Here is a 57,671-nt window from a genome sequence, read left to right as displayed (position 1 = left end):
CGGGATCAGCACGCTGATGCTGGAAATGGGCCAGCTGTGGAACCAGCCGGGCCCGGACGGCAAGGTCTTCTGCCGGATGATCAACCCCGACCGGCGCTCCACCTGGTTCCGCACCAGGACCGAGGCGCCGCTCGGCACCTTCCTGTGGCTCGACGTGGTGAACCGGGACATCGAGTCCTACGCCGGCGTACTGGACCGCGTGCACTTCGCCGAGATGTCGGTCTACGTCGGCCGGGGGGTCGGCGGCGGCTCGCTGGTCAACGGCGGCATGGCGGTGACCCCGCTCCGCTCCTACTTCGAGCAGGTGCTGCCGACCGTCGACGCCGACGAGATGTACAACCGGTACTACCCGCTGGCCAACAGCATGCTCGGCGTGTCGACGATCCCCCGCGACTACTTCGAGAACAGCGACTACTACCAGTTCGCCAGGGTGTCGCGCGCCCAGGCCGCCAACGCGGGCCTCGGCACCGCCTTCGTCCCCAACGTCTACGACTTCGGTTACATGGCAATGGAAGAGAGCGGACAGGCGCCGAAGTCCGCGCTCAACGCCGAGGTGATCTACGGAAACAACTACGGCAAGCGCAGCCTCGACCGCACCTACCTGCCGGCCGCGCTCAGCACCGGCAATGTCACCATCCAGACCCTGCACCGGGTCAGGACGATCGCGCAGCAGCCGGACGGCACCTACCTGCTCACCGTCGAGCAGATCGACACCGCAGGAAACCTGCTCGCCACCAAGGAGATCGGCTGCCGCCACCTGTTCCTCGGCGCGGGCAGCCTCGGCACCACCGAGCTGCTGCTGCGCGCGCGGGACACCGGCGCGCTGCCCGCGCTCTCCGACGAGATCGGCAACGGCTGGGGTCCCAACGGCAACATCATGACGGCCCGCGCCAACCACCTCTGGAACCCCACCGGCATGCTCCAGTCGTCCATCCCGACGATGGCGATCGACGACTGGAACAACCCGACCACCCCGGTCTTCGCGGAGATCGCGCCCATCCCGTCCGGCATCGAGACCTGGGTGAGCCTGTACCTGGCGATCACCAAGAGCCCGGAGCGCGGCACGTTCGTCTACGACCGGGCCACCGACACCATGGGGCTGCGCTGGACGCGCGAGCAGAACCAGGTGTCCGTCGCGGCGGCCAAGTCGCTGCTCGACCGGATCAATCACGCGAACGGCACGATCTACCGGTACGACCTGTTCGGCGACACCAGGGCGTTCGCCGACGACTTTTGCTACCACCCGCTCGGCGGCTGCGTGCTCGGCAAGGCCACCGACGGGTACGGCAGGGTGACCGGCGCGCGCAACCTGTACGTGACGGACGGGTCGCTGATCCCCGGCTCCATCGGCGTGAACCCGTTCGTCACGATCACCGCGCTCGCCGAGCGCAACATCGCCCAGGTCATCCGCCAGGACATCGCGGCCTGAGAACTCCCAAGAACGGTCCCGACCTCCCGGGACAAGAACCAGATGTGGGCGACGTCGAGCGAGATCTCACCGAGCTGTACCGCACGCAGTACCCGGCGCTGGTGCGGCTGGCCACCAGATGGGTCTGGGAGCACAACGCCGCCGAGGACGCCGTGCACAGCGCGTTCGTCCAGGTGTTCCGGCGGCGCAGGACGCTGCGCGTCGGCGCCTCCATGCCCGCCTACCTGCGGGTCTGCGTGATCAACCAGGCCAGATCGGTGCTGCGCCGGCAGCAGGTGGCGCAGCGGTACCAGCACCTGCTCACCACGCAGGGCCGCGAGCAGGACCAGACGGACACCGTGCTGAACCGCGCGGTCCTGCGCGACGCCCTGGCCGCCCTGCCCCGCCGGCAGTGCGAGGCGATCGTGCTGCGGTACTACGCCGATCTCAGCGAACGCGAGGCGGCCGACGTGATGGGCGTCGGGATCGGCACCGTGAAGTCCAGCTGCTCGCGCGGCGTGGCCACGCTCTCCCGCCTGCTTCGGGACAAGCGTCCGGCCTGACCACCGCCAACAGGCAGACGCGCGCATTCCTGCCCATCGGTAATCTGCATGCCGTGGCCACTCCTGCGCGCGCCGTGACGAACACTCACCTACCCACTGGTCGCACCGCGACCGTCCGTTGACGGCCGCCATGGGCCTGACCTTCCGCCTGCTCGGGCCGCTGGAGGTGCGCGACGGCGACACGCCGGTGCGGATCACCGGCACGCGGGGGCAGACCGCGCTGGCCGCGCTGCTGCTGGAAGCCAACCGTCTGCTGCCGGTCGAGCGGCTGGCGTGGCTGCTGTGGGGCGAGGAACCGCCGGTCAACGCGGTGTCCGCGGTGCACTCGCTGATCTACCGCCTGCGCGGCCAGCTCGCCGAGACCACGCAGGCCAACCGGGACCTGATCGAGCGCAGCGGCCCCGGCTATCTCCTGCGGATCGACCCCGACCAGCTCGACACCGTCGTGTTCGAGCGCTCGACGGTCGCCGCCCGCGCCACGCTGCGGGCCGGCGACGCGCGCGCCGCGCACGCCGGCCTCACCGAGGCGCTGGCCCTGTGGCGGGGCCCCGCGCTCGCCGACATCATCGACCGCCTTGCCCACCAGCACCGGATGCGGCTCGACGAGCTGCGCACCGACGCCGTCGAGGAGCTGATCGAGGCGAAACTGGCCCTCGGCCTGCACACGGAGGCGATCAGCGAGCTGCGGCCGCTGCTGGCCGACCACCCGACCAGGGAGCGGCTGCGCGCCCAGCTGATGCTCGCCCAGTACCGCTCCGGCCAGCCTGCCGCCGCGCTGGAGAGCTACGAGCAGGCGCGCAGGCGCCTCGCCGACGAGCTGGGCGCCGACCCCGGCCCCGAACTCCAGCAGCTGCACCAGCAGATCCTGCGCAACGACCCCGCGCTCGCGCTCGCCGCCGGCCCCGCGCCGGCCCGGCGGGAGGCCGCCGCCGAGGTCCGCCGTGACCTGCCCCGCGACCTCGGCGACTTCACCGGCCGCGAGACCGAGCTGCAACACCTGCTCGAGGCCCTGCCGACCGACCTGGACGACGTCAACACCACCGTGGTGATCGAGGCCATCGACGGCATGGCCGGCATCGGCAAGACGGCGCTGGCCGTGCACGTCGCGCACCGACTCGCCGACCGTTACCCCGACGCGCAGCTGTTCATCGACCTGCACGCGCACACCATCGGCCAGCAGGCCCTCGAACCGGACGCCGCGCTGGACGCGCTGCTGCGTGCCCTCGGCGTCGACGCGGACCGGATCCCCAAGTCGACCGCCGACCGCGCCGCGCTGTGGCGGGCCGAGCTGGCCAGGCGGCGGGCCGTGATCGTACTGGACAACGCGGCGAGCGCCGCGCAGGTCCTGCCGCTGCTGCCGGGCAGCGGCACCTCGCTCACCCTGATCACCAGCCGGCGCAGGCTGGTCGGCATCGACGACAGCTACGCGCTGTCCATCGACGTGCTGCCGGCCTCCGACGCGGCCTCGCTGTTCGCGCAGGTCGTCAACGACGCGCGCAGCGCCGCCGAACCCGAGGCCGTGCAGGACGTCGTGCGGCTGTGCGGGTACCTGCCGCTCGCGGTGCGGATCGCCGCGGCCAGGCTGCGGCACCGGCCCACCTGGACGGTCGGCTACCTGGCCGGGCGGCTGCACGACGAGCAGCGCCGGTTCGCCGAGCTGCACACCGGGGACCGGGGCGTCGGCGCCGCGCTCGCCCTGTCCTACCAGCAGCTGACCGAACGGCAGCGACACCAGTTCCAGCTGCTCGCCCTGCTGCCCGGCGCCGACATCGACACCACCGCCGCCGCGGCCATCATCGGCGCAGGCCGGGCGGAGGCCGAGGAGCTGCTGGAGGAGCTCCTCGACATGCACCTGCTCCAGCAGCGCGCGCTGGACCGCTACCGATTCCACGACCTGGTCCGCGCCTACACGCGCCAGGCCGCGCACGACAACGAGCCGACCGACGAGCGCCGCGCCGCCGTCGACCGGCTGCTCGACTACTACCTGCACACCGCCGCCGTGGCCGCCGACACCATCCAGCCCGGCCAGCACCACACCCCGCTGGCCATCGGCACGCCGCCGTCGGCCGTGCCGCCCATCGGCGACTACGCGGACGCCGTCGGCTGGCTGGAGACCGAACGTGCGAACCTCGTCACGGCGATCGGGTACGCGGCCGAACACGGCTCGCCGGTGCACGCCTGGCAGCTCGCGGACGTGCTGTGGCGGTTCCTCTACATCCGGGGCCACGTCAACGACTGGATGAACACCCACCAGATCGGGCTGGCGGCCGCGCGGGCGCTCGGCGACCCGCACGGCGAGGCGCGGATGCTGTCGAACCTCGCGGTGGCGCACTGGCACGCCGGCCGGTACGAGGAGGCGTTGGAGCACAACGAGGCGGCGCTGCCGCTCTACCGCAAGGCCGGCAACCTCGTCGGCGAGGCCAGGACGCGCAACAACCTGGGCATCGTGTTCGAGCCGCTTGGCCGGCACAACGAGATGCGGGAGAGCTACGAGGCGTCGCTGGCGATCTACCAGCAGCTGCGCGACCGGCGCGGCCAGGCGTTGACGCTGGGGAACCTCGGCATCGCGTGGTGGAAGCTCGGTAGCAACGACCGCGCCCGCGAGTACTACCTGCGCGGCCTGGAGATGTGGCAGGAGCTCGGCGACCGGCGCGGCCAGGCGGCCGTGCGCAGCGGGCTGGGCAGCTTGGCCCAGGACGAGGGCCGGTACGACGAGGCGCTGGCGCAGCACAGCCAGTCGCTCGCGTTGATGCGGGAGGTCGGCGACCGCAGGGGCGAGGCCAGCTCCATCAACTTCATCGCGGTGATCCGGCGGCACCTCGGCGAGCTGGCCGAGGCGCTGGCGTCCCACCAGCAGGCGCTGGACCTGTACCGGGAGATCGGCGACCAGGGCGGCGAGACCGAGGTGCTCAACGACCTCGGCCGCACCCACCGCGTCGCGGGCGACCTCGCCGAGGCGTCCAGCCGGCACCGGGCCGCGCTGGAACTGGCCCGCCGGGCGCACTTCCGGCACGAGGAGGGACGCGCGCTCGACGGCATCGCGCACGTCGAGCAGGACACCGGCCGTCCCGCCGCCGCCCGCGAGCACTGGGAGCAGGCGCTCACGATCTTCACCGAGCTGAACACCTCGGAGGCCGAGGTAGTCCGCGAACTCCTGGCCGGCCGCGCACACGTGTCAGGCTGCTAACCCCCTGCCCCTGACCCTCCAGAACCCCAGGGCCCGAGCCATCGGCCACGCGCCGGTCGAGGTGTTCGAGATGACCGTGCTGGTGCGACCCGACCTGGGATCGTGCGCGCTGCGGAACGAGACACCGGCGTCGTAGCCCTCCAGCAACACCGTGTCCGTCGACTCGTGCAGCCAGAACCCGAGGCCGTAGCGCCGCGACTCCTCGGGCACGTCGCCGCGCGGCCGGGCAGCTCGTCGGACCGCAGGAACTCGGTGTCCGCCATGCCGGCGGGCCCGCACACGCGCTCGCGCACGAGCCGGTGGAACGGCGCGCCGCCGACCCGCGCGGCGAGCACCGCAAGCACCGCGCAGCCGCCGTTGCATTGACCTCCTCCTCACCGTTGAACGACGAGGATTCCTACCGCGCCTGGCGGTGGGAACTGTGCGCTGCCAGGTCACCTCGGCGGGTTCCCGCTTCATCGACCTGTGCCCGACTACTCGGTCTTACCTGGTCTCCACGGGCGTTTCACGTCTCCGCAAGCCCTGCGGCGACAAGTCACGCTGCGTCCGCCGTGACGATTTCGAGGCTTCCGGAATCACCCTTCGCCCCGCACCAGCAAAGGCTAACACGATCGATTCAGGGCACTGGTCGAGCCCTGGCGGCCCTCCCAGCGCGGGCCTACACCCCCGTCCTGAAGGGCGGAGCACTGGCCCGCATTCCGGTAGCCGAACCGCTCGCCGGCGGGGAACTTGGCGGGATGGCCGTCGAGGACCGCCAAGTATCCCTCGGCCGAGTCGAGCCGGTGGACGGACACCGGCAGCACGTGGTCGGTGATCGCGTGACCGGCGTCCTCGTCGGTGTAGTCGCCGATGCCGGACCGGTGCGCCAGCAGGTGTTCGACGGTGACCTCAGCGCCGATCAGCGGCAGATCGTCGCCCAAAACAGCACGCGCCCGGGTGTCCAGACCGAGCAGACCCTGCTCGATGAGGCTGACCACCGTCAGCGCGGTGAGCCCCTTGGTGCCGCTGGCGATCGCGAACCGGGTGTCGAGCCGGTTCGCGATCCCGTGCCGGCGGTCGGCCAGCCCGTACGCGCCGGCGAACTCGACCTCGCCGGCGCGGTCCACCCGGACCACCCCAGTGAACCCGGTCTCCGCCACCACGGACTCGACGACGTCGCGCACAACGCTCATGCCGCGAGGCTATCCAGCCGCCGTGACGCCGATCACGCCATTTGCCGGCCGCTCCGACGCGACGGGACCGGCCCACGAAACGCCGGAAGGCGAGCGCTCACGGTGAGCGCTCGCCTTCCGACGACGGGCAGTGCCTATCTGGCGATATCCGCGCGACGGCGGATCACGCCATGGCGTGCGAGGCGCCCTCCGGCTTGTTGACGTCGGACTTCTTGGCCGTCACGAAGATCGCGAGAGCGATCAACGCCGCACCGAGGAAGATGCCGCCAACCAGGAACGCCCGGTGGTAGCCGTGGATGGCCGCGAACGGCATCAGCCCCGGGATGTCCTGCGGGCCGGTGGCGTTGGCCGCGATGTAGGACGTGACGGCGCTCGCGTACAGCGTGTTGAGCAGCGCCGTGCCGAGCGCGCCGCCGACCTGCTGGGAGGTGTTCAGCATCGCGCTGGCCACGCCGGCGTCGTGCGGCGAGACGCCGTGCAGCGCCAGGCTCGACAGCGGCACGAAGATCATGCCCATGCCGATGCTCATCATCAGCTCGGAGGGCAGCACGTGCACCAGCCAGCTGCTGTCCTGCTCCAGCGTCACCAAGTAGAGCAGGCCTGCCGTGGCCAGCACGCCGCCGATGAGCATCAGCGGCTTCGGGCCAGTGCGCGGCAGCAGGTTGGACACGACGCCAGCGGTCACGATGATGCCGCCGCTGAAGGGCAGGAACGCGAAGCCCGACTTCAGCGGGCTGTAGCCCAGGTTCGCCTGGAAGTAGAAGGCGAGGAACAGGAACATCGCGAACAGGCCGGCGCCGATCAGCAGCGAGGCGAGGAACACGCCGCCCCGGTTGCGGTCGAGCACGATGCGCAGCGGCAGCAGCGGGTTCTCGGTGCGGGCCTCGACCACGACGAACGCGGCGAGCAGCAGCACGCCGACGATGAGCAGCGTCAAGGTGCTGCCGGCGGTCCAGCCGACACCCGGCTTCGCGGCCTCGGTGAACCCGTAGACGATTGCGACGAGACCGGCCGTCACGAGCACCGCGCCCGGCACGTCGTACTTGGTGTTGCCGGAGGCCTTGCTCTCCTTGACCACGCGCAGCGCGGCGAAGGCGGCGAGGACCGCGATGGGCACGTTCACCAGCAGGCACCAGCGCCAGCTGGCGTACTCGGTCAGCACGCCGCCGAGAATGAGGCCGATGGCGGCGCCACCGCCGGCGATCGCGCCGTACACGCCGAACGCCCGAGCCCGCTCGCGCGGTTCGGTGAAGGTCACGGTGATCAGCGACAGAGCGGCCGGAGCCAACAGCGCCGCGAACGCGCCCTGGAGCGCGCGGGAGGCGAACAGCATCGTCGCGTCCTGCGCGGCGCCGCCGAGCGCCGAGGCGAGGGCGAAGCCGATCAGGCCGATCACGAAGATGCGCTTGCGGCCCACGTAGTCGGCGATGCGGCCGCCGAGCAGCAGCAGCCCGCCGAAGGCCAGCGTGTAGGCCGTGACGACCCACTGGCGGTCGGCGTCGGAGATGTTCAGCGCGTGCTGAGCCGAGGGCAGCGCGATGTTCACGATGGAGGCGTCGAGCACCACCATGAGCTGCGCGACCGCGATGACCCCCAGGGCCAACCAGCGGCGTGGGTCCGGCCCGGGGGCGTCGGCAAGGGCCCCGGTCGCGTCGGACGTGCCGGTGACTACCGGCTCGGAGGTGGTACTCATTGTGACGGCGTCCTTAGGTGTTAGGGCGGGTCTGTGGTGCGGGGAAATGCGCGGAACCCGACGACGTCGTCGAGCGGCGAACTCTCATGACCGAGGGCTGGAAGAACTTCGGCATTTGTCTACCAGCAACCCCTGACAACGCCAGGTCGCGCGCCGAAATTCCCCCGCGCGCGAGCCAGCTGTCTAGCCGTAGACCCTACGTCGCAGGTCACAGCCACGCCAGCCAATTCCGCAGCACACCACACCAAACACAACGAGTAACGACCCGTACTCAAACAGCAATGTCATGCATAATTTCCCGGCCCGCAATTCACCGTTTATCAGCCCGCCGGTGGCAAGTCCCGAAGAGCGGTTCACACCGGCACCGGGAACGCGCCCACATAGTGTCGTGGATCACCATCGCAGACACCGTCAGCACCCGCGAGGCCCACGAGGCTGGAGCAGCAGGTGGAGCGTGACCATCTCGCTCGACACCCGGTTCGAACCCTGGCCTTGGACGAGGACGACCTGTGAGCGCCGAAGGCGCGAGCGCGCTGGTCAAAGCCCAACGCAACCAGGCTGGAACCCGAGGAGCTCGCACCGTGGGGGGGCATGGGGGGCTCGGCCCCCAACATAATCCGAAGCGAGCCGGTCCGCGCAGTACGCGGACACGGCTCGCCCGAGTGGAGGTGCCGGGAATCGAACCCGGGTCCTCTGCCGTATTACCAGGACTTCTCCGTGCGCAGTTCGCTATGTCTCTACTCGGCCCCACCAGTCACGCGAACAAGTCCGGTGTGACGGGCCCAGCCGCTGTGGGTTTCCCGAACAGACTCCGCGGCCGGGTCTGCTGGTAAGCCTCCTAGCTGATGCCGGTGACCGGGACGGAGGCGCTCCCGGACCGACAGACACGCACTCGCTTAGGCAGCGAGGGCGACGTCGCGCTGACTCGTAGTCTTGGCGCTTATTGGTTTGCGATGACGCTTAAGGTGGTCTCTCGCCTGCACCTGCACGCTTCCCCTGACTCAACGTCCAGAGTCGAAACCGTTCACCCCCATAGTTGGTGGAGCCTGACCCACCCATCATAACGCCTCCGACCCCGGCGATCACTCCCATTACGCTGGCACCCGGCGAAGGTAGGGCTGGCCCTACCCCCGGGACGCTTGCCAACCGCATGGCGCTGACCTGGGCCGACGCGGGACGCTGCTCACCTCATCCGGTGAACCGAGGCAGGAGACCATGACCAGCTCGACGACGGAGGCCAGACAGGCCCCCAACGCTCTGGTGGCGACCGCCTGCCTGCTGCCCGGCCTGCCTCTCGGCATCGTCTGGTTCGTCCTGACCGTCCTGCTGCTCGTGGTCGGCGTGGGCACCGCGGTCGTCTGGGTCGGCCTGCCAATCTTCGCCTTCGCGCTGCTGACCGCGCGCCGCGCCGCCGAGCTGGAGCGCCGCCGCGCGCGGGCCGTCGGGGTGCTCATCCCGTCCCCCTACCTCCCCATCCCTGACGACACGCTGGTCCGCCGCTGGTGGGCCCGCACCACGGACTCCGCGACCTGGCGCGACGTGCTCTACCTGGTGCTGCTGTTCCCGGTCGGCATCATCGAGTTCGTCTTCACCGTGGCGCTGTGGCTGCTCACGCTGGTCGCCATCCTGATCCCGGTGGTCGGCGTCGCGCTCGCCAGGCTGCCAAGAGGCCTGATCCGCGGCCTCGGCCTCGCGCACGGCCTGTTCGCCGAGTCCCTGCTCGGCCCGACCAGGGCCAGCCTGCTGTCGGCGCGCGCGGAGCGCCTCCAGGCCAGCAGGGCGCGCGGCGTGGACGCGGCCGAGGCGGAGCGCCGCCGGATCGAGCGCGACCTGCACGACGGCGCGCAGCAGCGGCTCGTCGCCGTGGCGATGGGCCTCGGCCGCGCCAGGGCGAAGCTGGAGGCCGAGCCGGAGGCGGCCCGCGCGCTGATCAACGAGGCGCACGCCGACGCCAAGCTCGCCATCGCCGAACTCCGCGACCTGGCCAGGGGGATCTACCCGTCGGTGCTTGGCGACCGGGGCCTCGACGCGGCGCTGTCCTCGCTGGCCGCCAAGTGCCCCATCCCAGTTGAGGTCACGGTCGAGGTCGAGCCGCGCCCGCCGGCCGCGGTGGAGAGCACCGCCTACTTCACGGTCGGCGAGGCGCTCACCAACGTCGCCAAGTACTCGGGCGCCACCCGCGCCGAGGTGACAGTCCGCAGGGTCGAGGACAAGGTGATCGTGGAGGTCACCGACGACGGCCAGGGCGGCGCGAGCGCGAAACCGGGCGGTGGGCTCGCCGGCCTCGCGGACCGGGCTGCCACTATTGACGGCGTGCTAGTTGTGCTGAGCCCGCTCGGCGGGCCTACCGTGATCCGCGCGGAGCTGCCGTGCGTGTGGTGATCGCCGAGGACTCGGTCCTGTTGCGCGCCGGGGTGCAGCGGCTGCTCGCCGACGAGGGCATCGAGACGGTGGCGGCCGTCGAGGACGGCGACAGCCTGCTCGACGCGATCGCCGAGCATCGACCCGATCTGGCCGTGGTGGACGTGCGGATGCCGCCGACGTTCACCGACGAGGGCTTACGTGCCTCGATCGAGGCCAGGAAACGGATACCCAACTTCCCGGTGCTGGTGTTGTCCCAGTACGTCGAGGAGAGATACGCGGTCGAGTTGCTCGCCGGAGGCGCCAGCGGCGTCGGCTACCTGCTCAAGGAGCGGGTGGCCGACGTCGCTGAGTTCGTTGATGCGGTCCGCAGGGTCGCCGCGGGCGGCACCTCGATCGACCACGAGGTGATCAGCCAGCTGATGGCCCGCAGCAGGCGCAACCCGGTCGACGCGCTCACCCAGCGCGAGCGGGAGGTGCTGGCGCTGATGGCCCAGGGCATGGCGAACACGGCGATCGCGAAGTCGCTGGTGGTGTCCGACGGCGCGGTGGAGAAGCACGTCGGCAACATCTTCGCCAAGCTGGGCCTGGAACCCAGCTCCTCGGAGCACCGCAGGGTTCGGGCGGTGCTCGCCTTCCTCAACCTTGGCTAGCTCACCAGGGGTAGATCACCAGGGGTGGGGCTAGCCCCACCAAGGCCGTGGTGGTGCCACCCTGCGGAAGACGCTGGCTGGCACCGCTGTGGCTGAGGCCGTTGCGCGACAAGCTCATCTCGACAGATTCCAGCTCGTCGAGGGGGCAGCACAGTGCGACTCAGGACAGGGGTTCGCGATCCGTTCATCGACCTGATCAGGGTGGTGGCGACTGCTCTCGTCGTGCTCCAGCACTGCCTCATGCCGGTGTTCTCGGTGCGGGGCAACGAGCTTCAGGCCGGCAACGCGCTCGCCACCCCCGGCTGGTGGGTGATCACCTGGCTCAGCCAGGTGATGCCGCTGGTGTTCATCGCTGGCGGGGCCGCGAACTCGCTGTCCTACCGGTCGCATGTGGAGCGCGGCGGCGAGCCCGCGCACTGGCTGGCCAAGCGGGTCCGCCGGCTGGCGATCCCGGTGCTGCCGCTGGCCGCCGTGTGGATCCCGCTGCCGCATCTGTTGCTGGCACTGGGAGTTCCCGAGCAGCCGGTGCACCTCGCGGCGGCGGTCGTGCCGCAGTTGTTGTGGTTCCTGGTGGTCTACCTCGCCGCCGTGCTCTGCACGCCGCTCGCGGTCGCGGCGCACCGCAGGTTCGGCCTGGCCGTGCTGCCGGCGCTCGCCCTGGTCGCGGTCGGCGTGGACGTGCTGCGGTTCAACTGGATCGAGCAGGCCGGCTACCTCAACGCGGTGGTCGTCTGGTTGGCCGTGCACCAGCTCGGCCTGTGCTACGCCGACGGGCTGTTCGAGCGGCTGACCCGGCGGGGCGCGGCGCTGCTGTCGGTCGCCGGCTTCGGTTCCACCGCGCTGCTGGTCGCGTTCGGTCCCTACCCCACCAGCATGATCGGGATGCCCGGTGCGCCACTGTCCAACATGAACCCGCCGACGATCTGCCTGCTCGGCCTCGCGTGCGGCCAGCTCGGCCTCGCGCTGCTCGCCAGGCGGACGCTGCTTCGCTGGGCGGCCCGGCCGAGGGTGACCGCGGTGCTGCGGGCGATGGCGCCAAGGATGATGACCGTCTACCTGTGGCACATGTCGGCGCTCGCGGTGATCACCGGCATCACGGTGATCGGCCTCGGCTACCGGACGCCGAACCCGGACGGCCTGGCGTGGTGGCTGATCGCGCCGCTGTGGCTCGCCGCGGTGCTGGTGGTGCTGATCGGCCTGGTGCGCCTGTTCGCCCGCTTCGAGGCGGAGCAGCCTGCCCAGGCCGGCACGCCCGGCGGCCTCGGCCGGGTCCTCGCCGGCGCGGTGCTGGTGGCCGCGGGCCTGCTCGGCTTCACGGTCGGCGGCTTCGGTCCGGCGGCATCGGCCGGGCTCTTCGCCGGCCCGCTGCCCTGGGTCGTCGCCCTGCTGGCCGGCCTCCTGCTGACCGCCCCGGTCCGCGTGGCCAAGGCCGCCGGGTCCAAGACCGTCGAGCCCAAGACCGTCGAGCCCAAGACCGTCGCGGCCAGGCCCACCGCCGCACCCGAGCCCGTCCCCGCACCCCGCGAACGCGCCCTCGCCCGCAACTGATGTGTCGCAAAGGGACCCTTCAGGACACCCAGTGTCGTGAAGGGTCCCTTCATGTCATCAGCGCGGCAGGCCGAGCAGCCTGGCTGGTGTGTCGTGGAGCACGGCGCGCAGGAACGCGGGGCCGAGCCGGTCGTCGGCCGACGCCCAGTCGGCGATCGCGCGCAGCTGCTCGACGTAGTCGTAGGGGATGTTGGGGTAGTCCGAGCCGAGCACGACCCGGTCGGCGACGTCGGCGAGCCGGCCCGCCCAGTCGGCCGGCAGCGGGGCCATCGCCTCGCTGAAGGCCACCCCGACCATCGTGGTGTCCAGGTGCACGTTGGGGTAGCGCGCGACGAGGTCGAGCGCGCCCGCGTAGTCCGGCATGCCGGCGTGCGCGAGCACCGCGACCAGCCGGGGATGCCTGGCCAGGACCTCGGCGAACACGTCAAGGCCGGTGTGCGCGCCGGGGACCGGGCCGTTCCCGCAGTGCACGACCGCCGGCACGCCTGCCTCGGCGAGCAGGCCCCACACGGGTTCGAGCAGCGGGTCGCGCGGGTCGTACCCGCCGACCTGCACGTGCGCCTTCACGCAGCGAGCCCCCGCGGACAGCGCCTCGGCGAGGTAGTCGGCCGCCCCGGGCTCCGGGTAGAACGTCGCGGTCGGCACGGCGTCTGGGGTGCGCCGCGCGAAGTCCCCTGCCCAGGAGTTCAGCCAGGCGGCCATGCCGGGCTTGTGCGGGTACACCAGCGGGGCGAACGCGACGACGCCGAGCCCGCGCAGCGTGGCCAGCCGCTCGTCCTCCGGCAGCCGGTAGCGGATCGGCCAGTGCGTCCCGTAGTGGGTGAGCGCGTCGTCGAAGAAATCCCACAGCTTGGTCATCACGCGGTCGGGCAGGAAGTGCACGTGCAGGTCGACCAGGCCGGGCAGGCCATGCGAGGCGAGCCAGCCCGGCACGTCCCGGTCCTCGCGCAGCGGGTGGATCAGTGCCTGCCCTTGGCCGCGCGGCCGGCCGCCCTGGTGATCTCGCGGTCCGCGTCCCGTTTGGCCAACGTCTGCCGCTTGTCGTAGGACTTCTTGCCCTTCGCCAGCGCCAACTCCACCTTGACCTTGCCGTCCTTGAAGTACATGGACAGCGGCACCAGGCTGAGGCCGCCCTCGCGGGTCTTGCCGATCAGCTTCTCGATCTCCGCGCGGTGCAGCAGCAGCTTGCGGTTGCGCCGGGGCGCGTGGTTGGTCCAGGTGCCGAGCTCGTACTCCGCGATGTGCAGGCTGCGGAGCCACACCTCGCCGTCGTCGACGGTGGCGAAGGCGTCAACGAGCGAGGCCCGCCCGAGGCGCAGACTCTTCACCTCGGTGCCGACGAGCGCCACTCCGGCCTCGTAGGTGTCGAGGATGGTGTAGTCGTGCCGAGCCTTGCGGTTCGACGCGATCACCTTCCTGCCCTGTTCCTTCGCCATGTCGATGACCTTACGTGACCTGGCCAGTGGTTATCACAGGCGAACGTAGAGCCGGAGCGTCACGTAGCCCGTCGTCACCGAGATCACGATCGCGGTCAGGAACAGCCACGGCGACACCATCAGGACGTCCAGCTTGCCCAGTTGCGGCACGATGCCGGCCTGGATTGGCGCGTCGAGCATCTTGTCCAGGAAGAACGTCTTGGCTCCGAGCAGCAACCCGACCGAGAGGACGGCGCCGATCAGCCCGGCGACCACCGCCTCGATGAGGAAGGGCAACTGCGTGTACCACCGGGTCGCGCCGACCAGACGCATGATCCCCACCTCCGTCCGTCTCGTGTACGCCGAGACTTGGATGGTGTTGGAGATCAGCAGCAGGGCGGCGAACGCCTGCAACAGCGCGATGACGAACGCCGCGTTGCGCACCCCGCCGAACAGGTCGAACAGCTTGGTGAGGACCTGCCGCCCGTCGTCGACGGCCTTCACGCCGGCCTTGCCGGTGAACGCCTGGACGATGACGTCCGAGCGCTGCGGGTCGGTCAGCTTGATCCGGAACGAGGCCGGCAGCCCCTCCGGGCGGACGACCTTGAGCATCTCGGGCTGGGCCGCGAACATCTCCTTGAACCGCTCGTAGGACTTGTCGCGGTTCTCGAAGGTCACGGTGTCCACGCCGGAGGTGCTGCGCAGCGCGTTCCACAGCGAGGAGCACAGCTGCTGCGAGCAGTCCTTGTCGTTCGCGCTGATGTCGTTGGTCATGTAGACCGAGACCGAGGTCTTGTCGTAGTAGACGGTCTGCATTCTGTCGATCAACCGCACGACGAGCAGACCACCGCCGAGCAGACCTAGCGAGATCGCGGTCGTGAGGATCATCGCGATGGTCATCGTGACATTCCGGCGCAGGCCGGTGATGACCTCGCTGAACACGAAGCTGGCACGCATCGGGGTCGGCGTTCCTTGGGGGTCGGGGGCGGTTTCGGGGGGAGCTCGAAGGTCAGCGGCCGACGCCGTAGACGCCCCTGGCGTCGTCGCGGATGACCTTGCCGAGGTGCAGTTCGACCACTCGCCGCCGCATGGAGTCGACGATGGAGTGGTCGTGCGTCGCCATGAGCACCGTCGTGCCGGTGCGGTTGATCCGCTCCAGCAGCAACATGATGTCCTGGCTGGTGTCCGGGTCCAGGTTTCCGGTCGGCTCGTCGGCGAGCAGCACCAGCGGCCGGTTCACGAACGCCCTGGCGATCGCGACCCGCTGCTGTTCACCGCCGGAGAGCTCGTGCGGCATCCGGTCCGCCTTGCCGTCGAGGCCGACGAGCTGGAGCACCTCGGGCACCACCTTGCGGATGGTGTTCCTCGGCTTGCCGATGACCTCGAGCGCGAAGGCCACGTTCTCCGCGACCGTCTTGTTCGAGAGCAGGCGGAAGTCCTGGAACACGCAGCCGATGGACTGACGCAGGCGGGGGACCCTGCGGCGGGCCATCTTGGCCACGTCGAAGTTGGACACGTAGACGCGGCCCTTGCTCGGCACCTCCTCACGCAGCAGCAGGCGCAGGAAGGTGGACTTCCCCGAGCCCGACGGGCCGATGAGGAACACGAACTCGCCCTTGTCAAGCTCGACCGAGACGTCGTCGAGCGCGGGGCGGGTGGAGGTCTTGTAGACCTTGGACACGTGTTCGAGCCGAATCACGAGCGGCGAGTCTACCGGTGACCGCTGTAAAGCCTGGGTCACGCCCACTGTATTGATCTTGACCTGCGGTGATACGGCTCACCCGCCGCGCCCAGGAGAGACCACCGGGCCGTGTGAACAATCTTCACACGGCCCGGCGTGTCGTACGTCTCACCAGGGCGTCATGGCGTCCGCCGGGGGTCCTGCCGGCCGCCTCGACCGCCCCGCCTGCGATCAGTTCTGGGTCTGTCGGCGCCAGCGGATGCCGGCCTCGATGAAGTCGTCGATCTCGCCGTCGAGCACCGCGCTCGGGTTGCCGACCTCGTGCTCGGTGCGCAGGTCCTTGACCATCTGGTACGGGTGCAGCACGTAGTTGCGCATCTGGTTGCCCCAGCTCGACCCGCTGTCCTTGAGCGCGTCCATCTTCTCGCGGTCCTCCTGCCGCTTGCGCTCGAGCAGCTTGGCCTGGAGGACGGCCATGGCGGTCGCCTTGTTCTGGAGCTGCGAGCGCTCGTTCTGGCAGGAGACGACGATGCCGGTCGGGATGTGTGTGAGGCGCACCGCCGAGTCGGTCGTGTTCACGCCCTGGCCGCCGGGGCCCGACGAGCGGTACACGTCGACGCGCAGGTCCTTCTCGTCGATGTCCACGTGGTCGGCGGACTCGACGACCGGCACCACCTCGACGCCGGCGAACGAGGTCTGCCGACGGCCCTGGTTGTCGAACGGCGAGATGCGCACCAGCCGGTGCGTGCCCTGCTCAACCGACAGCGTGCCGTAGGCGTAGGGCGCCTTCACCCGGAAGGTGGCCGACTTGATGCCAGCCTCTTCCGCGTAGGAGGTGTCGTAGACGTCGACCGGGTAGCCGTGCCGCTCCGCCCACCGCGAGTACATCCGCAGCAGCATCTCGGCGAAGTCGGCCGCGTCCACCCCGCCGGCCTCGGCACGCACGGTGATCAGCGCGTCCCGCTCGTCGTACTCGCCGGAGAGCAGGGTCCTGACCTCGAGCGAGGCGATCTCGGCACGCAGCTTGCCGCGTTCCGTGTCGGCCTCGGCGAGACTGCCGGCGTCGCCCTCGTCCTCGGCGAGCTCGTAGAGCACCCCGAGGTCGTCGAGCCGCGACCGCAGTCCGGTCACCCGGCGCAGGTCACCCTGTCGGTGCGCGAGCTGGCTGGTGACCTGCTGCGCCTTCTCCTGGTCGTCCCACAGGTCCGGCTTGGCCGCCTGTTCCTCAAGCTCGGCGACCTGGGCACGAAGTCCGTCCAGGTCCAGCACCGCCTCGATGTTGCCGAGAGTGGCGGAGAGTTCGTTGAGGTCCGCTTCGACGTCCGGGTTCACGGCGAGAGACTACGTCAGACCTCTCGCCGTCGAACGCCCGGACAGCCAGTGTGCGGCTTTGTCAGCCGTTGGTAGGAATCGCGTCGAGCAGCTTGAGCACGGCCTTCGCGTGGGCGAGACCGAACTCGGCGACCGCCTTGGCGTACGGGTCCTCCGCCGTCTTGGCCGCGGTACGAGCCGCGTCCTGTTCGGCGGTGTAGACCGCGCGGGCCGCGTCGACGATCGTCGCGCGCTGCTTCCCGGTGAGCGATCCGGCGTGCACCAGTCGCAGGATCAGCGGGCTGCGCAGGTGATCAGGGCCCGGCTCGGTGGTGAGCCACGCCTTGAACGTCTTCTTTCCCGCCGCGGTGAGCACGTACTGCTGACTGGAGCGCGGCCCTTGTTTGCCGAGCCGGAGAAGTCCGGCCTCGGCAAGCGCGGGCAGCTCGCGGTAGACCTGGCTGCGGGTGACGCTGAAGAACGCGCCGAAGCGCTCTCCGGCCTCAGCCACGAGCTGTCCACCGGTCTTGGGTCCGTCGTGCAGCAGCCCTAGCAGCGCGGCTGCGGTCGCGTTCAGCTCTGACACGTTGTCAACCGTGCCACGCCGAGGCACGGCTGTCCACAATGGTCTCCAGATCTGTCCACAGTGGCTGATCAGCGGGCTAGTCCCCGTTGCGCCAAGCGGACCAGCGGACACGACCGACCCGACGCGCGTGTCCGGCATCCGGCGCAGAGGGCCGTGAACTGTGCGCGGGCGATGCGGCCAGTGCCTGGACAAACACCGTCGGTCAGTCGGAGTTCGCACTGACACCAGACCGTGACCAAGACCCGACCAAAGTCGGTAGTTGGGACAGATGACCCACACGCAGGATTCCGACCTTGACGGCATTGTCGTGCCGTCCGTCAGGCTGCCTTCGAACGAGCGCGGACCGACGCCGAGCAGCATCACACAAAACTGAACAGGGACGTTTCACAATGCGGTCGCCGGACCCCCTCCGATCAGGGACCTGGTCAATGGCATCCGTCAAGCGAGTTACGCTCCATTAATCTCATCGGCTGAGAAGCACCGTCGAGCGCCTCATCCAGAGCGCCCCGCAGCCGATGCTTGAGACCGTCGCTGTATCACTGGAAGGACTGAGGCACAGGTGACCGGATTCCTGTTGCGACGGTTGGTCAACTACGTCGTGCTGGCCTTGGTCGCTACCTTCTTGGCGTTCACCCTCGCTTCGGTGACCTTCGACCCGATCGGCGTCCTGCAGCAGCGCAACCCGCCGCCGCCGGCCGCCACGATCGACGCCAAGCGGCACGACCTGCACCTTGACCAACCGATCCCCGAGCGGTTCGTGACCTGGATGGGCGGTGTCGTCAAGGGCGACTTCGGCCAGACCATCGCCAACCGGCCGATCACCGAGGAACTCGGCCGCAGGGCCGGCGTGAGCCTCCGGCTGTTCCTGCTCGGCATCACCCTCGGGATCACCCTCGGCGTGCTGCTCGGCGTGATCAGCGCGATCCGGCAGTACAAGTTCAGCGACTACTTCGCGACGATCTTCTCGTTCGTAGTCCTGTCCACTCCGGTCTTCGTGATCGCGACGCTGCTCAAGACCGGCGCGCAGTCGATCAACAACTCGATCGGCAGCAACGTGCTGTTGTTCACGGGCGAGACCACACCGGGATTCAGCGGCAGCTGGGGCGCGGCGCTGGTCGACCGACTACAGCACATGATCGTGCCGACGCTGACGATCGTGCTCAGCCAGGTCGCCTACTACAGCCGCTACCAGCGCAGCGCCATGCTCGACGTCCTCGGCAGCGACTTCCTGCGCACCGCCCAGGCCAAGGGCCTGACCAGACGGAAGGCCCTGTTCAAGCACGGCCTGCGCACCGCGCTCATCCCGATGGCCACGCTGTTCGCCTTCGGCTTCGGCCTGCTCATCGTCGGCGGCACCTTCACCGAACGCATCTTCTCCTGGTTCGGCATGGGCGACTGGCTGATCACCGGCATCCAGAACCAGGACACCAACATCACGGCGACCGTGACGCTGTTCATCGCGGTGTGCGTGCTCGTCTCGGGCTGGCTTGCCGACGTGCTGTATGCCGCGCTCGACCCCCGAATCCGGATCTAGGTTTGGTGACGACGTGACCACAATCCTCAACGAGGGTGACTCCGCCGGTACCACCGGCGCGGCCCAGGGCAGCCCTGTCGACGCCGCACCCGATCCCGACAAGGGAACCAGCAGAGGCAGGCTCGTCCTGCGACGCTTCGTGCGTAACAAGGCCGCGCTCGTGTGCCTCGCCCTGATCGTGGTGCTGTACTTCCTGGCGTTCTGCTATCCGCTGTTCACCCAGTGGACCTACGACCAGCAGGACTACACCTCGTTCCTCGTGCCGCCCGGCGGCACGCACTGGTTCGGCACCGACAAGATCGGCACCGACATGTTCGCGCAGGTCATGCGCGGGCTCCAGAAGTCGCTGACGATCGGCCTGCTGGTCGGCATCATCTCCACCAGCTTCGCCGCGCTGGTCGGCACCACGGCCGGGTACTTCCTCGGCTGGACCGACCGCTCCCTGATGTGGATCGTCGACCTGCTGCTGACGCTGCCGTCGTTCCTGATCATCGCGATCTGCAGCCCCGCGTTCCGGGGCAAGACCTGGCTGATCTTCGTCGGCCTGCTCGCGGTGTTCCAGTGGATGATCACCGCCCGCATCGTTCGCGGTATGACGCTCACGCTCAAGGAGCGGGAGTTCGTCAAGGCGGCCAAGTTCATGGGCCAGCCGGCCAGGCGGATCATCTTCAAGCACATCCTGCCGAACATGGCCTCGCTGCTGATCATCGACGCGACCATCAACGTCGGCAGCGCGGTGCTCGCCGAGACGTCGCTGAGCTTCTTCGGCTTCGGCGTGCAGCCCCCGGACGTCTCGCTCGGCACGCTGATCTCCGACGGCACCGAGTCGACGCTGACCTACCCGTGGCTGTTCTTCATCCCGGCGGGCTTCCTGGTGCTGTTCGTGCTGTCGGTCAACTTCGCCGGCGACGGCCTGCGCGACGCGCTCGACCCGAGCTCCACCAAGGGCCGGCGCAAGGAGAGCAAGCGCAAGGCGCTCGGTGAGCTTCGCAAGGCCAAGTTCGACGTGCAGACGGAGCGCCGCGGTATGCCCGCTCCCCAGGGAGAAGGTAAGCACCGATGACCGCCGCAGACACCCTCTTCGAGCCGGCCGGCGGCAGCAGCGACGTCGGCCCGGTGCTGGAGGTCTCCGACCTCGCCGTGTCCTTCCCGAGCGAGTCGGGCCGAGTGCAGGCCGTGCGCGGCCTGAGCTACCAGGTCTCGCCCGGCGAGGTGCTCGGCATCGTCGGGGAGTCCGGCTCGGGCAAGTCGGTCTCCTCGCTCGCCGTGATGGGCCTGCTGCCCTCGCAGGCCAGGATCTCCGGGTCCATCAAGTTCCAGGGCAGGGAGCTGATCGGGCTCTCCGACGACCAGCTGTCCAAGATCCGTGGACGCAAGATCTCCATGGTCTTTCAGGACCCGCTGTCCGCGCTCACGCCGGTCTACACCGTCGGCGACCAGATCGCCGAGGGCCTTCTGGTGCACGGCAAGGGCAGGGTGACCAAGCAGGCCGCCGCCAAGCGGTCCGTCGAGCTGCTCGACCTGGTCGGCATCCCGAACGCGGCCGAGCGCGCCAAGGCGTTCCCGCACGAGTTCTCCGGCGGCATGCGCCAGCGCGCCGTCATCGCGCTGGCCATCGCCAACGACCCCGACCTGATCATCGCGGACGAGCCGACCACCGCGCTGGACGTGACCGTCCAGGCGCAGGTGCTCGAGGTGCTCAAGACCGCGCAGGAGGTCACCGGCGCCGGCATCGTGATCATCACGCACGACCTCGGCGTGGTCGCCGGCTTCGCCGACCGCCTGATGGTCATGTACGCGGGCAAGGCGGTGGAGACCGGCCACGTCGACGAGGTCTACCAGCGGCCGAGGATGCCCTACACCCTCGGCCTGCTCGGCTCGATCCCGCGCGTGGACGCCGACGAGAAGCAGCCGCTGGTGCCCATCGAGGGCCAGCCGCCGTCGCTGGTCGACCTGCCGCAGGGCTGCCCGTTCGCGCCGCGCTGCCCGATGGCGGTCGACGCCTGCCTCACCGACGAACCGCCACTGTCCGAAGTGGACAACTCCGGTGACCACTACGCGGCCTGCATCCGCAGCGACGAGCTCGGCGCCGTCGAGGTGCAGGCCGACGAGGCGAGCGTGGCCGCGGCCGTCGACGTCGCCGCCGAGGTGTTCGGCGTCGAGGTCATCGGCGAGCCCGAGGTCGCCAGGATTCCACGCGACCAGCGCACCGTCGTGCTGGACGTGCGGGACATGGTGAAGGAGTACCCGGTCACCAAGGGCGTGGTGTTCAAGCGCCGGATCGGCACCGTGCACGCGGTCGACGGCATCACCTTCGACATCCGCGAGGGCGAGACCCTCGGCGTCGTCGGCGAGTCCGGCTGCGGCAAGACCACCACGCTGATGGAGATCCTCGGCCTCGAGAAGCCGATGCGCGGCGAGATCTCCGTGCTCGGCCAGAACGTCTCCGCGCTGAACGGCCGCAGCCGCAAGGCGGTGCGCCGCGACATGCAGGTCGTCTTCCAGGACCCGATGGCGTCGCTGGACCCCCGCATGCCGATCGGCGACGTGATCGCCGAACCCATGCAGGTGCACGGTATCGACAAGGAGCAGATCGCCAAGCGCATCCCCGAGCTGCTCAAGCTCGTCGGCCTGCGCAGGGAGCACGCCGACCGCTACCCGGCCGAGTTCTCCGGCGGCCAGCGCCAGCGCATCGGCATCGCGCGGGCGCTCGCGCTCGAGCCGAAGCTCGTGGTGCTCGACGAGCCGGTGTCCGCGCTCGACGTGTCGATCCAGGCCGGCGTGATCAACCTGCTCGACGAGCTGAAGGCGAAGCTCGGCCTGAGCTACCTGTTCGTCGCGCACGACCTGTCGGTGGTGCGGCACATCGCCGACCGGGTCGCCGTGATGTACCTGGGCAAGATCGTGGAGATCGGCGACGTGGACTCCGTGTTCAGCTCGCCGCAGCACCCGTACACCCAGGCGTTGCTGTCCGCCATCCCGATTCCCGACCCCATCAAGGAACGGGCGCGGGAACGGATCATTCTCACCGGGGACCTGCCTAGCCCGGCCAACCCGCCATCGGGTTGCCGGTTCCGCACCCGGTGTTTCCTGCACGCGTCGTTGCCACCCGAGAAGCAGAGCAAGTGCATCGAGGTGGAGCCGCCGCGCGCGGTCCAGGCTCCGGACCACGAGGCCGCGTGCCACTACGCGGAACCTCGCCAAGTGGTCTAGGAGCGATAACAGTCGGGGCAAAGCAGTGCAGTGCAGGACGTTCCGGACGTAATGTCTGGTCAGGACTCCGGGCCACGATGTACGAGGCCGGGTATTGAGGGAGGTTCACGAGAGTGAGTCGACGTAGATTGGTCGCGCTCGTCGCGCCCGTGGTCGCAGCGGCCATGGTGCTGACGGCATGTGGCGGCGGCAGTTCGGACGGCCAGAAGCTGAAGGGCGCCGACCAGCAGCAGCAGGGCTTGTCAGACATCAACGCGGTTGATGTCGCCAAGCTCAAGGACGGCGGCGAGTTCAAGTGGCCCATTGACAACATGCCGGACAACTGGAACTACAACGAGGTCGACGGCACCGTCGCCGACGGCGCGCGAATGATCAACGCGATGTTCCCGTTGATGTTCACGCAGAACGCCGACGCCTCGCTGAAGCTGAACAAGGACTACCTGGACTCCGCCGACCTCACGTCGAAGGACCCCGAGGTCGTCACGTACAAGATCAACCCCAAGGCCAAGTGGAGCGACGGCACGCCGATCACCTGGGAGGACTTCCAGGCCCAGGCGACCGCGCTGAGCGGCAAGGACAAGGCCTACCAGGTCTCCTCGACCACCGGTTACGAGGACATCGACAAGGTCGAGAAGGGCGCCTCCCCGCAGGAGGTCAAGGTCACCTTCAAGAAGAAGTTCGCGGAGTGGACCAGCCTGTTCTCCCCGCTGTACCCGAAGTCGCTGAACGCCACGGCCGACGAGTTCAACAAGGGCTGGGTGGACAAGCCGAAGGTCACCGCCGGCGCGTTCAAGATCGGCACGATCGACCTGACCGGCAAGCTGGTCACCATCGAGCGTGACCCGAGCTGGTGGGGCGACAAGGCCAAGCTCGACAAGATCACCTTCCGGGTGATCGAGCGTAAGGCGCTGGCGGACTCGCTGGCCAACGGCGCGATCGACTGGTACGACATCGGCTCCAGCGTGGACAACTACACCCGCGCGAAGCAGATGCAGGACATCTCGATCCGTCAGGCCGTGACGCCGGACTACACGCACATGACCTTCAACGGTGCGCCGACCTCGGTGCTCGCCGACCCGAAGCTGCGCCTCGCGGTCATGCAGGGCCTCGACACCGCCACCATCGCCAAGGCGCTGCTCGGCCAGATCACGCCTGACCCCAAGACTCTGGGCAACCACATCTTCCTGATCGGTGCCAAGGAGTACAAGGACAACTCGTCGGTCGCGAAGTTCGACGCCGCCGCGGCCAACAAGGCGCTGGACGACCTCGGCTGGAAGAAGGAAGGCGACTTCCGCAAGAAGGACGGCAAGGATCTGAAGCTGCGGTACATCATCACCGCCGGCAACAACATCAGCCAGCAGATCTCCCAGCTGTCCCAGACGCAGCTCAAGGCCATCGGCGTCAACCTGGACATCGTCACCGTCCCGGCCGCCGACTTCTGGAAGTCCTACGTGAACGTCGGCAACTTCGACATCACCGGCTTCCGCTGGCTGAGCAACTCGTGGCCGATCAGTTCGGGCAAGAGCATCTACTACCTCGACAAGGACAACGTCGCGCAGAACTACGGCCGGGTCGGCAACGACACGATCAACGGTCTGTTCGACAAGGCCAACGCCGAGCTGGACGACTCCAAGCGTGCCGAGATCGCCAACCAGCTCGACACGGAGATCTGGAAGGCCGGCCACCAGCTGCCGATCTACCAGGCTCCCGGCGCTGTCGCGGTGCGCAAGACCATCGCCAACTTCGGCGCGGTCGGCTACGCCAACAACCCGTACGACTACACCAAGATCGGCTTCACCAGCTGATTTGACTGTTGACGCACGAGATCTGTGACACCGGGGACGGCCCGGCGGGAATTTCCCGCCGGGCCGTCGCCTTTTCCCAGGAAGATCCGCCGAACGGTGGCTTCCCAGCCACTGGAACGTGGTCGATGTTGAGCTGTCACTCCATAGGCTGAGGCACATGGGCGGCCCACCACGGGCCGCCCTAGTTCGACTCGAAAGGACCCTGCCGTGAGTCGCGTTCCTCGCAGGCTGGCGATGGTCGCCGCGCCGATCACTGCCGCGCTCATGCTCCTGACCGCCTGCGGCGGCAGCGGCACCAACAGCAACGCTCCCGCGCCGAAGGCCGCGCTTGGCCAGAACGACATCAACCCGCAGGACGTCGCCAACCTCAAGGACGGCGGCGAGCTGAAGTACCCGGTGCAGGACTACCCGGTCCAGTTCAACGAACTTCAGGGCGACGCGACCAGCGGGGACATCCCGCCGATCACCCGCTCGATGATGCCGACGCCCTCGATCGAGAAGGCGGACGGCACCTTCACCGCCAACAAGGACTACGTCGACTCCATCGAGCTGAAGTCCAAGGACCCGCAGCAGGTCGTCTACAAGCTCAACCACAAGGCCAAGTGGAGCGACGGCACGCCGATCACCTGGGCGGACTACAAGTCCCAGTGGCAGGCCGTCAGCGGCAAGGACAAGGCGTTCGTGGTCCTCTCCTCGTCCGGCTACTCGGCCGTGTCCGACATCACCAAGGGCGCGGACGACTACGAGTTCACGATCAACTTCCAGCCGAAGTACGCCGAGTGGTTCCGGCTGTTCCAGGTCCTCTACCCGAAGTCGATGACCAGCAACCCGGACGAGTTCAACAAGGGCTGGGCCGAGAAGCCGAAGGTCACCGGCGGCCCCTTCAAGTTCGGCCAGGCCGACCCGACGGCGAAGACCGTGATCGTGGTCCGCGACGACAACTGGTGGGGTGACAGGCCGAAGCTGGATCGGATCATCTTCCGCAACATCAGCACCACGGGCGGCGCGGCCTCGATGGACGCCCTGGCCAGCGGCGAGCTGGACTTCAGCGGCATCGCCGGCAACCTGGACGCCTACAAGAAGGCGCAGACCATCCCCGGTGTCGTGTTCCGCAAGGCGACCCTGCCGAACATGCGTTGGGTGCTGTTCAACGGCTCTGGCGACTCCGTGGTGAAGGACCCGGAGCTGCGCAAGGCGATCATCCGGGGCATCGACGTGGCCAGCATCACCAAGGCCGAGGTCAGCCAGCTCATCCCGGACGCGAAGCCGCTTGGCAACCACATCATCCTCGACGGCTTCCCGGGCTACCAGGACAACTCCGCCGGCTACACCTACGACGCCGAGGCCGCCAAGAAGAAGCTGGACGAGCTCGGCTGGAAGCTGGACGGCCAGTTCCGCAAGAAGGACGGCAAGCAGCTCACCGTCCGCGACGTGGTGCCGGCCGGCAACAAGGCCAGCGACGAGGAGGCCAAGCTGGTGCAGAACCAGCTCGCCGCCATCGGCGTCGAGGTGAAGATCGACGAGGTCTCCAACGACGGCTTCTTCGACAAGCAGGTCATCCCCGGCAACTTCGACATCACGCACTTCGCGAACATGGACGTCACCAACCTCGACACCACCACCGTCGACTACAAGCTCGGTGACGGCGGCGACCAGAACTACGGCAAGGTCGGCAACGACAAGATCAACGCGCTGATCGCGCAGGCGTCCGAGGAGCTGGACGACGCCAAGCGCATGGAGCTGTTCAACCAGATCGACAAGCAGGTCTGGGATCTCGGCCACTCGCTGCCGCTGTACCGGCGGCCGTCGATCGTGGCGATCAAGGACAAGCTCGCCAACTTCGGCAACGAGGGCCTCGCCGCCACCGACTACACCAAGATCGGCTGGCTCAAGTAGCCAGCGGCTCGTCTCCGCGCAGGGCCCGTCGGGATGTCCCGGCGGGCCCTGCGTGCGTTCACCACCGGGCGACCAGCGAAAATGTCCTGGTGAGCACGCCGACCCCTGACCCAAGCCGACCGCGCGCCCTGCTCGGGGTGCGGCCCGTCCGACACGGGCTGGTGACCATCGCCATCGCGGTCGCCGTCTGCGCGGTGGTCGCCGGCTTCTCCTGGCTGTCCTGGCACGACGCCAGCGACCAGATCGGCCGGTTCACCGCGCGGGCCACCGGCGAGATCACCAGCACGCAGGCCGGCGCCGACGGCGACGCCGTCGAGGTGCGCTGGGCGCTGCCGGACGGCCGACAGGCCACCGCGGCCGTGCCACTTGGCTCCGGCAGGCCGCCCGTCGGCACGAAGACGGAGATCGCCTACGACCCGGCCCGGCCGGACCAGGCGATGATCCCCGGCGCGGCGGTGCTGGTGCAGGCCGGCCGAGGCCAGGGCGGCGTGATCACCTCGGGACTGGTGGTGGTGCTGCTGCTCGGGCTGTCCGGCTGGCGGGTGTTCAGCAGGTCGCGCACCACCCGCGCGCCGGTCCGGACCGCGCTGGTCCGCCGCGTGCGGCTCCAGTCCGGCCTGCTCACCCGGTCCTGGTTGGAGACGGAGAACGGGTCGGAGCGGTGGATCCCGGTCTACTACGACCCGGTGCTCGTCGCGCTGCCCTCGCCCGCCGAGGTGCGGCTGCACGGCGACCCGACCAGCGACCGGCTGGTCGCCGTCGAGGTGCTCCCGGTCGAGCCGCACTCCTCATCGGACCCGACTTCGGACGCGGTTTCGGCCGCCGGGGAGACCGTCAGGCCTGAGCCGGTCGTGCTGTACCCGTCCGGGCCGGTGTCCGCGAAGCTTCCGCGCGGCCGCCGAGGCGACGGCCCGGCTTGGCCCGACGCCGAGGAGGTCCGGCACGCCACCCGCACCGCCGGGCTCGGCCGGCAGTTGCGGGCCGACCTCCCGCTGCTGGTTCCCGCGCCGTTCGTCGGCCTGTTCTGGGCCTTCCTGGACGACAGCGGGTTCTACGGCTGGCTCGGCGCGACCTCGATCGCCGCGGCGTTCGGCCTGTGGTGGGCCGCCTGGCGCGGCTCCGACCCCAACTGAGCCGGAATCCCCGGGCTAGCCGGCCAGGTCGTCCAGCGAGCCACCTGACCGCCAGTACACCCCGTCCGCGCGGCTGAGCAGCCCCTCGTCCACGAGATAGCGGCGCAGCGTGACGTGGTCGGCCTTGCCGCCCTCGCACCACGCGGCCAGCACGGCCGTCAGGTCCCGCTCGGTGTGGCGACGCCCTGGTTCGAAGGAGCACGCGATGTGTTCCAGCACGATCCGGCGCTTGCTCTGCTGCGAGGGGAAGGCGAGCAGCCTGCCGTCCCGCACGAAGGCGCGCAGCACCGCCTCGACGCGCTCGTCGACGTAGCCGAAGTCCTCGACGGTCTCCTCGGGCGCGGCCGCCCTGGCGGCCGCTTGAACAGCTCCTCGCGGAGTTCGTGCCCGGCGGGGCTAGAGGCGACCAGGCCGCCTGCCTCCAACCGACGCAGCGCCTTGCCGACCTGCTTCGGGGGCAGCCCGGTCGACGCGGCAAGCTCGGTCTGGGTGTGGGCTCCGAGCACGAGCGCGGCGACCACGCGCAGCCGCTCCGGCTCGGCCAGCAGGCCGATCAGGACCTCCGGTGTCATGCCGGCAGCTAACCCGATCGGCGCGCCGAAGGGCCACGGAATTACGCGCCGCAATCATTTCGGCCTTGGTGGTGAACCGAACTTCGCGCAAGACGGTGATCTGCGGCTTTCGGGCTGGCGGATACGCGTAGCACTGGGAAGATCACTCTTGGTAGGCGGGTGGCCGATCCCGCCCCTGGCACCGGAGGTGCAACTGTGGGCATCAAGTGGCTGGAACACAAGGTCGTTCGCAGTGCCAAGGCCTGGGCGACGGGCAGCATTCCCGAGCAGGCCGGCAAGGACGAGTGCATGGTCTGCGGCAAGCAGATCAGGCGGCATCGCACCGTCTCCGGCGAGGGCAGGGTGTGCTCGATGACCTGCGCCCAGTACTGGATCGAAAACATGACCTGACACACCATCCGCCACGGACGGCAATCGGACGCAACCCTCCAACACGAAGAAGGCCCGGCACGATTTCTCGTGCCGGGCCTTCTTACTTTGTAGCGGGGACAGGATTTGAACCTGCGACCTCTGGGTTATGAGCCCAGCGAGCTACCGAGCTGCTCCACCCCGCGTCGTAAGGACAACTATACACCACCCACGGAGCGGTTTTTACCACCCCCCGAAACCCACCCTCACCAGCGCAAACCCGCCAAAAAAGGGGGTCCGGGGGGCGAAGCCCCTCCGGCTGGGGGTCTGGGGGGCTAGGCCCCCCAGTGTAAATGCGAAAAGAGCCCCTTGTTTGGCGTCAGCCAAACAAGGGGCTCCCAGCGATAGTAGCGGGGACAGGATTTGAACCTGCGACCTCTGGGTTATGAGCCCAGCGAGCTACCGAGCTGCTCCACCCCGCGTCGGTAATTAGAACTATACGGGGTGGGGCAGCTCAGTGCAAATCGGGGGTCAGCCCGTCGGTGTTGGCGACTGAACCACCGAGGACGGCGGACTGTTCGACGTGCTGGGCTTGGCCGCCTTGGCCTGCTCGAAGCGGTTCGCCGCGTCGTTGAGGTCCTTGTACGCCTGGCCGAGCGCGGCGAAGTCCCCGGACGCCTGGGCGGCCTTCACCCGCTGCAACGCGGCCTGGATGTCATCGACCGCCTTGGCCAGATCGGGACTCACCGAGGACGGCGGGCTCGCGCCCGTCGACGAACTCGGCGGCGACGACGAGTTCGACGGCGTCTGTGTGCCCGTGTTCTGCCCGTTCTGGCCCGGCTGCGTCGTCTGACCGGCCCCGCTGCCGAACACCTGCTCCAACGCGTCCGCGAGGGTCGAGGCGTAGCCGACCCGGCCGCCGAAGCTGACCAGCACCTTGGACAGCTGCGGGAACGAGGTGTTCTGGCTGCTGCGCTCGACGTACACGGGCTCCACGTAGAGCAGCCCGCCGCCGACGGGCAGCGTCAACAGGTTCCCGTAGACGACCTTCGTCTTCTGCTGGGACAACAGGTTGATGTCCGTACTGACCTGGGACGAGGACAGGAACTGGGTCTGCACCTGTTGCGGGCCCTTGGTCTGCGTCTCCGTCGGCAGAGTGAGCACGGATATCTTGCCGTAGTCGTCGGGATCCGATCTGACCGTGACGTAGGCCGACATGAACTCCCGCCGCAGGCTGACCAGGGCGCTGGTCAGCTGGAAGTCCACCTTGCCGGTCCCGACGGTCGGGTCACCGGCAAGCACGTAGTACGGCGGCTGCTGCGGCTGGGTGCTCACCTGGCTGGACTGACCCTGTTGCTGCGCCGCGATCGCGCCCTCGGCCGTCGGGTCGCTCGGCACGTCCCAGAAGGACTGTCCCGAGTAGAAGTCGGCGGGGTTGGACACGTGGTACTTGGCCAGCATCTCCCGCTGCACCTTGAAGAGGTCCTCGGGGTAGCGGAAGTGCTTGCGCAGCGCGTCGGACACGGCGCTGGCCGGCTTCACCGAGTTCGGGAAGACACCCATCCACGCCTTGAGCACCGGGTCCTTGTCGTCGACCGAGTACAGCGTCACGGTGCCGTCGTAGGCGTCGACGGTCGCCTTCACCGAGTTGCGGATGTAGCTGATGGTCTTGTCCGGCTGCCGCGTCTGCAACGCCAGCGTGTCGTTGGTGGCCTGCCCCAACGAGGTTCGCTGCGCGTACGGGTAGTTCTCCAACGTCGTGTAGCCGTCGACGATCCACTGCATCTTGCCGTCGACCACGGCGGGGTACGGGTCAGTGTCCACCGTCAGCCACGGCGCCACCTCCTGCACCCGCTCCCTCGGGTCACGCTTGAACATGATCTTCGTGTCGGGCCCGATGGCCTGGTTGAACAGAATGTTGCGCTCGCCGTAGGAGGCCGCGAACACCAGGCGGTTGAACCAGTTGCCGATCGGCACGCCGCCCTTGCCGTTGTAGGTGTACTGGGTGGCCTCGGTGTCGTACTCGCCTGCCACGTTGGGGCCGCGTCCGCCGACGATCGCGTAGTCGGTGGCCAGCGCGCCGTAGTAGGCCCTCGGCTCGGTGACCTTGATGTCGCCCTGGTTGACCTCGCCCTTGTTGTTGAGGTCGCTGACCGTGAAGACCGGGTAGCCGCCGCCACCGCCGTTGGAGTCGGCAGGCGAGTCGACCTTGCTCGCCTCGGCGGCCACGAAGCCGTTGCCGTGCGTGTAGGTCAGGTGCCGGTTGATCCAGTCCTTCTGGTTGTCGGCGAGCCCGTCGGTGTTGAGCTCGCGGATCGCGACGATGTAGTCCTTGACCTGGCCGTTGACCTGGTAGCGGTCCACCGACAGCTTGGGCGGGAAGCCGTAGATGTTCTTGCGCTGCTGGAACTGCGTGAACGTCTTGGTCAGCACGTTCGGGTCCATCAGCCGGATGTTGCCGATCGTCGGCTGGTCCGCCTTGACCTCGCTGAGCGACAGATCCGTCTTGCCGGGATAGTTCTTGGTCTCCACCTTGTCGTCGGTGAGACCGTATGCCTGTTTCGTTGCCGCGATGTTCGACTGGATCGGGTCGTGTTCCTTCTCGTTCGCGTTGGGACGCACCGAGAACTGCTCGAGCACGGCGGGCCAGGCCGCGCCGACGAGAATGCTCGACACCACCAGCAGCACGGTCGCGATCGCCGGCAGCTGGAGGTTGCGCATGAACGCGCCAGCGAAGAACGCCGCCGCGCAGAACACCGCGATGCACAACAGGATCAGCTTCGCCGGCAGCACCGCGTTGAGGTCGGTGTAGGTGGCGCCGTTGAACCGGTCACTGCGGCTGGAGGACAGCAGCGTGTAGCGGTCGAAGAAGTAGGCGACGGCCTTGAACAACACGAACGTGCCGGCCACCAACGCGAGATGGGTCCGCGCCGGCCCGGACAGCTGACCGCCCCGGCCCGCGAGCCTGATCCCGCCGAACAGGTAGTGCGCCACCATCGCGCCGAAGAACGACAGCGCGATCGCGATGAACAGCCAGCCGAGCAGCCACGTGTAGAACGGCAGCTTGAAGGCGTAGAAGCCGATGTCGTTGTGGAACACGGGGTCGGTCGTGCCGAAGCTGGTGCCGTGCAGGAACAGCTGCACCACCTGCCAGTCGTTCTGCGCGGCCGCGCCGACGATCAGGCCGACCAGCACCGGCAGGCCGATGCCGAACAGCTTCATCCTGCGGACCACCACAGAGCGGTAGCGGGCCACCGGGTCCTCCGGCCCCGACACCGGCACGAAGACCGGGCGCGTGCGGTAGGCGATCACGAGGTTCAGCGCGACCAGGCCGCCGACCACCGCGCCGACGGCGAAGAACAGCACGAGGCGGGTCAGCAGGACGCTGCCGTAGACCTGGCGATAGCCCACCTCCCCGAACCACAGCCAGTTCACGTAGGTGTCGAGGAGCCTGGTTCCGGCGATCAGTCCGACCAGGAGCACCACGCCGATGATGAGCAGGATCCGACTGCGTCGAGACAACTTCGGCAGTCCGACCGGGGGCCGCATGGCCACTTGGCACGCTCCTGGGTCGCGATCAATCGTGGTTGGGAGCGGCCGCACGCGACTGAGCTCCCGTGGTGTTCAACTCTACGGACGTCGTACTTGGTTCCCGGGACGAGGATGCGACCATGGTGGCGTGTCCTCTCCCGAACTGCCGGACAACCAGCCCGGCCTGCTGCCCGCCGTCGCACGCGAGGTCGACGAGTTCGTCGCCTCCGCAGGATGGGACCAGGCCCCGCAGCTGTTTGCCCTGGTGTCCACCGCCGAGCTGCTGAACCAGCAGCCCGAGCTCGCCGACCAACTGGACGCCTCGGCGGCGCTGACGCCCGTGGCCCAGGACTCGCTGCCCGACACCGACCTCGCCGAGGCGCTGGCCGGGATCGAGTGGCCGGACGCGGTGCTCGGCTGCGCGCTGGCCCAGGAGATCGTGGTGTTGCCGCCCGACGCCGAGGCAGACCTGCCGCAGGACGAGCACGACGACGAGGCCGCCAGGCAGGTGGCCGCCGAACACCCGCAGCGGCGGGAGGCCAGGCTGGTGGCCGCGGTGCTGCGGGACGGCACGGCCGCGTGCGTGCTGCGGCTGCGCGGCGACACCGAGCGCCCCGAGGAGATCCACGAGCACCCCGAGCTCGCGCCCAACCTGACCGACGCGCTGCTGGAGACCCTGCGCCCGTAGCCCTACGCGCGCGTGGTCCACAACGCCGTGCCGAGGCCGGCGTTGTGGACCACAGCGGTCGTTCCGAACGCCTAACAGTGCGGCGTGTCCTTGTTGTCCTTCATCGCCTTGAGGGACGACACGGCGTCGGCCAGCTTGTCGACCTTGATCAGCCGCAGGCCGTCCGGCGCCTTCTGCTTGGCCTCCTCGCAGTTGGCGGTCGGCACGAGGAACACGGTCGCGCCGCCGTCGCGGGCGGCCATCATCTTGAACGGGATCCCGCCGATCGGCTTGACGTTGCCCGCCGGGTCGATCTCGCCGGTGCCGGCGACCGACTGGCCGCCGTTGATGTTGTCCGGGGTCAGCTTGTCGATGATGGCCAGCGCGAACATCAGGCCGGCCGACGGGCCGCCGACGTCCGGCAGGGTGATCGTCACCTTGAACTTCACGTCGGCCTGGTCGATCGGCGACACCCCGAGGAAGCCCCAGGTGCGGTCGTCGCTCTTGCCAAGGGTGATCTCCGCGGTGCGCGGCTCCTGCTTGTCGTGCTGGAAGGTCACCGCGACCTTGTCGCCGGGCTTGGTGGCCTTGAGCACTTCGCGCATCTCGTCGGAGTTGCCGAACGTCTTGCCGTTCACCGAGACCAGCCGGTCGCCCGGCTCGATGGTGTTGTCGGCGGGGCTGCCCTTGACGATCTGGTCGGCGGTCACCTTGAGCTGGTAGCCGAGGTAGCGCAGCGCGGCCACCTCGGCGTTGGTCTGCGAGTCCTGGAACGCCTTGACGTTGTCCTGCTGCACCTGCTGCTCGGACTGCCCCGGCTTGTAGTACTCCTCGCGCGGCGCGAGCGCGTACCGGCCGCTCGCCCACAGGCCGAGCGCGCCGAACAGCGTCACCTCGTCGGTGAGCGAGACCGTCGTCATGGTCAGGTGGCCCGTGGTGGGAAACGGCTGCTGGTCGCTGATCTGCACCACGGTCTTGCCGCCGACCGCGCCGAGGGTGTCGTAGGTCGGCCCCGGCCCCAGCGCGACATAGGGCACCTTGACCAGGCCGCCGAGCAGACCGAGGGCCGCCACCACCAGGACGCTGATCATGAGCGTCCAGGTGCGGCGAGTCAGCTGCCATCCGGAGGGCCGCTTCGCCCGCTTCGCCTGTTTGGCCGCGTCGGCCGCGTCGTCAGCCGCGACGGCGACGCGCTCGCTGCTGCCCTCGCTGCTTTTCTCCACGGTCGAAGAGCCTACGACCAGTCCATGTAGGACCGCCGTGACGTCCACGGATCGGCGACCGGATTGGTCCGATCGGCGGTCGTTTCGCCCAGAGCAGACTGTTGCCGAATCGAGCAGACCAGACGGGCTGGACGCGCGCGGCCCGCGTACCGTGGAGAGCGTGAACGACGCCAGCGAGGAGACGGCATGACTGACAAGCCGTTCGGGTTCGGACCGGCTGACCCCGACGACAACAAGCCCTCCGAACGCGGCGAGAACCCGATTCCGGGCATGCCGGGCCCTGGCGAGCAGTTCGACTTCGGGCAGCTGGGCCAGATGCTCAGCCAGCTCGGCCAGATGCTGAGCCAGGCGGGCACCACCAGCGCGGGTCCGGTCAACTACGACCTCGCCAAGCAGATCGCGCAGCAGCACCTGGCCGGCCAGGAGGGCGGCGTCGGTTTCGCGCCCGACCAGAACACCGCCGTCGCCGACGCGCTGCATCTGGCCGAGATGTGGCTCGACCCGACGACGACGCTGCCGGCCGGCAGCAGGGTCACCGAGGCGTGGACCGCACGCGACTGGGTCGACCGCACCCTGCCAACCTGGCAGCGGCTGTGCGACCCGGTGGCGCAGCGGGTGTCCGGCGCATGGGTCGAGGCGATGCCCGCCGAGGCCAAGGAGGCCGCCGGCCCGCTGCTGTCGATGCTCGGCCAGATGGGCGGCATGGCGTTCGGCTCGCAGCTGGGCACCGCGCTGGCCCAGCTCGGCTCCGAGGTGCTGACCTCGACCGAGGTGGGGCTGCCGCTCGGCAAGGAGGGCGTCGCCGCCCTGCTGCCGCGCAACATCGAGAAGTTCACCGAGGGCCTGGAGCGGCCGGCCAGCGAGGTGCTGGTGTTCCTCGCCGCGCGCGAGGCCGCGCACCAGCGCCTGTTCACGCACGTGCCGTGGCTGCGGCAGCGGCTGCTGGCCACCGTCGAGGAGTTCGCGCACGGCATCAAGGTCGACACCGCGGCCCTCGAACAGCTCGCCGGACAGCTCGACCCGAGCAACCCGGAGAGCATCGAGGAGGCCATGCGGTCCGGCATGCTCGAACCGCAGACCACGCCGGAGCAGCAGGCCGCGCTGACCCGCCTCGAGACGCTGTTGGCGTTGGTCGAGGGCTGGGTGGACGTCGTGGTCGCCGAGGCGGTCGGCGAGCGGCTGCCCGGCGCGGACGCACTGCGCGAGACGCTGCGCAGGCGGCGTGCCAGCGGCGGCCCCGCCGAGCAGACCTTCGCCACGCTCGTCGGCCTCGAACTGCGGCCCCGCAGGCTGCGGGCGGCGTCGGCGCTGTGGAAGCTCGTCGGCGACCAGCACGGGATCGAGGTCAGGGACAGCGTCTGGGAGCACCCCGACCTGGCCCCGACGGCCGAGGACCTGGACGACCCGCTGGAGTTCGCCGAGCGGCTCGGCTCCTCGCGCGCCGCGCTCGAGGACCCGATCGCCGAGATCCGGCGGACCGAGGAGCGGGAGCAGGCGGCACGCGAGGCGAAGGACGCCGACACCAAGTCGGCCGACACCAAGCCTGCCGACGGCGAGGAGAACCCGCCGCCAGCCGCACCCTGACGACCACACACACGAAGGGCGCCTCCCACACCATCGGGAGGCGCCCTTCGTCGTCTGTCAACCAGCCCTGGCCGCAGCCAGCCGTAGCCGATCCTCCGATCAGTCCTCGGTGATCCCGAGCCCCGCCGCGGCCGACAGACCCTCCAGGTAGCCCATGGCCCGCTCCGACTTCGGGTAGCGGTGCACCAGCGCCCAGAAGTCGCTGCCGTGACCGGGCACCCGCAGGTGGGCGAGTTCGTGCACCAGGACGTAGTCGAGCACCCAGGACGGCACATCCCGCAGGCGCTCGCTGATGCGGATCGTGCCGTCGGCAGGCGTGCACGACGCCCAACGGGTGCGCATCGGCGGCACCCACCGGACGCTGGTCGGCTGCGCGTCGCCGTCCAGATGGCGGTCGGCCAGCTCGGCGCACCGGGCCAGCAACGCCTCGTCGGACGCCCTGGCCGGCGAGCGTCGACGGGTCTCGCTGCGCTGGAGGCGGCTGAGCATCTCAGCCACCCAGTGTTCCTCCTCGACTCTGGTCATCCGTGCCGGGAGCAGCACGATGACGGTGTCGCCCTCCCGGTATGCACTGACCATGCGGCGGCGCCTGGCGCTGCGCCGCACCTCCACCCGCGGTTCGGCCATGTGCATCACGGTAAGGCCAGGCACCGACGAAACGCCGCCGCCAAGCGCAGGTGTATCGAGCCCCACCCATTCGTCCGAATGGGTGATGAACGGGTCGAGACGCGCCAGGCCACCTGCACGAATCCGCACGTCCGCACAGGTAGCGTGGCTCGCAGGTCCCCGAGCGCGGCGTGATTCCGTGCTCACCACGCCCCGGCGGATTCCGTCCGAGGCAGGAGATGCAAGGGAGGGGAGCTGTGGCCGAGACCTACAACGGCTACTGCGTGAAGTGCCGGGAGAAGCGTGACTTCTCCGGACAGGTCGAGGAGACCAACGGTCGACGGATGGCCAAGGGAACCTGCCCGGTCTGCGGCACGAAGATGACCAGGATCCTGGGTAAGGCTTCCTGATCGACACCGAGCGGGGCGGTCTGCTGTGGGAGGCGGGCCGCCCCGTTCGCGTCCCCATGCCCCACGCCCCACGCGCCGCCCAACGCCGCACCCCCTGCCTCCCGTCTCCTGCCCAACGCACCACATGTCCCGCCATCTCCATCACGCCACATCCCACCCCGCCACCGCGCCCCGCCACCTCGCTTCGCCGCCTCGCCCCGCCCCTCCGCACCCGTCCGCGCCGCCCCGCCACTTCGCTCCGCCACCTGGCCCCGCCACCTCGCTTCGCCCCTCCGCACCCTTCCGCGCCGCCCCGCCACTTCGCTCCGCCACCTGGCCCCGCCACCTCGCTTCGCCCCTCCGCACCCTTCCGCGCCGCGCCGCCACCTCGCTCCGCCACCTGGCCCCGCCACCTCGCTCCGCCACCTGGCCCCGCCACCTCGCTCCGCCACCTGGCCCCGCCACCTCGCTTCGCCCCTCCGCACCCTTCCGCGCCGCGCCGCCACCTCGCTCCGCCACCTCGACGAGCCACCTCGCTTCGCCCCTCCGCACCCCTCCGCGCCGCCCCGCCACCTCGCCCCGCCACCTCGCCCCTCCGCTGCCGCACCGGTTCCGCAGCACGCGCCCAAAGTGGCCGCGCCATCCCAACCTCCACACCCCTCCGCTGCCAGACCGCACCGGTCCGCAGCACGCGCCCGCACCCTCCAAAGCCGCCGCGCCACCCCGCCCCTCCACGCCCGCTGTCAAGCCCGCCGCCTGCCCCCTGTGGACAACCTCCACGCCTGTGGACAGCCATTTCGCCCTTCGCGCCGCCCCTGGCACGCTGCCGCCATGTCGATCACCACAATCGCGAAACCCACCAGAACGACCAAGCGCCCGCCATCCGCGACCAAGCGCCCGCCATCCGCGCGGCCGTCCCTCCCGAGGCGCCCGCGCGTGCTGCCTGGGCTCGTCGTGCTGCGCCGACGCCCCGACGAGGTCCAGCTGGGCACCGACCCCCGACACGCCATGGTGGTGGACGGCCTCTCCCCGCCGCTGGTCGCCGAACTCTGCGCGCTCGACGGCCGGCACACCGTCGACGAGCTGGTGGCCCGCGCGACCGCGCGCGGCGAGGACACCGCCGACGTGCTTGACCTGCTCGCCGACCTGGTCCGTGCCGGGCTCGTGGACGAGGCTCCGCCGAGTCGCCCGCACGGCCAGCCCACCGCCATCGGCCGGCTGTCCGCCGACTCGACCACGTGGGCGTTGCGCACCGGGCAGCCAACCTCGCGGGTGCCGGTGGCGCGGGAGCAGACCACGATCGTCGTGCACGGGAACGGCCGGCTCGCCGTGGCGGTTGGCGCCCTGTTCGCCGCCGCCGGGGTCGGCCGGGTGCAGCTCGTCGCCGACGGCCTGGTCCGCCAGGAGGACACCGGCTGCGGCTACCTGGACACCGATGTCGGCAGGCCGCGGCGCGAGGCCGCCGACGACGCGCTGCGCCGGGCGTCCGGCGTCGTGCGCCTCGGGTCGCAGACCCCGCACTACCCGCCGAGCCTGGCCGTGCTGACGGACGCGATCGTGCCGTGCCCGCAGTTGGTCGCGGCGCTCGTCGCCGACCGCGTGCCGCACCTGGCGGTGCGGGTCAGGGAGGGTGTCGGCCTAGTGGGTCCGCTCGTGCTGCCCGGCAGGACCAGCTGCCTTCGCTGCGCCGATCTGCACAGATGCGATCTCGACCCGTGTTGGTCCACAGTGGCCGCCCAACTGGCCGACCGGCCGCAGCCCGCCGATCTGGCGACCGCCCAGGCGACCGCCGGGCTGGCCGTCGCGCAGGCGCTGCTCGCGCTCAGCTGGCCGGCGACCGATCAAGAGCTACCCCCGACGTGGAACGCGACCCTGGAGCTCGATCCGCTGCGCGGGGTGTTGGAACGGCGGCCGTGGCTTCCTCATCCCCACTGCGACTGTGGCGCGAACGCGTGCCACGATGGGTTGAGGGACGCCGAATGATGTACCGCAAGTCACGGCATGCAATTTGCTGCGGCTCCGACATGCGTCAGGAGACAATCACCGGGTGACCGAGATCCCGAGGAAGGCCGTGCAGCGCACCGCCAAGCTCGCCAGCCTCCCGCTCGGAGTGGCCGGCCGCGTGGTCGGCGGGTGGGGCAAACGGCTGGTCGGCCACAGCGCCGAGGACGTCAGTGCCGAGATGTCGGCCAAGACCGCCGAACAGGTGTTCGCGGTGCTCGGCCAGCTCAAGGGCGGCGCGATGAAGTTCGGGCAGGCGCTGAGCGTGTTCGAGGCCGCCGTGCCGGACGAGATGGCCGCGCCCTATCGGGAGGCGCTGACGAAGCTCCAGACGGCCGCGCCGCCGATGCCGGCCGCCACCGTGCACCGGGTGCTGGCCGAGCAGCTCGGCAGCAAGTGGATGAGCCGCTTCGCGGAGTTCGAGGACAAGCCGGCCGCCTCGGCCAGCATCGGCCAGGTCCACCACGCCGTCTGGCACGACGGCCGCGAGGTCGCCGTCAAGGTGCAGTACCCGGGGGCGGACGAGGCGCTGCTCTCCGATCTGCGCCAGCTCCAGCGGTTCAGCAGGGTGTTTCAGGCGCTGATGCCGGGCGCCGAGGTGAAGCCGCTGCTCAACGAGCTGCGCGACCGCATGGTCGAGGAGTTGGACTACCGCACCGAGGCCGACCACCAGCGCGCCTTCGCGAAGGCGTTCGACGGTGACGAGCACACGCACGTGCCGAAGGTCGTGGCGAGCGCGCCCAAGGTCCTGGTCGCGGAGTGGGCCGAGGGCATCCCGCTGGCCTCGATCATCAGGGACGGCACGCAGGAGCAGCGCGACCTGGCCGGCGGGTTGCTGGCCGAGTTCCACTTCTCGGCGCCGAGCAGGGCGAGGTTGCTGCACGCCGACCCGCACCCAGGCAACTTCATGCTGCGCGAGGACGGGCGCCTGTGCGTGCTCGACTTCGGGGCGTGCGCGCGGCTGCCCGAGGGGCTGCCGAGGACGCTCGGCCTGATGACCAAGCTGGCGTTGGAGCAACGGTCGGCGGACCTGTTGGAGCTGTTGCGGACGGAGCACTTCATCAGGGAAGGCACGGTGCTGCACGCCGAGGACGTGCTGCGCTACCTAGGTCCGTTCGTCGAACCGCTGCGGCCCGAGCGGTTCCGCTTCACCCGCCGTTGGCTCCAGTCGCAGGCGGAACGCGTCGGCGACCTGCGCAGCCCCGACTCCCGCACCGGCCGATCGCTCAACCTGCCGCCGCAGTACCTGCTGATCCACCGAGTCACCCTGGGCGCCACGGGAATCCTGTGCCAGCTCAACGCGGAGGTGGCGGCCAGAGGAATCGTCTCCCGCTGGCAGCCCGGTTTCGCCGACTGAACCACCCGCCCGCCGCAAGGACACCCTTCACTGGCAACCACCTTCCGGTGCCAGGCGCTGCACCATGTGCCCCACGACGGCGAACCTCCAGCCAGCGGAGGAGATCACCGTCCCGTTGCCCACCACCCACAAGGCAACGCCCGTCGCCCATGACCGGCAACCTCCCGCGTAGCGCCATCCGCGGAGCCCACCTAGCTCTGCACACGAACAGCGCCGTCGAGCAGCCCGCCAAATCGACCGACTGGCGCCCGTCGCCGTTCCGCGCGCCACCATCGCCCGCACCAGCAGCGCAACCACTCGCCCAGTCCCGCCCTGCCCCGCGACGCCGGACTGCCCCCGAGACGAAACGCCTCGCCCCCACCGGCACGGGCACGATCACCGGACCGGGCGGGGCGCGAACCACGTTTCACTGTCAAACAACAGCACCACAGGTTCCACACACCGCCTCGAACACCGCCTCGACCGAAGCCACGCCAGCACACCACCACCGGCATCGGACACGGTCGCCTCGGAACAACACACCATCAAAGCCCTGCCCACACCCAGCCAACTCCGACTTCCCACGCGACCCAGAACGTCCAGACCACCCGTCACCACACCAGCAACACCCAGGCGCACACCGACTTCGGCATCCCCAACCACCTCACCGATCGCACTGCACCCATCCAGATCGCCAGCCGCCCGCCCGAACACCGCGAGAGCAAAACCGGTCGCATCGGGTCCACCACGTCACCCACGGCGAAGAGCACTCCCACATCCGCACCGGCACCCCGCGCCAAGACCAGCCACCGCAACCAGACCACCAGCACACTCCGCCACCAAGCGCACTCCGCCACCACGGACGAGGCACCACGGACGGGACACCACCGCCGCGGGCCCCGCCACATCGCCCGACACCCGACCAGATCGCTCACACCGCCCGTAATCCACCCCCGACCCCAAAAGACCTCGCCGGCACCCGCCCACCCAGCGGACCCCGCCCCGCCCAGCGAACCTCATCCACCCAGCAGACCCCATCCACCCAGCAGACCCCGCCCACAGTGAGGATTTGGGTGTTCCGTCGAGCAGCTGTGAGGCTGGCGGGACCGGCGGGTCTGGTTCGGGTCTGCCTCGCCCTCCCACCGACCCCCGTCACCGGGGTGTCTTCCCTGGGATCTGGCGACCCGGACCAAGCCCACCGAAAGGGAAAGGGTGTGCGCCGACGGGCCGGCCGTGACTTGATAGGAGCTTGCCGGCTCGCCCATCACTGTGCTGTCCGACCAGCCCCGCCGACACACGCCGCCCCACCAACCCAACAACGGCGAAGGCGGCACCACCCAGCATGACAGACCCCACACCACCACCAACCACGTCATCCTGGGAGTGGACACCCACCACGACACCCACCACGCCGCCATCGTGCGACTGTCCGGCCGGCGGGTGACCGACCTAGAATTCCCCACCACCACCGCCGGCCACACCGCCCTGCTGGCCTGGGCCCGCTCACATGGCCGCGTCCACGCCGCCGGAATCGAGGGCACCAACTCCTACGGCGCCGGCCTGACCCGCCACCTCCACGCCGCCGGCATCACCGTCGTCGAAGTCAACCAACCCGACCGCCGACAACGCCGCCAGCACGGCAAGCCCGACCCCCTGGACGCCTACGCCGCCGCCGACGCCGTCATGTCCCAACGCGCCAGCGCCGCACCGAAACTGGGCACCGGGATCGCCGAGGCCGTCCGCGCCCTGCACACCACCCGCGCCGGCGCGGTCAAAACCCGCACCGCCACCGCCAACCAGCTCAAGTCTCTGCTGGTCACCGCACCCGGCTCCGCGACCAGCTCAGGGCCCTGAGCACGACCGGCCTGCTGGTGGCGTGCCTACGGCTGCGCCCCACCGACAACACCGCCGATCCCGAGCAGGCCACCAAGACCGCCCTGCGTGCCCTGGCCCGCCGCCACCGGTCCCTGTCCGAGGAGATCGCCGACCTGGACACACACCCGAGGACCCTGGTCACCCTCGCCTGCCCACAACTGGTGGCCCGGCACGGATTCGGGATCGAGACCACCGCACAGATCCTGACCACCCTGGGCGACAACCCCGACCGTGTCCGCACTCCCGCGGCCCTGGCCGCGTTGTTCGGCACAGCTCCCATGCCGGCCTCCAGCGGACGCACCGACCGCCATCGCCTGTCCCGGAGCGGCGACCGCCAGGCCAACCGAGCGCTACACATGATCGCCTGCACGCGCCTGGCCTCCTGTCCCAGGACCCAGGCCTACGCCGCTCGCCGCACCCAGCAAGGACTGTCAAAAAAGGACATCCTGCGATGCTTGAAGAACTACATCGCCAGAGAGATCCACAAGACCCTCACCAGGCCCAACACCACGCCTCAAACCCCACTTGACAAACCATAGGAGCACCCCAGGGGGCCACCACCGCACCAATCATCTCCCACCCGCACACCGGCCGCGAGCACAATCCATAGCTATCCACAGTAGACAGTCCTAAACAGACATTCACATAGTCGAGTTATCCACAATCCACCGATCCGGCTTCCACAATCGCCCTCCCCGCAAGACGATTGAAGCCATGAAAAGCCGATCACTCCACACCGTGCCTGCCCTACTCTCCGCCGCCGCGGACGGCGTGGTGCGCACCGCGCAGCTCCGGGCTGCCGGCGTGTCCAGCTCCGCGATCGAGGTCCGCTGCCGCCCCGGCGGCCCCTGGCAACGACTACTCCCCGGCGTGCTGCTGCTCGGCAACGGCACGCCGACCAGACGTCAGCAGGTGCAGGCCGCGCTCGCCTACGCCGGCCGGGGCGCGGTGGTCACCGGCGTCGACTCGCTGCGCGAGCAGGGCCTCACCCACCTGCCGCTACCCGACCAGGTGCACGTGCTGTTGCCGGCCACCCGCAAGGTGACCGGCCGCGAGTTCGTGCACATCGAACGCACCACCCGACTGCCGCCGCCGGTGTACCGATGTGGGCTGCCGCTCGCGCCGCCCGCCCGCGCCACCCTGGACGCCGCGCGGCGGCAGCCCGACCCTGTCCTGCTGCACAGCCTGCTCGGGGAGGTCGTCCGGCACGGCGCGTGCACGGTGGCCGACCTGACGGCGGAGTTGGACGCGGGCAGCCGGCGCGGCACCGCCGCCGCCCGCAACGCGCTGCACTGGCTCACCGATCGCGCCAGGGCAATCACCGACGCATGGGCGCGAGCGGTCGTCAACGCCTGCCCGTTGCCCAAGCCGCGCTGGCACGTGCCGGTCAACGACCCGGCCGGCACCCCGCTCGGCACGGCCGATGCCTGGTGGGGCGAGGTGGCGCTCGCCTGGCAGATCGGTTCGCGGAGCCAGCTGGCGATCGACCGGCGCCGGGCGGACAGGACGGACCGGGCGCTCGCCGCCGCCGGGGTCACGGTGCTGCGCACCCCGGTGTCCCGGCTGCACGCCGATCCGGGTGGCGTGCGGCGGGAGCTCACCCGCTCGTTTCACCAGGCGGCGACGCGCCGGGCGGCCGAGCCCATGGTGGTGACGTCATGATCTGGGCGAACTGGCTCCGGCGGTGGCAGCCGGCCGACGACCGGTTCACCAGTAGTCCGCAGGAAGCTTGCTCTCGATGTCGCGAACGTGGGCCCGAGCGCAGGCCAGGCACAGCCACGTCGTTCTGCCCCGCTCCGACTCGGTCACCCAGGAAAGCAGCTCGGACGGATCGGCGGCGCTGTCTCGCCGCTTCCCGCACCTGCCGCATGCCGCCTCCGTCACCTCCGTGACGCTACGCCCGCAGGCCCGCCGACCACAGCGTCACGGAGGTCCGAAATCCCAGGTGTGGGACCTGAGATCTGAGATCTGGGTCAGTGCCAGGCGGCCCGACCAAGGTGCACGGTCAGCGTCTGCAACAGGAAGACGTCCTGCCGAGAGCCGACGTAGGCGGGATCGTCCGGGTCGAGCAGTCGGCGCACGGTTTCGGTGTCCTCGTCGCTGACCTTGTCGACGGAGACGTCACCGAGCCAACGAAGCCAGTCCATCACTGAGTCCGCGACGACGCGGGAGATGGGAGCAGGATGATCGATGAGATAACTGAATGCGCTCACCTCGCCGAGGCCGGCCTCGGCGAGGGCGATGTTCCAGCCGACGGGAAGCCGTGTCGAGTCGGGCATGTCCGCGCGCATGCTGGCGAACCACTCCGCGCGGGCGGCCGCGAGCCGGTCCTGGAGGCCGGGGGCACCGATACCGATGTCCCACGGCAGGCAGCGGGTCTCCAGGCCGCCCTCGGCGAGGGCGAGCCAGCCGCCCGGCGCGAGGGCACCGACGAGCTGGTCGAGCCCGTGGCGCTGGTCGGGTAGGTGATGGACGACCCTGGCCGCCCAGATCAGGTCGGCCGGGGGCACCAGGTCGCGCAGCGGTTCCTTGGCGACGTCGGCGAGCACCGGTCGGACCCGGACCGCGCCGTTGGCCGCGGCGCGGGCCGCCGAGGTGGCCGCGTCCAGGAGTTCGGGCACGGCGTCGACGAGAATGAGCGTGCCGCCGCCGCGCTTGTCCAGCTCCGAGGCCAGCGCCACGCTCATGCCGCCAGCGCCGGATCCGATGTCGAGGACGGTCGGCTGTTCGCAGGTCGCGCTGACCAGGCGTTCGGCCACCGTCCGCAGCTCGGCTGTCTGTGTCTGGTCCGCGCGCCGCAGGGCGACCAGCCGCGCGGGCCAGTCCACGCCGTCATGTGTGTGTCCGGTCACAGGCAAACCGTACAGACGACCGGGGCCGTCCTCCTGTCATTTAGGAGGGCGACACCGGCCGTAGCTGCGATTTCCGTTGGCTGATTGGGTTTTCGCCGCCAACCGACACACCGGACAGCCCGACTGCGGGCCATGGTCGGAGGCTCCGGCTCCGGCTCCGGCTCCGGCTGCGGCTGCGGCTGCGGCTGCGAGCCGAGGTTGAGTGCTGGCGGTCGGGGCTGAGTGCTGGCGGTCGGGGCCCGTTGGCTGCGGGCCGGCGATTAGGCACCGTGGCTGCGGGCTTCGGCCGGGTGCCGCGGTTCAAACCTGTAGCTGCGGCCGCAGCCGAGTGCCGCAGTTGCGGCCTACGGCTACGGGGCCACAGCCGGATGCTGCGGTTCACGCCTGTGACTGCGAGCCTCGGCCGGTGCTGCGGTTGAGGCCTGAAGCTGCGGGCCGCAACCGGGTGCCGCTTGAGCATCACGGCTGCGGCCGCAGCTGAGTGCCGCTTGGGTATCTCGACTGCGGCCGCAGCCGGATGCCGCGGTTCAGGCCTGTAGCTGCGGACCGCAGCCGAGATGCCACGGTTCAAGTCTGTGACTACGGGCCACAGCCGAGTGCCGCCTGAGCATCTCGACTGCGGCCGCAGCCGGATGCCGCGGTTCAGGCCTGTAGCTGCGGACCGCAGCCGAGATGCCACGGTTCAAGCCTGCGGCTACGGGCTACAGCCGGATGCTGCGGTTCAGGCCTGTAGCTGCGGACCTCGGCCGCGTGCCGCGGTTCACGCCTGTGGCTGCGGGCCACAGCCGGGTGCCTCTTGAACACCACGGCTGCGGCCGCAGCTGAGTACCGCTTGGGGTATCTCGGCTGCGGCCGTAGCCGGATGCCGCGGTTCAAGCCTGTGACTGCGGGCCACAGCCGGGTACCGCCTGAGCACCACGGCTGCGGCCGCAGCCGGATGCTGCGATTCAGGCCTGTAGCTGCGGGCCGCAGCCGAGATGCTGCGATTCAGGCCCGCAGCTGCGGGCCACAGCCGGGTGCTGCGGTTGGGTTAGGGCCATTCCGGCGGCACCCGTGGGACGGGTGCCGCCGGGGTGGCTCAGAGCTGGTCGGCGAGCTGGAGGGCGCGCCGCTCGGCCCAACCGGATATCCGGCGCCAGCGGCGGGCGGCGGATATTCGATGGACGAGCCTCTGGCGCTCGGCGGAATGCTCCGCCTCGCGCATTCGGGTTCTGGCTAGGTCTTCATGCATCAACATGGCGATGTTCCTCGTGGGGTTCAGATCAGCGGTCAGTGCGGTACCGGTGGTGGTGCGACGAGCGGTCATGCTGCGGCCTCCTGGCTGGTGTTTGCTGCTGGACTTGCTTCCCTGGCTCGATCTTCCTTGCGCGGACGACCGCGAGGCCGCTTGCGCGCGATCACCGCGCCGCGTTCGAAGATCTCGCCGCCCCACACTCCCCAGGGCTCGTGCCGTGCGATCGCGCCGGTGAGGCACTCGTTCTTCACCGGGCAGCTGACACAGAACCTCTTGGCCTGCTCCAGCTCGGTAGGAGCATCGGCGAACCACAGGTCCGGGTTGTTGGTGCGACAGGGCAGGTCAAGTCCAGTAGCGGGCGCAGTGTCGAGCAGGCCGGCAACGCCGACTCCCCCAGGCTCGGACACTTCAGGCAGCGTCCCGCTGGATAGCGGGACGGTTGCGGTCAACATGGAGAATCTCCTGTCTGGCGGTGCTGGGTATCCCATCTGAAAAAACACAAAGGCCGCGGAACCGACTTGCGGTCCGCGGCCTTCGTGAGCCTGAGTCCTGACTTGGGCGTCAGGTACTTCGCTCGTGCGCGGACGGCGCAAAGCTGGTCGGAACATCGACGATCTGGCTGTGGCGCTTCACCAGGGCTAGCCCGGCGACAGACGGCATGGCGTACCGAACGGTGGTGCCGCGTGGCTTCGCCACAGCGGCCGTCCAGGACGCGCCAGTACCCCCGGTCGGAAGGTAGCCAGGGACGCAGGAAAGGTTGAGAATCCTCATCGGGGCCACCTCCTCAGGGGCATCGTCGTCATGAAGTCCGATTCGGGCACTCCGTGCCCGGCTTATGCAGGTTATGCGGCGCTGCCACACGGGTGCAACAGGTTTTCCGAACTAGCTCAAGATTTTTCGAAGTACCGCTGGATCAGGTGGTTTCCGCACCGCCGCCATGCACGAGCGACAGCACGTCAGCGCCGAACTTGTCGAGCTTGGCAGCCCCGATGCCGGAGATCAACACCAGCCCCGCGGTGTCCTCGGGACGCTGCTCGGCGATGGCCACCAGAGTCGCGTCGGTGAACACCACGTACGCCGGCACCTTCAGCTCCCGCGCCCGCTCCGACCGCCACACCCGCAGCCGCACCAGCAGGTCCTCGTCCAGGTCGGCCGGGCAGTCGCCGCAGCGGCCGAGCTTCACGTCGAACGTGCCGACCAGCGGATCGCCGCAGATCCGGCACATCGGCTTCGCGCGGCCGCGCGAGCTCGGCGGGCCCTCCTGCCGCGACTTCGCCAGCCGCGCGGCCGGGTGGTCGTCCGGCACGAGTCCGTAGACGAACCGGCTGCGCCTGCGGTAGCGCGCGCCGCCCGCCGCGCGGGACAGCGCCCAGGACAGCCACAGGTGCTCCCTCGCGCGGGTGACCCCCACATAGAGGAGCCTGCGCTCCTCCTCGATCGCCGCGTCGTCCCCGTCGGCGTGCTGGATCGGCAGCGTCCCTTCAACCAGGCCAATAAGGAACACCGCGTCCCACTCCAGGCCCTTGGCTGCGTGCAGAGACGCCAGCGTGACGCCTTCCACCGTCGGCGGGTGCTGCGCCTCGGCCCGGACGTCCAGCTCGACCACGAACCTCGCGAGGTCCGCGTCCGGCACGGTCGCGGCGAGCTCCTCGGCCAGCTCGACGAGCGCGAGCAGCGACTCCCACTTCTCGCGGGCCGAACCGCCCGCGGGCGGCTCCTCGGTCAGGCCGAGCCCGCCGAGCACCTGCCGGACGGCGTCGGGCAGCTCGCCGCGCTGCGGACTCCCGCTGGCCATCCGCAGCGTGACCATCGCCTGCCGCACCTCGGGCCTGGCGAAGAACCGCTCGCCGCCGCGCACCAGGTACGGGATGTCGGCCTCGGTCAGCGCCTGCTCGAACACCTCGGACTGGGCGTTGACCCGGAACAGCACCGCGATCTCGCTGGCCGGCACGCCGCCGTCGAGCAGCTCCCTGATGCGCCTGGCGACGGCCGCCGCCTCGGCGGGCTCGTCGTCGAACTCGGCGAACCTGGGCACCGGGCCGTCGGGGCGCTGGCCGATCAACCGCAGCCGGGAGCCTGCCGGCCGGTCGCGGGCCGCGCCGATCACCTGGTTGGCCAGCGACACGACCTGCGGGGTCGACCGGTAGTCCCGCTCCAGCCGCACCACGGCCGCCTCGGGGAACCGCCTCGGGAAGTCCAGCAGCGGACGCGGCGACGCGCCAGCAAAGGAGTAGATCGTCTGGTTGGCGTCGCCGACCACGGTCAGGTCGTCCCGGCCACCGAGCCAGGCGTCCAGCACGCGCTGCTGGAGCGGGGTGATGTCCTGGTACTCGTCCACCACGAAGCACCGGTACCGGTCGCGGAACTCCAGCGCGACCTCGCTGTGCTCCTCGAGCGCCGCCGCCGTGTGCAGGAGCAGGTCGTCGAAGTCGAGCATCCTGGCCCGCGTCTTGAGTTCCTCGTACGTCCGATAGACGGCGACGACCTGCTCGGCGGGACCCGGCATCTCTCTGCGCGTGCGCGCCGCGGCCGCCGGGTAGTCCTCCGGCCCGACCAGGGACGCCTTGGCCCACTCGATCTCGCTGGCCAGGTCGCGCAGCGACTCGGAGCTGGTCGGCGCGCCGACGCGGTTGGCCGCCTGGGCGACCAGCCTGAGCTTGCCGTCGAGCAACTGCCACTGGTCGTCCCCGACGACGCGCGGCCAGAAGTAGCGGAGCTGCTTGAGCGCGGCCGCGTGGAACGTGCGGGCCTGCGCGGCCGGCACGCCGAGCGCGCGCAGCCGGGTGCGCATCTCGCCGGCCGCCCTGGCCGTGAAGGTGACCGCGAGCACCTGGCCCGGCACGACCAGGCCGCGGTGCACCAGGTAGGCGATGCGGTGCGTGATGGTGCGCGTCTTGCCGGTGCCCGCCCCCGCGAGCACGCAGACCGGTCCGCGCGGCGCCTCGACCGCGGCCCGCTGTTCCGGATCAAGTCCCTCCAGCAGCCGACGCTCGGTGTCCATGCCGGCATCCTCGCAGAGCCTCCCCGCGCCGTTCGACCACCCGCCGGGCCGGCGTTTCCAGATCGCGACCGGCAAGCAGGTGGCACCCGTCATCAAGCCGGCCGGGCAGCCGTATCCTGAGGGGCATGGCTCCTAAGCAGGACAAGGCGGCCGCCAAGGAGGCGGCACGCGCGCGGCGCGCCGCGAGTCGCGCCAAGCGTGGGCAGATCTTCGAGGCGTTCAAGATGCAGCGCCGCGAGGACAAGGGACTCCTGCCCTGGATGTTGGGCGTGTTCCTCGGCTCCGCCGCGGTGGCCTTCGGGGTCGGCCTGATCTTCGGGCTTCAGTGGGTGCTCCTGCCGCTGGGCCTCGCGGTCGGCGCGCTGCTCGCGGTCGTCGTGTTCGGCCGCAGGGTGCAGCGCAACGTCTACGGCAAGGCCGAGGGCCAGCCCGGCGCGGCGGCCTGGGCGCTGGAGAACCTGCGCGGCAAGTGGAAGGTGACCCCCGCCGTGGCGGGCACCACCCAGCTCGACGCGGTGCACCGGGTCATCGGCCGGCCCGGCGTGGTGCTGGTCGCCGAGGGCGCGCAGCACCGGGTCAAGGCGCTGCTCGCCCAGGAGAAGAAGCGGGTCTCCAGGGTCGTCGGCGAGACCCCGATCTACGACGTGATCGTCGGCAACGACGAGGGCCAGATCCCGTTGAAGGGGCTTCAGGGCTACCTGATGAAGCTGCCACGCAACATCAGCCCCGCGCAGGTGGACACCATGGAGGCCAGGCTCACCGCGCTGGCCAGCCGGGGTGCCGCGCTGCCCAAGGGCCCGATGCCGCAGGGCGCCAAGATGCGCAACGTGCAGCGGACCATGCGCCGCCGCTGACCCGAGTCCCCGCACCACACGTCGAAGCCCGCCCCGCACGCCGCCCACTCGCGGCGGGTGGGGCGGGCTTTCGTATGGCCGCGTATGGCCGCCTGTGAACGCGGCGCGCGGCGCGGGCGGGTGCTGGTGCGATGGCCTTCCACACACGAGCGCGGTAATCCGTTTCGTGGTGGGTGGGGCAGGCCTTAGCGTGCGGCCGTGCACATCGGAACTCGGATCGCCGCCGCCCAGCTCGCCTCCGTGAGCCGGCATCGCCGCGTGGTGGCCGCCGCGCCCTTCACCGGGTTGTTGACCGTCGACGGCCCGGACTTCATGTCCTACGCCGTTGCGGCCTCGCCTGGCAGCGCGGTGCACGAGGTCACCGAGGCCCTTGCCGTGCTGCGCGCGGCGTTCGCGCCGGGGCGGGTGCGTTTCGAGCTGGTCGAGGAGGCGAGCCCCGGCGCGGTGGACGCGCTGGTGGCCGCCGGTGTCGAGGTCGACAAGCGGATGCCCCTGCTGACCATGGACCCCGCCGACCTGACCCTGCCGCCGACCCCGGCGGGGGTGGTCGTCGAGCTGGTCACCACGGCCGAGCAGGCGACGCAGGCGCGGACGGTCGCGAACGCCGCGTTCGGCATGTCGCTCGGCGACGGCGACGGCACGGCGCCGCCGCCTCCGGTGGACGGCGGCAGCGTGCTGGCCACGCTGGACGGGGTGCCGGTGGCCGCGGCCTCGTGGACGGCCGTCGCCGACGAGGTGACCGAGATCGTCGGGGTGGCGACGCTGCCGAGCCATCAGCGGCGCGGGCTCGGCGCCCTGGTCACGGCGCACGCGGTGCAGGCTGGCTGGCGGCTCGCCGGGGCGACGCTCCCGTGGCTGACGCCGGGCGACGACGGCGCGGACCGCGTCTACCGCAGGCTCGGCTTCGTGACGAGGGCGAACGCGGTGCACCTGGCCGATCCCGCGGGGCCGGCCGAGTCCGCGTAGCTCAGCGCATCCGGAGCACGATGGTGCGGGTGGCCTTGTCGTGCAGGCCCCGCCCGTCGGTGTCCCAGACGACGGCCGGAATCACCAGGAAGATCAGCGCGGTCCGCAGCATCGCCCTCGGCAGGCCGACCATGGCGACGTCGTCGATCCTGGCGACCCGCAGGCCGAGCAGGGCGTGGCCGGGGGTGAAACCGAAGAACGCGACCGCGACGACGGTGATCAGGAACCAGGCGAGCAGGCTCCAGTTCTGCGGGGCGTGCGGGAACGTGAACACGCCGGCCACGCCGCCGGCCAGCACGGCGTCGACGAGGAACGCCACCGCGCGACGGCCGGTGCCCGCGACCGAGCCGGGCCCGCTGCGGGGCAGCCCGAGGCGCTCACCCCGCCACTGTTGTGCCGGCCGGTCGCCGGCGTCGGCGCCGGGTGCCAACGCCGCGCGCGGGCCAGAAAGCCACGAACCGGTCCACCTACTCACCCCACCAGAGTAAGGCCGTGCTCACCGGGTGAGGACCGGCAGGTCCGAAACCTGCTCGATCAGGTCCCGTTAACACTGGTGAAACATCTGAGTGACGGTCGGGCAACACCTCGGCCCTAGCGTCATCACGCGACCGGACGCGGGCCCCGCGGCGGCCGACGACCGCGACCTCGTTCTTGGCGGGGCCGACCAGCAGACGAAAATTCTGACGAAGGAGCCAACGAGGGTGTTCACCAATCCCGACGAGGTCCTGCGGTTCATCTCTGAGAACGACGTGAAGTTCGTCGACGTCCGGTTCAGCGACCTGCCGGGCATCATGCAGCACTTCACCCTGCCAGCGGATGCCTTCGACGCGGACGCGATCCAGGAGGGCCTGGCGTTCGACGGCTCCTCGGTGCGCGGCTTCCAGTCGATCCACGAGTCGGACATGCTGCTGCTGCCGGACCTGGCGACCGCGCGGCTCGACCCGTTCCGGATCGAGAAGACACTCGTCGTCAACTTCTTCGTGCACGACCCGTTCACGCGCGAGGCCTACAGCCGCGACCCGCGCAACATCGCGCGCAAGGCCGAGCTGTACCTGGCCGAGTCGGGCGTCGCGGACACCTGCTTCTTCGGTCCGGAGGCCGAGTTCTACATCTTCGACTCGGTGCGCTTCGACACCACCCAGAACGCCTCCTTCCACGAGGTCGACTCCGAGGCCGGCTGGTGGAACACCGGCGCGGACGAGGAGGGCGGCAACAAGGGCTACAAGGTCCGCTACAAGGGCGGCTACTTCCCGGTCTCCCCGACCGACCACTTCGCCGACCTGCGCGACAAGATCGTGCTGAACCTCCAGGGCTCCGGCTTCACCGTCGAGCGCGCGCACCACGAGGTCGGCACCGGCGGTCAGACCGAGATCAACTACAAGTTCAACACGCTGCTGCACGCGGCCGACGACCTCCAGCTGTTCAAGTACATCGTGAAGAACACGGCGTGGCAGGCCGGCAAGACCGCGACCTTCATGCCCAAGCCGCTGTTCGGCGACAACGGGTCCGGCATGCACTGCCACCAGTCGCTGTGGGCCAACGGCAGCCCGCTGTTCCACGACGAGTCCGGCTACGGCGGCCTGTCCGACACCGCGCGGCACTACATCGGCGGCCTGCTGCACCACGCGCCGAGCCTGCTGGCGTTCACCAACCCCACGGTGAACTCCTACCACCGCCTGGTGCCCGGCTACGAGGCGCCGGTGAACCTGGTGTACTCGCAGCGCAACCGGTCGGCGTGCATCCGCATCCCGATCACGGGCAACAACCCGAAGGCCAAGCGCGTCGAGTTCCGTTGCCCCGACGCGTCCGGCAACCCGTACCTGGCGTTCTCGGCCATGCTGATGGCCGGCCTCGACGGCGTGAAGAACAAGATCGAGCCGCCGGCCCCGATCGACAAGGACCTCTACGAGCTGCCGCCCGAGGAGGCCCGCGACGTCCCGCAGGTCCCCGGCACGCTGGCCGAGGTGATCGACAACCTGGAGCGCGACCACGACTACCTGCTCGAGGGCGGCGTGTTCACCCCCGACCTGATCGAGACCTGGATCAGGATCAAGCGGGAGAACGAGATCGACCCGATCAGGCTGCGCCCGCACCCGTACGAGTTCGCGCTGTACTACGACGTGTAGTCCGCGCGACGGGACGGGCCGAGGGGCTCGACCGACCGGCTGAGGGCCGAGTGACCGCCATGGTCGCTCGGCCCTCAGCCGTTTAGCCCTCGGCCGTTCACTCAGTTCCGGGTGCCCCACTGCCGCAGGAACTGCAACAGCTCGTTGCCGGCCTCGGTCGGCGTGCGGCCTAGGCCCTGGCAGGTCGCGCACGGCGGGCCGGTGTACGCCTGCGCGTACAGCCGCGCCACGAAGCGGAACCGACGGTCGGACTTGCCCATCAGGTCGGCGTACTGCTCGAAGGACGAGCCGGCCGTCACGCCGACGCCCCGTTCCCACCGCGACCGCAGTTCCCCGAGCTGTCCGGACCACGGCGGCTCGGCGAGCGTCCGCTCCGCCCACTGCCTGGTGTGGTCCTTGCTGTGGGGAACCGTGCCGGTGCCGGCGCAGTCGGCACACACCTGCTCCAACGTGTGTGTGTCCACAACTTCCCTCTCCCCGCCACAATTGTCACTTGGCGCGTCGAGAAGGTTACCGCGCGTGCCGATCCGCCCAACGGGCGAGGTGCCCCCGGCATCCGGCCGCCGAGGCGAAGGTTAGGGTCACGCCGTGTCCACTGACGCTGTCGAATTCGCAGCCCCGCAACTGCTTTCCACCAACATCCTCGACTCGGCCGAGGAGGCCATCGAGGCGGTGCACGCAGCCGACGTGCTCGGCCTGGGTGTGCGTCTGTCCAACCGCCTCGTCCAGGACGAGGAGTCCGAGGACGTGCTCGTCGAGGAATGGGTCGTCGAGGTGTACTCCACCGTTCCCGAGGTCGCCGAGGACCCCGAGGACTGACACCAACCAGCCAATCGCGCTTGTGGGCCCGGCACGCCGTCGAACCTCGGCGTGCCGGGCCCACAACGCCTGTCGGACCCCGTCGGACGGCCTGTCGGACCGCCTCGGACGTCAGACGGTCAGCACGACCTTGCCCCGCACGTGCCCGCCCTCCAGCAGGCGGTGCGCGTCGGCGGCCTGGGCCAGCGCGAAGGTCTGCTGGACCTCCACCCGCAGCCCGCCGGCGTCGGCCAGCTGTGCCAGCCACCGCAGGTCCAAGCTGTTCGGTTTGCAGAACGTATATTTGCCACCGAGTTCACGCACGTTTGCGTCCACAATGGACACGCTGCGGGCCGGATCCCGGACCAGGGCGGTGGACGCCTCCAGCGCGCTCCCGCCGACGCAGTCGAACGCGATGTCCACCCTGCCGTCCCCGCCAACCAGCTCGGCGACCCGCTCGACCAGCCCGTCGCCGTAGGTCACCGGCTCCGCGCCGAGGGACCGCAGGAACTCGTGGTTGCGCTCCGACGCCGTGCCGATCACCCGCGAGGCGCCGAGCGCCCGCGCGATCTGCACCGCGAGGTGCCCGACCCCGCCGGCCGCCGCGTGCACCAGGACCGTGTCGCCCTCGCGGATGCCGGCCGCGTGCAACGACTGCAACGCGGTGAGCCCGGCCAACGGCAGGCCCGCGGCCTCCTCGAAGCTCAGCGACGTCGGCTTGTGCGCCAGCCCCCGCTCGGTCCCGGCGACCCGCTCGGCGTAGGTGCCGTGCTGCACGTCGTCCTTGCGCTGGTAGCCGTACACCTCGTCGCCCGGCGCGTAGTCCGCCACGGCGGGCCCCGCCGCGATGACCACCCCGGCGACGTCCCAGCCGGGGATCAGCGGGAAGTGGTGTGGCAGCGCGGTTTGCAGGTACCCGGCCCGCACCAGCAGATCGACCGGGTTGACGCCGGCGGCCCGCACCTCGACGAGCACCTGGTCCGGCCCGACAAGCGGTTCGGGCAGTTCCTGCAAGGACAGCACATCGGCATCGCCGAACGCGTTCTGCGCGACAGCTTTCACGGCAAGATCAACCCCGATTTCGTTCGCGTTGCGACAGGTCCCGAGCCTCCACTGTGGCTCAGGTCCACCCAGGCTGCCACCGGAGCACCCCTCAGCCCTCGTAGAACACGCGCTCGACGACGGCCCTGGCCCGCCGCGTCGTCCTGCGGTACTCGTCGAGGAACTCCCCGGGGTCGACGTCGGACCGATAGCCGAGCGCGGACGCGACCGCGGCCAGCTCCCGACCCGACGTCGGCACCTGGTCGGACTGCTTGCCCCGCACCAGGGTCGCCGCGTTGCGCGCCCTCGTCGCGATCACCCACGACGCGCGCAGCTCCTCGGCGTCGGCCGCGTCGAGCAACCCCGCCTCGGCGGCCGCCGCGAGACCGGCCAGTGTGGACGGCGTGCGCAGCGCCGGCACCTCGTGCGCGTGCTGGAGCTGGAGCAACTGGATCGTCCACTCCACGTCCGCCAGGCCGCCGCGCCCCAGCTTCGTGTGCGTGGTCGGATCGGCGCCCCTCGGCAGCCGCTCCGCGTCCACCCTGGCCTTGATGCGGCGGATCTCGCGGGCGTGCGCCGCATCCAACCCGCCTGCCGGATACCGCACCGGCTGCACCGCCGCGAGGAACCGCTCACCGAGCCCTCGGTCGCCGGCCACGAACCTGGCCCGCAGCAGCGCCTGCGCCTCCCACACCTCGCTCCACTGCGCGTAGTAGGCGCGGTAGGAGTCGAGCGACCGCACCAACGGGCCGTTGCGGCCCTCCGGACGCAGGTCCGTGTCCACCTCAAGCGGCGGGTCCTGGCTCGGCGAGCCGAGCAGCCGCCGCACGGTCTCGGCGACCGAACCCGCGAACCGCACCGCCTCGTCGTCGGTGTGGCCCTCCGTCGGCTCGCAGACGAACAGGACGTCGGCGTCCGAGCCGTAGCCGAGCTCCCGGCCGCCGAGCCTGCCCATGCCGATCACGGCGATCGTCGCCGGCCGGACCGCCGCCGCGCCGGTCGACCACAGCGCCGCGTCCAGCGCGGCCTCCAGCACCGCCGCCCACACGCTGGACAGCGCCCCGCACACGGCCGGCAGCTCCAGCAGGCCGAGCAGGTCGGCGCTGGCCACCCGCAGCAGCTCGTGCCGCCGCAGCGACCGCGCGGCGGCCACCGCCCGCCCGAGATCGCGCTGCCGGCCGACGGCGCTGCGCAGCGAGGTCGCCACCTCGGCGGGATCGCGTCCGACCAGCGCGGGCGTGTCCGCGAGCAGCCGTAACACCTCCGGAGCCCGGACCAGCAGGTCGGGCACCAGCTTCGACGTGCCGAGCAGCGTGGCCAGCCGCTCGACGACCGCGCCCTCGTCCCGCAGCAGCCGCAGGTACCAGGGCGTCTCCGCGAGCGCCTCGGACACCCGCCGATAGGCCAGCAGGCCACCGTCCGGGTCCGGGGTCTCGGCGAGCAGGTCCAGCAGCACCGGCAGCAGCGCGCCCTGGATCGCGGCCCGCCGCGACACGCCCTCGGTCAACGCCTCGATGTGCCGCAACGCGCCGTCCGGCGCGGTGAAACCGAGCGCGGCGAGCCTCGCGACGGCCTGCTTGGTCGTCAGCCGCAGGCCCTCCGCCGGCACCCTGGCGACGGCCTGGAGCAGCGGCCGGTAGAACAGCTTCTCGTGCAGCCGCCGCACCTGGTTCCCGTGCCGCCGGTACTCGACGAGCAGCACCTCGTCGGCGGACCGCCTGCTGTCCGACCGCAGCCCGGCCGCGCGGGCCAGCCAACGCAGGCCGGCCTTGTCGTCGTCCGCGGGGAACAGGTGGGTGCGCAGCATCCGCTGGAGCTGGAGCCGGTGCTCCAGCGTGCGCAGGAAACGGTAGGACTCGCCGAACTCCATCGCGTCGGTCCTGCCGATGTAGCCGCCGTGGCCGAGCGCCGCCAGCGCCTGCGTGGTGGTCGGGATGCGCAGCGCCTCGTCGCTGCGGCCGTGCACCAGTTGCAGCAGCTGCACGGCGAACTCCACGTCCCGCAGCCCGCCCCTGCCCAGCTTCAGCTCCCGGTCGGCGATCCCGCTCGGCACGTGGTCCTCGACGCGCCTACGCATCGCCTGCACGTCGGTGACGAACCCGTCCCGGTCGGCGGCCGTCCACACCTGCGGGCCGAGCGCCGCCAGGTAACGCTCGCCGAGCTCGGGGTCGCCCGCCACCGGCCGCGCCTTGAGCAGCGCCTGGAACTCCCAGGTCCGCGCCCACTTGCGGTAGTAGGACACGTGCCCGTCCAGCGTCCGCACGAGCGCGCCCGCCTTGCCCTCCGGACGCAGCGCCGCGTCGACCTCGAAGCACGCCTGCCCGGCGACCTGCGTCATCCCGGCGGCCAGCCTGGCCGCCACCGCGAGATCGCCCTCGGCGACGAAGACCACGTCCACGTCGCTGACGTAGTTCAGCTCCCGGCCCCCGCACTTGCCCATCGCGATGACCGCCAGCTCGCACGGCAGCGGCCCGTCCGCAGGCCCGACCTCGGCCGCGGCCACCGCGAGGGCGGCCCGCAGCGCGGCGACCGCCAGGTCGGACAGCTGCCCGGCGACCTCGTCGTACCCTGGATCGGCGAGCGACGGCTCGACGACGTGCGCGAGGTCGTTGGCGGCGACCCGGCACAGCAGCCCCCGGTACTCCAGGCGCAGCGCCCGCACCGCCTGCGGGCCGCGCAGCGTCGCCCGCGCGCCGTTCGGTGTGCCGGGCGGCGGCCCGGACGGGTCGGCGCCGACGGCGGTCAGCAGTGCCGAGGTGAAGCCGTCGGCCGGCTGGTCATCGGTGCTCGACGCGAGCCGCTGCCAGCGGTCCGGGTTGGCGACCAGGAAGTCGGACAGCGCGGTGGACGCGCCGAGCACGGCGACCAGCCTGCCGCGCAGCCCGAGGTCGTCGCGCAGCGCCTCGGCGAGCGCAGGCCAGTCCGCGCCGAGCGCCTCGCGCAGCCGGTCCAGCCCGCGCAGCGCCAGATCGGGATCGGGGCTGCGGGACAACGCGCCGAGCACGGGCTCGCTGCCCTCGGTCGGATGGCCGCCGAGCCACCAGCCGGCCGCGCGCAACTGTTCCTCGGCCCGTTGCTCGGTCAGGCCGAAGCGGGCAGGCGAGGTCGTGCCGCGAAGTCGAGTGTTGACATCCTCCCTGGCCTGAAGGCCTGGGATTCCCACGCGGCTACGCCACGTCTGGGATGGTTCCTGCTTCCTCACCCACGGCCTCCCCGGAGGAAGGACTGACACGGGCTCCACAGGCGTTTCGCCTCTCCGCCTGCCCGGCGGCGAGGATATTGCGAGCTGCGTTGTCGTCCCGGTCGTGCCTCGCCCCGCACCCGGGACACGTCCACGACCTGACCTTCAACGGCATGGCGTCCATGACGTGCCCACACATCGAGCAGGTCTTCGAGCTGGGCAGCCACCGGGACACCGCGTGCACGGTGCGGCCGTAGCGCTCGGCTTTCTCCTGAAGCAGCCGCACGAACTGCGCCCACCCGGCATCGGAGATGGCACGCGCCAGCC

At 70.1% G+C, this 57,671-nt stretch carries 47 protein-coding genes, 2 tRNA genes, 1 other RNA gene and 1 pseudogene (1 of these 51 running past the window's edge); 25 read left to right on the top strand and 26 right to left on the bottom strand.

The annotated features are described in order from the left end of the window. From F0L68_RS11495 to F0L68_RS11485, 3 genes are all read left to right on the top strand, one after another. Nucleotides 1–1,429: the 3' portion of a GMC oxidoreductase gene (locus F0L68_RS11495; protein WP_149849502.1), read on the top strand. Its footprint begins 200 nt before the window's first position; 1,429 of the gene's 1,629 nt are visible here — the last part of the coding sequence; its start codon lies beyond the left edge, outside the window; it ends in the stop codon at nucleotides 1,427–1,429. 44 nt (nucleotides 1,430–1,473) lie between these two features. Next, nucleotides 1,474–1,971, top strand: coding sequence for a sigma-70 family RNA polymerase sigma factor (locus F0L68_RS11490; protein WP_149849501.1), 498 nt, complete (start codon nucleotides 1,474–1,476; stop codon nucleotides 1,969–1,971). A 118-nt stretch (nucleotides 1,972–2,089) separates the two neighbouring features. Continuing rightward, the gene (locus tag F0L68_RS11485) at nucleotides 2,090–5,158 is read left to right on the top strand and encodes an AfsR/SARP family transcriptional regulator (protein ID WP_149849500.1); all 3,069 of its coding nucleotides are present in this window, start codon (nucleotides 2,090–2,092) and stop codon (nucleotides 5,156–5,158) included. On the opposite strand, the gene F0L68_RS43480 is transcribed toward F0L68_RS11485, so the two are convergent. From F0L68_RS43480 to ssrA, 5 genes and pseudogenes are all read right to left on the bottom strand, one after another. Continuing rightward, a complete protein-coding gene (locus tag F0L68_RS43480; RefSeq protein WP_223198709.1) occupies nucleotides 5,147–5,368 on the bottom strand; it encodes a hypothetical protein in 222 nt (73 codons plus the stop codon). The two genes, F0L68_RS11485 and F0L68_RS43480, sit on opposite strands and share 12 nt — an antisense overlap. Nucleotides 5,369–5,400: 32 nt before the next feature. Then, nucleotides 5,401–5,493 (bottom strand): annotated as a pseudogene (locus F0L68_RS44870) (hypothetical protein); the annotation flags it as partial. 267 nt (nucleotides 5,494–5,760) lie between these two features. Next, nucleotides 5,761–6,330 (bottom strand): serine hydrolase domain-containing protein, encoded by a 570-nt coding sequence (locus F0L68_RS11475; RefSeq protein ID WP_149849499.1) that lies wholly within the window; start codon nucleotides 6,328–6,330, stop codon nucleotides 5,761–5,763. Nucleotides 6,331–6,493: 163 nt separating this feature from the next. Beyond that, a complete protein-coding gene (locus F0L68_RS11470; protein ID WP_149849498.1) occupies nucleotides 6,494–8,023 on the bottom strand; it encodes an MFS transporter in 1,530 nt (509 codons plus the stop codon). A gap of 660 nt (nucleotides 8,024–8,683) precedes the next feature. Next, nucleotides 8,684–9,055, bottom strand: a transfer-messenger RNA (tmRNA) gene (gene ssrA, locus F0L68_RS11465). Between the two features lie 183 nt (nucleotides 9,056–9,238). Between ssrA and F0L68_RS11460 the strand changes: the two genes are divergently transcribed. From F0L68_RS11460 to F0L68_RS11450, 3 genes are all read left to right on the top strand, one after another. Next, nucleotides 9,239–10,405, top strand: a complete 1,167-nt coding sequence (locus F0L68_RS11460) for a sensor histidine kinase (protein ID WP_149849497.1) — start codon at nucleotides 9,239–9,241, stop codon at nucleotides 10,403–10,405. Then, nucleotides 10,393–11,037, top strand: coding sequence for a response regulator transcription factor (locus F0L68_RS11455; RefSeq protein WP_188316514.1), 645 nt, complete (start codon nucleotides 10,393–10,395; stop codon nucleotides 11,035–11,037). The genes F0L68_RS11460 and F0L68_RS11455 overlap by 13 nt, the downstream gene beginning before the upstream one ends. 153 nt (nucleotides 11,038–11,190) lie before the next feature. Further along, nucleotides 11,191–12,585 (top strand): acyltransferase family protein, encoded by a 1,395-nt coding sequence (locus tag F0L68_RS11450; protein WP_149849496.1) that lies wholly within the window; start codon nucleotides 11,191–11,193, stop codon nucleotides 12,583–12,585. Between the two features lie 57 nt (nucleotides 12,586–12,642). Here the strand turns inward: F0L68_RS11450 and F0L68_RS11445 are convergent, their stop codons facing one another. The 6 genes from F0L68_RS11445 to F0L68_RS11420 form a co-directional block, all read right to left on the bottom strand. After that, entirely contained in the window at nucleotides 12,643–13,548 is a 906-nt protein-coding gene (locus F0L68_RS11445) for an amidohydrolase family protein (RefSeq protein ID WP_438672273.1), read from the bottom strand. Next, the gene (gene smpB, locus F0L68_RS11440) at nucleotides 13,545–14,021 is read right to left on the bottom strand and encodes an SsrA-binding protein SmpB (protein WP_149849495.1); all 477 of its coding nucleotides are present in this window, start codon (nucleotides 14,019–14,021) and stop codon (nucleotides 13,545–13,547) included. Before smpB ends, F0L68_RS11445 begins: the two co-directional genes overlap by 4 nt. 33 nt (nucleotides 14,022–14,054) lie before the next feature. Further along, nucleotides 14,055–14,957 carry a permease-like cell division protein FtsX gene (gene ftsX / locus F0L68_RS11435; protein ID WP_149849494.1) on the bottom strand — a complete coding sequence of 301 codons (903 nt, stop codon included), beginning with the start codon at nucleotides 14,955–14,957 and terminating at the stop codon, nucleotides 14,055–14,057. A 52-nt stretch (nucleotides 14,958–15,009) separates the two neighbouring features. Continuing rightward, entirely contained in the window at nucleotides 15,010–15,699 is a 690-nt protein-coding gene (ftsE, locus tag F0L68_RS11430; protein ID WP_149849493.1) for a cell division ATP-binding protein FtsE, read from the bottom strand. Between the two features lie 213 nt (nucleotides 15,700–15,912). Next, nucleotides 15,913–17,013: a peptide chain release factor 2 gene (gene prfB / locus F0L68_RS11425; protein ID WP_149849492.1), complete on the bottom strand. Its 1,101-nt coding sequence runs from the start codon at nucleotides 17,011–17,013 to the stop codon at nucleotides 15,913–15,915. Between the two features lie 61 nt (nucleotides 17,014–17,074). After that, nucleotides 17,075–17,578, bottom strand: coding sequence for a PadR family transcriptional regulator (locus F0L68_RS11420; RefSeq protein WP_149849491.1), 504 nt, complete (start codon nucleotides 17,576–17,578; stop codon nucleotides 17,075–17,077). Between the two features lie 559 nt (nucleotides 17,579–18,137). Between F0L68_RS11420 and F0L68_RS11415 the strand changes: the two genes are divergently transcribed. The 6 genes from F0L68_RS11415 (at nucleotide 18,138) to F0L68_RS11390 (ending at nucleotide 27,159) form a co-directional block, all read left to right on the top strand. Then, on the top strand, nucleotides 18,138–19,112 hold the full coding sequence (locus F0L68_RS11415; RefSeq protein WP_149849490.1) for an ABC transporter permease: 975 nt from the start codon (nucleotides 18,138–18,140) through the stop codon (nucleotides 19,110–19,112). A 13-nt stretch (nucleotides 19,113–19,125) separates the two neighbouring features. After that, a complete protein-coding gene (locus F0L68_RS11410; protein ID WP_223198701.1) occupies nucleotides 19,126–20,175 on the top strand; it encodes an ABC transporter permease in 1,050 nt (349 codons plus the stop codon). Continuing rightward, nucleotides 20,172–22,325, top strand: coding sequence for an ABC transporter ATP-binding protein (locus F0L68_RS11405; RefSeq protein ID WP_149849488.1), 2,154 nt, complete (start codon nucleotides 20,172–20,174; stop codon nucleotides 22,323–22,325). Before F0L68_RS11410 ends, F0L68_RS11405 begins: the two co-directional genes overlap by 4 nt. Before the next feature lie 113 nt (nucleotides 22,326–22,438). Further along, entirely contained in the window at nucleotides 22,439–24,130 is a 1,692-nt protein-coding gene (locus F0L68_RS11400) for an ABC transporter family substrate-binding protein (protein ID WP_223198700.1), read from the top strand. A 207-nt stretch (nucleotides 24,131–24,337) separates the two neighbouring features. Continuing rightward, entirely contained in the window at nucleotides 24,338–26,026 is a 1,689-nt protein-coding gene (locus F0L68_RS11395; protein ID WP_149849487.1) for an ABC transporter family substrate-binding protein, read from the top strand. Between the two features lie 89 nt (nucleotides 26,027–26,115). Continuing rightward, nucleotides 26,116–27,159 carry a DUF3592 domain-containing protein gene (locus tag F0L68_RS11390; protein ID WP_149849486.1) on the top strand — a complete coding sequence of 348 codons (1,044 nt, stop codon included), beginning with the start codon at nucleotides 26,116–26,118 and terminating at the stop codon, nucleotides 27,157–27,159. Between the two features lie 15 nt (nucleotides 27,160–27,174). Here F0L68_RS11390 and F0L68_RS43470 read toward each other — a convergent pair whose 3' ends face one another. Then, on the bottom strand, nucleotides 27,175–27,447 hold the full coding sequence (locus F0L68_RS43470; RefSeq protein ID WP_223198699.1) for a DUF2087 domain-containing protein: 273 nt from the start codon (nucleotides 27,445–27,447) through the stop codon (nucleotides 27,175–27,177). Nucleotides 27,448–27,926: 479 nt separating this feature from the next. Here F0L68_RS43470 and F0L68_RS11380 point away from each other — a divergent pair, with 479 nt between their 5' ends. After that, nucleotides 27,927–28,121: a hypothetical protein gene (locus tag F0L68_RS11380; protein ID WP_149849485.1), complete on the top strand. Its 195-nt coding sequence runs from the start codon at nucleotides 27,927–27,929 to the stop codon at nucleotides 28,119–28,121. Between the two features lie 90 nt (nucleotides 28,122–28,211). Here F0L68_RS11380 and F0L68_RS11375 read toward each other — a convergent pair. The 3 genes from F0L68_RS11375 to F0L68_RS11365 form a co-directional block, all read right to left on the bottom strand. Further along, nucleotides 28,212–28,285 (bottom strand) — tRNA-Met (locus tag F0L68_RS11375). 202 nt (nucleotides 28,286–28,487) lie between these two features. Beyond that, nucleotides 28,488–28,561, bottom strand: a tRNA-Met gene (locus F0L68_RS11370). 49 nt (nucleotides 28,562–28,610) lie between these two features. Continuing rightward, nucleotides 28,611–31,628: a UPF0182 family protein gene (locus F0L68_RS11365; RefSeq protein WP_438672272.1), complete on the bottom strand. Its 3,018-nt coding sequence runs from the start codon at nucleotides 31,626–31,628 to the stop codon at nucleotides 28,611–28,613. A 130-nt stretch (nucleotides 31,629–31,758) separates the two neighbouring features. Between F0L68_RS11365 and F0L68_RS11360 the strand changes: the two genes are divergently transcribed. Then, nucleotides 31,759–32,298 (top strand): PPA1309 family protein, encoded by a 540-nt coding sequence (locus F0L68_RS11360; protein ID WP_223198698.1) that lies wholly within the window; start codon nucleotides 31,759–31,761, stop codon nucleotides 32,296–32,298. Between the two features lie 71 nt (nucleotides 32,299–32,369). Here the strand turns inward: F0L68_RS11360 and F0L68_RS11355 are convergent, their stop codons facing one another. Beyond that, nucleotides 32,370–33,500 carry a YlbL family protein gene (locus tag F0L68_RS11355; protein WP_223198697.1) on the bottom strand — a complete coding sequence of 377 codons (1,131 nt, stop codon included), beginning with the start codon at nucleotides 33,498–33,500 and terminating at the stop codon, nucleotides 32,370–32,372. Nucleotides 33,501–33,686: 186 nt separating this feature from the next. On the opposite strand from F0L68_RS11355, the gene F0L68_RS11350 reads away from it, so the two are divergent. After that, nucleotides 33,687–35,084: a zinc-dependent metalloprotease gene (locus F0L68_RS11350; protein WP_149849483.1), complete on the top strand. Its 1,398-nt coding sequence runs from the start codon at nucleotides 33,687–33,689 to the stop codon at nucleotides 35,082–35,084. A 99-nt stretch (nucleotides 35,085–35,183) separates the two neighbouring features. Here the strand turns inward: F0L68_RS11350 and F0L68_RS11345 are convergent, their stop codons facing one another. After that, a complete protein-coding gene (locus F0L68_RS11345) occupies nucleotides 35,184–35,711 on the bottom strand; it encodes a M48 metallopeptidase family protein (RefSeq protein ID WP_149849482.1) in 528 nt (175 codons plus the stop codon). Nucleotides 35,712–35,947: 236 nt separating this feature from the next. Here F0L68_RS11345 and F0L68_RS42285 point away from each other — a divergent pair, with 236 nt between their 5' ends. The 6 genes from F0L68_RS42285 (at nucleotide 35,948) to F0L68_RS11325 (ending at nucleotide 42,953) form a co-directional block, all read left to right on the top strand. Beyond that, nucleotides 35,948–36,100, top strand: coding sequence for a DUF5679 domain-containing protein (locus tag F0L68_RS42285; RefSeq protein WP_188316513.1), 153 nt, complete (start codon nucleotides 35,948–35,950; stop codon nucleotides 36,098–36,100). Between the two features lie 810 nt (nucleotides 36,101–36,910). Continuing rightward, the gene (locus tag F0L68_RS11340) at nucleotides 36,911–38,062 is read left to right on the top strand and encodes a TOMM precursor leader peptide-binding protein (RefSeq protein ID WP_149849481.1); all 1,152 of its coding nucleotides are present in this window, start codon (nucleotides 36,911–36,913) and stop codon (nucleotides 38,060–38,062) included. A gap of 64 nt (nucleotides 38,063–38,126) precedes the next feature. Next, nucleotides 38,127–39,437 (top strand): ABC1 kinase family protein, encoded by a 1,311-nt coding sequence (locus F0L68_RS11335; RefSeq protein WP_149849480.1) that lies wholly within the window; start codon nucleotides 38,127–38,129, stop codon nucleotides 39,435–39,437. Between the two features lie 1,362 nt (nucleotides 39,438–40,799). Then, entirely contained in the window at nucleotides 40,800–41,270 is a 471-nt protein-coding gene (locus F0L68_RS43465) for an IS110 family transposase (protein WP_240542965.1), read from the top strand. Between the two features lie 17 nt (nucleotides 41,271–41,287). Beyond that, nucleotides 41,288–41,830, top strand: a complete 543-nt coding sequence (locus F0L68_RS43460; RefSeq protein WP_223198695.1) for a transposase — start codon at nucleotides 41,288–41,290, stop codon at nucleotides 41,828–41,830. A gap of 175 nt (nucleotides 41,831–42,005) precedes the next feature. Further along, the gene (locus F0L68_RS11325) at nucleotides 42,006–42,953 is read left to right on the top strand and encodes a hypothetical protein (RefSeq protein WP_223198694.1); all 948 of its coding nucleotides are present in this window, start codon (nucleotides 42,006–42,008) and stop codon (nucleotides 42,951–42,953) included. Between the two features lie 311 nt (nucleotides 42,954–43,264). On the opposite strand, the gene F0L68_RS11320 is transcribed toward F0L68_RS11325, so the two are convergent. From F0L68_RS11320 to F0L68_RS11305, 4 genes are all read right to left on the bottom strand, one after another. After that, nucleotides 43,265–44,143, bottom strand: coding sequence for a class I SAM-dependent methyltransferase (locus F0L68_RS11320; RefSeq protein WP_149849479.1), 879 nt, complete (start codon nucleotides 44,141–44,143; stop codon nucleotides 43,265–43,267). 1,078 nt (nucleotides 44,144–45,221) lie between these two features. Beyond that, on the bottom strand, nucleotides 45,222–45,449 hold the full coding sequence (locus tag F0L68_RS11315; protein WP_149849478.1) for a hypothetical protein: 228 nt from the start codon (nucleotides 45,447–45,449) through the stop codon (nucleotides 45,222–45,224). Continuing rightward, complete coding sequence (locus F0L68_RS11310) at nucleotides 45,446–45,829, bottom strand: WhiB family transcriptional regulator (protein ID WP_149849477.1); 384 nt, start codon at nucleotides 45,827–45,829, stop codon at nucleotides 45,446–45,448. Before F0L68_RS11310 ends, F0L68_RS11315 begins: the two co-directional genes overlap by 4 nt. 461 nt (nucleotides 45,830–46,290) lie before the next feature. Continuing rightward, a complete protein-coding gene (locus F0L68_RS11305) occupies nucleotides 46,291–48,378 on the bottom strand; it encodes an ATP-dependent DNA helicase UvrD2 (RefSeq protein ID WP_149849476.1) in 2,088 nt (695 codons plus the stop codon). Nucleotides 48,379–48,503: 125 nt separating this feature from the next. Between F0L68_RS11305 and F0L68_RS11300 the strand changes: the two genes are divergently transcribed. Together F0L68_RS11300 and F0L68_RS11295 are read left to right on the top strand one after the other, a co-directional pair. Beyond that, entirely contained in the window at nucleotides 48,504–49,232 is a 729-nt protein-coding gene (locus F0L68_RS11300; protein ID WP_149849475.1) for a DUF4191 domain-containing protein, read from the top strand. Nucleotides 49,233–49,430: 198 nt separating this feature from the next. Further along, on the top strand, nucleotides 49,431–50,198 hold the full coding sequence (locus F0L68_RS11295) for a GNAT family N-acetyltransferase (protein WP_149849474.1): 768 nt from the start codon (nucleotides 49,431–49,433) through the stop codon (nucleotides 50,196–50,198). Between the two features lies 1 nt (nucleotide 50,199). Here the strand turns inward: F0L68_RS11295 and F0L68_RS11290 are convergent, their stop codons facing one another. Next, nucleotides 50,200–50,673, bottom strand: a complete 474-nt coding sequence (locus tag F0L68_RS11290; protein WP_149849473.1) for an RDD family protein — start codon at nucleotides 50,671–50,673, stop codon at nucleotides 50,200–50,202. A 226-nt stretch (nucleotides 50,674–50,899) separates the two neighbouring features. Here F0L68_RS11290 and glnA point away from each other — a divergent pair, with 226 nt between their 5' ends. Further along, entirely contained in the window at nucleotides 50,900–52,324 is a 1,425-nt protein-coding gene (gene glnA, locus F0L68_RS11285) for a type I glutamate--ammonia ligase (RefSeq protein ID WP_149849472.1), read from the top strand. Nucleotides 52,325–52,425: 101 nt separating this feature from the next. On the opposite strand, the gene F0L68_RS11280 is transcribed toward glnA, so the two are convergent. After that, a complete protein-coding gene (locus tag F0L68_RS11280; RefSeq protein WP_149849471.1) occupies nucleotides 52,426–52,788 on the bottom strand; it encodes a hypothetical protein in 363 nt (120 codons plus the stop codon). 124 nt (nucleotides 52,789–52,912) lie between these two features. Between F0L68_RS11280 and F0L68_RS11275 the strand changes: the two genes are divergently transcribed. Further along, on the top strand, nucleotides 52,913–53,143 hold the full coding sequence (locus tag F0L68_RS11275; protein ID WP_149849470.1) for a hypothetical protein: 231 nt from the start codon (nucleotides 52,913–52,915) through the stop codon (nucleotides 53,141–53,143). Between the two features lie 111 nt (nucleotides 53,144–53,254). On the opposite strand, the gene F0L68_RS11270 is transcribed toward F0L68_RS11275, so the two are convergent. The 3 genes from F0L68_RS11270 to F0L68_RS11260 form a co-directional block, all read right to left on the bottom strand. Continuing rightward, nucleotides 53,255–54,184 carry an NADP-dependent oxidoreductase gene (locus tag F0L68_RS11270; protein WP_149849469.1) on the bottom strand — a complete coding sequence of 310 codons (930 nt, stop codon included), beginning with the start codon at nucleotides 54,182–54,184 and terminating at the stop codon, nucleotides 53,255–53,257. A gap of 91 nt (nucleotides 54,185–54,275) precedes the next feature. Further along, nucleotides 54,276–57,326 (bottom strand): bifunctional [glutamine synthetase] adenylyltransferase/[glutamine synthetase]-adenylyl-L-tyrosine phosphorylase, encoded by a 3,051-nt coding sequence (locus tag F0L68_RS11265; RefSeq protein WP_223198692.1) that lies wholly within the window; start codon nucleotides 57,324–57,326, stop codon nucleotides 54,276–54,278. A gap of 4 nt (nucleotides 57,327–57,330) precedes the next feature. Beyond that, nucleotides 57,331–57,588 (bottom strand): zinc ribbon domain-containing protein, encoded by a 258-nt coding sequence (locus F0L68_RS11260; RefSeq protein WP_240542966.1) that lies wholly within the window; start codon nucleotides 57,586–57,588, stop codon nucleotides 57,331–57,333. Between the last annotated feature and the right edge of the window lie 83 nt (nucleotides 57,589–57,671).

Origin of the sequence: Solihabitans fulvus (assembly GCF_008386585.1) — a bacterium.
Classification (GTDB): Bacteria; Actinomycetota; Actinomycetes; order Mycobacteriales; family Pseudonocardiaceae; genus Solihabitans; species Solihabitans fulvus.
This window is presented reverse-complemented; position numbering and strand designations above follow the sequence as displayed.

What these genes read in the sequence shown, in the direction of transcription:
- F0L68_RS11345 (WP_149849482.1), bottom strand. Translation starts at nt 35,711, where the DNA reads ATGGCCGAACCGCGGGTGGAGGTGCGGCGCAGCGCCAGGCGCCGCCGC.
- ftsX (WP_149849494.1), bottom strand. Translation starts at nt 14,957, where the DNA reads ATGCGTGCCAGCTTCGTGTTCAGCGAGGTCATCACCGGCCTGCGCCGG.
- F0L68_RS11405 (WP_149849488.1), top strand. Translation starts at nt 20,172, where the DNA reads ATGACCGCCGCAGACACCCTCTTCGAGCCGGCCGGCGGCAGCAGCGAC.
- F0L68_RS11350 (WP_149849483.1), top strand. Translation starts at nt 33,687, where the DNA reads ATGACTGACAAGCCGTTCGGGTTCGGACCGGCTGACCCCGACGACAAC.
- F0L68_RS11475 (WP_149849499.1), bottom strand. Translation starts at nt 6,330, where the DNA reads ATGAGCGTTGTGCGCGACGTCGTCGAGTCCGTGGTGGCGGAGACCGGG.
- smpB (WP_149849495.1), bottom strand. Translation starts at nt 14,021, where the DNA reads ATGGCGAAGGAACAGGGCAGGAAGGTGATCGCGTCGAACCGCAAGGCT.
- F0L68_RS11300 (WP_149849475.1), top strand. Translation starts at nt 48,504, where the DNA reads ATGGCTCCTAAGCAGGACAAGGCGGCCGCCAAGGAGGCGGCACGCGCG.
- F0L68_RS11305 (WP_149849476.1), bottom strand. Translation starts at nt 48,378, where the DNA reads ATGGACACCGAGCGTCGGCTGCTGGAGGGACTTGATCCGGAACAGCGG.
- F0L68_RS11365 (WP_438672272.1), bottom strand. Translation starts at nt 31,628, where the DNA reads ATGCGGCCCCCGGTCGGACTGCCGAAGTTGTCTCGACGCAGTCGGATC.
- F0L68_RS11470 (WP_149849498.1), bottom strand. Translation starts at nt 8,023, where the DNA reads ATGAGTACCACCTCCGAGCCGGTAGTCACCGGCACGTCCGACGCGACC.
- F0L68_RS11310 (WP_149849477.1), bottom strand. Translation starts at nt 45,829, where the DNA reads ATGTTGACCGCAACCGTCCCGCTATCCAGCGGGACGCTGCCTGAAGTG.
- F0L68_RS11315 (WP_149849478.1), bottom strand. Translation starts at nt 45,449, where the DNA reads ATGACCGCTCGTCGCACCACCACCGGTACCGCACTGACCGCTGATCTG.
- F0L68_RS11340 (WP_149849481.1), top strand. Translation starts at nt 36,911, where the DNA reads ATGTCGATCACCACAATCGCGAAACCCACCAGAACGACCAAGCGCCCG.
- F0L68_RS11325 (WP_223198694.1), top strand. Translation starts at nt 42,006, where the DNA reads ATGAAAAGCCGATCACTCCACACCGTGCCTGCCCTACTCTCCGCCGCC.
- F0L68_RS11460 (WP_149849497.1), top strand. Translation starts at nt 9,239, where the DNA reads ATGACCAGCTCGACGACGGAGGCCAGACAGGCCCCCAACGCTCTGGTG.